The sequence below is a fragment of the Jutongia sp. genome (genome assembly GCF_057878315.1).
In genome coordinates this window covers 1-57,671 of sequence record NZ_DBLXSO010000010.1, presented here as the reverse complement: position 1 = coordinate 57,671, position 57,671 = coordinate 1, and the positions used below count along the sequence as shown (strand labels likewise).

General features: G+C 46.0%; 56 protein-coding genes and 1 pseudogene (1 of these 57 running past the window's edge). 54 read left to right on the top strand and 3 right to left on the bottom strand.

Translation table 11 applies throughout. From position 1 onward, the window contains the following. From ACZLMD_RS03905 to ACZLMD_RS03725, 37 genes are all read left to right on the top strand, one after another. A protein-coding gene (locus ACZLMD_RS03905) for a FliH/SctL family protein (protein WP_486818715.1) crosses the window boundary here: on the top strand, positions 1 to 726 show its 3' portion. The gene continues 93 nt to the left of window position 1, outside the view; 726 of the gene's 819 nt are visible here — the last part of the coding sequence; its start codon lies beyond the left edge, outside the window; its stop codon occupies positions 724 to 726. A gap of 24 nt (positions 727 to 750) precedes the next feature. Further along, a complete protein-coding gene (gene fliI, locus ACZLMD_RS03900) occupies positions 751 to 2,067 on the top strand; it encodes a flagellar protein export ATPase FliI (RefSeq protein WP_118559678.1) in 1,317 nt (438 codons plus the stop codon). A gap of 6 nt (positions 2,068 to 2,073) precedes the next feature. Next, positions 2,074 to 2,529, top strand: a complete 456-nt coding sequence (fliJ, locus tag ACZLMD_RS03895) for a flagellar export protein FliJ (RefSeq protein ID WP_118559677.1) — start codon at positions 2,074 to 2,076, stop codon at positions 2,527 to 2,529. A gap of 5 nt (positions 2,530 to 2,534) precedes the next feature. Beyond that, complete coding sequence (locus ACZLMD_RS03890; protein ID WP_118559676.1) at positions 2,535 to 3,281, top strand: MotE family protein; 747 nt, start codon at positions 2,535 to 2,537, stop codon at positions 3,279 to 3,281. Positions 3,282 to 3,339: 58 nt separating this feature from the next. After that, positions 3,340 to 4,860 (top strand): flagellar hook-length control protein FliK, encoded by a 1,521-nt coding sequence (locus ACZLMD_RS03885; RefSeq protein ID WP_489495145.1) that lies wholly within the window; start codon positions 3,340 to 3,342, stop codon positions 4,858 to 4,860. A 25-nt stretch (positions 4,861 to 4,885) separates the two neighbouring features. Beyond that, positions 4,886 to 5,707 carry a flagellar hook capping FlgD N-terminal domain-containing protein gene (locus ACZLMD_RS03880; protein ID WP_484107204.1) on the top strand — a complete coding sequence of 274 codons (822 nt, stop codon included), beginning with the start codon at positions 4,886 to 4,888 and terminating at the stop codon, positions 5,705 to 5,707. A gap of 18 nt (positions 5,708 to 5,725) precedes the next feature. Next, positions 5,726 to 6,124, top strand: coding sequence for a TIGR02530 family flagellar biosynthesis protein (locus ACZLMD_RS03875; protein WP_118559673.1), 399 nt, complete (start codon positions 5,726 to 5,728; stop codon positions 6,122 to 6,124). A 173-nt stretch (positions 6,125 to 6,297) separates the two neighbouring features. Next, positions 6,298 to 7,914 (top strand): flagellar hook protein FlgE, encoded by a 1,617-nt coding sequence (locus ACZLMD_RS03870; protein WP_489495144.1) that lies wholly within the window; start codon positions 6,298 to 6,300, stop codon positions 7,912 to 7,914. Positions 7,915 to 8,142: 228 nt separating this feature from the next. Continuing rightward, a complete protein-coding gene (locus ACZLMD_RS03865) occupies positions 8,143 to 8,337 on the top strand; it encodes a flagellar FlbD family protein (RefSeq protein ID WP_022306101.1) in 195 nt (64 codons plus the stop codon). Between the two features lie 23 nt (positions 8,338 to 8,360). Continuing rightward, complete coding sequence (locus tag ACZLMD_RS03860; RefSeq protein ID WP_118559671.1) at positions 8,361 to 9,170, top strand: motility protein A; 810 nt, start codon at positions 8,361 to 8,363, stop codon at positions 9,168 to 9,170. Beyond that, on the top strand, positions 9,170 to 9,961 hold the full coding sequence (locus ACZLMD_RS03855) for an OmpA/MotB family protein (RefSeq protein WP_118559670.1): 792 nt from the start codon (positions 9,170 to 9,172) through the stop codon (positions 9,959 to 9,961). The genes ACZLMD_RS03860 and ACZLMD_RS03855 overlap by 1 nt, the downstream gene beginning before the upstream one ends. Before the next feature lie 54 nt (positions 9,962 to 10,015). Beyond that, positions 10,016 to 10,531, top strand: coding sequence for a flagellar basal body-associated FliL family protein (locus ACZLMD_RS03850; protein WP_022306098.1), 516 nt, complete (start codon positions 10,016 to 10,018; stop codon positions 10,529 to 10,531). A 114-nt stretch (positions 10,532 to 10,645) separates the two neighbouring features. Then, the gene (gene fliM / locus ACZLMD_RS03845; RefSeq protein ID WP_022306097.1) at positions 10,646 to 11,626 is read left to right on the top strand and encodes a flagellar motor switch protein FliM; all 981 of its coding nucleotides are present in this window, start codon (positions 10,646 to 10,648) and stop codon (positions 11,624 to 11,626) included. A 4-nt stretch (positions 11,627 to 11,630) separates the two neighbouring features. Further along, the gene (gene fliY / locus ACZLMD_RS03840; protein WP_118559669.1) at positions 11,631 to 12,770 is read left to right on the top strand and encodes a flagellar motor switch phosphatase FliY; all 1,140 of its coding nucleotides are present in this window, start codon (positions 11,631 to 11,633) and stop codon (positions 12,768 to 12,770) included. Between the two features lie 25 nt (positions 12,771 to 12,795). Continuing rightward, a complete protein-coding gene (locus ACZLMD_RS03835) occupies positions 12,796 to 13,185 on the top strand; it encodes a flagellar biosynthetic protein FliO (protein ID WP_022306095.1) in 390 nt (129 codons plus the stop codon). 14 nt (positions 13,186 to 13,199) lie between these two features. Further along, positions 13,200 to 14,045 carry a flagellar type III secretion system pore protein FliP gene (gene fliP, locus ACZLMD_RS03830; RefSeq protein WP_118559668.1) on the top strand — a complete coding sequence of 282 codons (846 nt, stop codon included), beginning with the start codon at positions 13,200 to 13,202 and terminating at the stop codon, positions 14,043 to 14,045. 31 nt (positions 14,046 to 14,076) lie between these two features. After that, entirely contained in the window at positions 14,077 to 14,346 is a 270-nt protein-coding gene (gene fliQ, locus ACZLMD_RS03825; RefSeq protein ID WP_022306093.1) for a flagellar biosynthesis protein FliQ, read from the top strand. A 29-nt stretch (positions 14,347 to 14,375) separates the two neighbouring features. After that, a complete protein-coding gene (gene fliR, locus ACZLMD_RS03820) occupies positions 14,376 to 15,143 on the top strand; it encodes a flagellar biosynthetic protein FliR (protein WP_022306092.1) in 768 nt (255 codons plus the stop codon). A gap of 124 nt (positions 15,144 to 15,267) precedes the next feature. Beyond that, on the top strand, positions 15,268 to 16,401 hold the full coding sequence (flhB, locus tag ACZLMD_RS03815; RefSeq protein ID WP_118559667.1) for a flagellar biosynthesis protein FlhB: 1,134 nt from the start codon (positions 15,268 to 15,270) through the stop codon (positions 16,399 to 16,401). 63 nt (positions 16,402 to 16,464) lie between these two features. Continuing rightward, a complete protein-coding gene (gene flhA, locus ACZLMD_RS03810) occupies positions 16,465 to 18,498 on the top strand; it encodes a flagellar biosynthesis protein FlhA (RefSeq protein WP_022306090.1) in 2,034 nt (677 codons plus the stop codon). After that, positions 18,498 to 19,766 carry a flagellar biosynthesis GTPase FlhF gene (gene flhF, locus ACZLMD_RS03805; protein WP_022306089.1) on the top strand — a complete coding sequence of 423 codons (1,269 nt, stop codon included), beginning with the start codon at positions 18,498 to 18,500 and terminating at the stop codon, positions 19,764 to 19,766. Before flhA ends, flhF begins: the two co-directional genes overlap by 1 nt. Continuing rightward, complete coding sequence (locus ACZLMD_RS03800) at positions 19,766 to 20,656, top strand: MinD/ParA family protein (protein WP_118559665.1); 891 nt, start codon at positions 19,766 to 19,768, stop codon at positions 20,654 to 20,656. The genes flhF and ACZLMD_RS03800 overlap by 1 nt, the downstream gene beginning before the upstream one ends. Positions 20,657 to 20,725: 69 nt before the next feature. Next, positions 20,726 to 21,781, top strand: a complete 1,056-nt coding sequence (gene cheB, locus ACZLMD_RS03795; protein WP_118559664.1) for a chemotaxis-specific protein-glutamate methyltransferase CheB — start codon at positions 20,726 to 20,728, stop codon at positions 21,779 to 21,781. A 1-nt stretch (position 21,782) separates the two neighbouring features. Beyond that, the gene (locus ACZLMD_RS03790) at positions 21,783 to 23,876 is read left to right on the top strand and encodes a chemotaxis protein CheW (protein WP_489495143.1); all 2,094 of its coding nucleotides are present in this window, start codon (positions 21,783 to 21,785) and stop codon (positions 23,874 to 23,876) included. A 28-nt stretch (positions 23,877 to 23,904) separates the two neighbouring features. Beyond that, positions 23,905 to 24,387, top strand: coding sequence for a chemotaxis protein CheW (locus ACZLMD_RS03785; protein WP_243100558.1), 483 nt, complete (start codon positions 23,905 to 23,907; stop codon positions 24,385 to 24,387). A gap of 18 nt (positions 24,388 to 24,405) precedes the next feature. Next, positions 24,406 to 25,023 (top strand): chemotaxis protein CheC, encoded by a 618-nt coding sequence (locus ACZLMD_RS03780; protein ID WP_118559662.1) that lies wholly within the window; start codon positions 24,406 to 24,408, stop codon positions 25,021 to 25,023. Between the two features lie 8 nt (positions 25,024 to 25,031). Beyond that, a complete protein-coding gene (locus ACZLMD_RS03775) occupies positions 25,032 to 25,520 on the top strand; it encodes a chemotaxis protein CheD (protein ID WP_022306082.1) in 489 nt (162 codons plus the stop codon). Positions 25,521 to 25,550: 30 nt separating this feature from the next. Continuing rightward, entirely contained in the window at positions 25,551 to 25,838 is a 288-nt protein-coding gene (locus ACZLMD_RS03770) for a hypothetical protein (RefSeq protein WP_118559661.1), read from the top strand. Positions 25,839 to 25,871: 33 nt separating this feature from the next. Continuing rightward, positions 25,872 to 26,648 (top strand): FliA/WhiG family RNA polymerase sigma factor, encoded by a 777-nt coding sequence (locus tag ACZLMD_RS03765; RefSeq protein WP_489495142.1) that lies wholly within the window; start codon positions 25,872 to 25,874, stop codon positions 26,646 to 26,648. 59 nt (positions 26,649 to 26,707) lie between these two features. Continuing rightward, positions 26,708 to 28,312: a flagellar assembly protein A gene (locus ACZLMD_RS03760; RefSeq protein WP_489495141.1), complete on the top strand. Its 1,605-nt coding sequence runs from the start codon at positions 26,708 to 26,710 to the stop codon at positions 28,310 to 28,312. A 71-nt stretch (positions 28,313 to 28,383) separates the two neighbouring features. Next, entirely contained in the window at positions 28,384 to 28,701 is a 318-nt protein-coding gene (locus tag ACZLMD_RS03755) for a hypothetical protein (RefSeq protein ID WP_022306078.1), read from the top strand. Positions 28,702 to 28,732: 31 nt separating this feature from the next. Beyond that, on the top strand, positions 28,733 to 29,482 hold the full coding sequence (locus ACZLMD_RS03750; RefSeq protein ID WP_489495140.1) for a DUF6115 domain-containing protein: 750 nt from the start codon (positions 28,733 to 28,735) through the stop codon (positions 29,480 to 29,482). 15 nt (positions 29,483 to 29,497) lie between these two features. Beyond that, positions 29,498 to 30,115, top strand: coding sequence for a hypothetical protein (locus ACZLMD_RS03745; protein ID WP_489495139.1), 618 nt, complete (start codon positions 29,498 to 29,500; stop codon positions 30,113 to 30,115). After that, complete coding sequence (hisA, locus tag ACZLMD_RS03740; protein WP_489495138.1) at positions 30,112 to 30,882, top strand: phosphoribosylformimino-5-aminoimidazole carboxamide ribotide isomerase; 771 nt, start codon at positions 30,112 to 30,114, stop codon at positions 30,880 to 30,882. Before ACZLMD_RS03745 ends, hisA begins: the two co-directional genes overlap by 4 nt. A gap of 343 nt (positions 30,883 to 31,225) precedes the next feature. Then, positions 31,226 to 31,765: a cell wall hydrolase gene (locus ACZLMD_RS03735; RefSeq protein WP_022306074.1), complete on the top strand. Its 540-nt coding sequence runs from the start codon at positions 31,226 to 31,228 to the stop codon at positions 31,763 to 31,765. Positions 31,766 to 31,942: 177 nt separating this feature from the next. After that, positions 31,943 to 33,616 (top strand): glutamine--tRNA ligase/YqeY domain fusion protein, encoded by a 1,674-nt coding sequence (locus ACZLMD_RS03730; protein ID WP_118559692.1) that lies wholly within the window; start codon positions 31,943 to 31,945, stop codon positions 33,614 to 33,616. 29 nt (positions 33,617 to 33,645) lie between these two features. After that, positions 33,646 to 34,497 (top strand): DUF2225 domain-containing protein, encoded by an 852-nt coding sequence (locus ACZLMD_RS03725; protein WP_118559653.1) that lies wholly within the window; start codon positions 33,646 to 33,648, stop codon positions 34,495 to 34,497. A gap of 151 nt (positions 34,498 to 34,648) precedes the next feature. Here the strand turns inward: ACZLMD_RS03725 and ACZLMD_RS03720 are convergent, their stop codons facing one another. After that, a complete protein-coding gene (locus ACZLMD_RS03720) occupies positions 34,649 to 35,371 on the bottom strand; it encodes a DUF6062 family protein (protein ID WP_022306070.1) in 723 nt (240 codons plus the stop codon). Positions 35,372 to 35,674: 303 nt separating this feature from the next. Between ACZLMD_RS03720 and ACZLMD_RS03715 the strand changes: the two genes are divergently transcribed. The 6 genes from ACZLMD_RS03715 (at position 35,675) to ACZLMD_RS03690 (ending at position 44,762) form a co-directional block, all read left to right on the top strand. Further along, positions 35,675 to 35,962, top strand: coding sequence for a co-chaperone GroES (locus tag ACZLMD_RS03715; RefSeq protein WP_022306069.1), 288 nt, complete (start codon positions 35,675 to 35,677; stop codon positions 35,960 to 35,962). 56 nt (positions 35,963 to 36,018) lie between these two features. Continuing rightward, positions 36,019 to 37,644: a chaperonin GroEL gene (gene groL / locus ACZLMD_RS03710; RefSeq protein ID WP_022306068.1), complete on the top strand. Its 1,626-nt coding sequence runs from the start codon at positions 36,019 to 36,021 to the stop codon at positions 37,642 to 37,644. 181 nt (positions 37,645 to 37,825) lie between these two features. Next, positions 37,826 to 38,341 (top strand): DUF6106 family protein, encoded by a 516-nt coding sequence (locus ACZLMD_RS03705; protein WP_118559651.1) that lies wholly within the window; start codon positions 37,826 to 37,828, stop codon positions 38,339 to 38,341. 182 nt (positions 38,342 to 38,523) lie between these two features. Further along, complete coding sequence (gene guaB, locus ACZLMD_RS03700; RefSeq protein WP_022306066.1) at positions 38,524 to 39,978, top strand: IMP dehydrogenase; 1,455 nt, start codon at positions 38,524 to 38,526, stop codon at positions 39,976 to 39,978. Positions 39,979 to 40,047: 69 nt separating this feature from the next. Further along, entirely contained in the window at positions 40,048 to 40,746 is a 699-nt protein-coding gene (locus tag ACZLMD_RS03695) for a peptidoglycan recognition protein family protein (RefSeq protein WP_022306065.1), read from the top strand. 293 nt (positions 40,747 to 41,039) lie between these two features. Beyond that, entirely contained in the window at positions 41,040 to 44,762 is a 3,723-nt protein-coding gene (locus ACZLMD_RS03690) for an InlB B-repeat-containing protein (RefSeq protein ID WP_489495137.1), read from the top strand. Positions 44,763 to 44,926: 164 nt separating this feature from the next. On the opposite strand, the gene rpsT is transcribed toward ACZLMD_RS03690, so the two are convergent. Beyond that, a complete protein-coding gene (gene rpsT, locus ACZLMD_RS03685; RefSeq protein WP_022306816.1) occupies positions 44,927 to 45,190 on the bottom strand; it encodes a 30S ribosomal protein S20 in 264 nt (87 codons plus the stop codon). A gap of 184 nt (positions 45,191 to 45,374) precedes the next feature. Here rpsT and gpr point away from each other — a divergent pair, with 184 nt between their 5' ends. The 4 genes from gpr to hemW all read left to right on the top strand — a co-directional run bounded on the left by gpr (position 45,375) and on the right by hemW (position 50,857). Beyond that, the gene (gpr, locus tag ACZLMD_RS03680) at positions 45,375 to 46,277 is read left to right on the top strand and encodes a GPR endopeptidase (RefSeq protein WP_489495136.1); all 903 of its coding nucleotides are present in this window, start codon (positions 45,375 to 45,377) and stop codon (positions 46,275 to 46,277) included. Between the two features lie 53 nt (positions 46,278 to 46,330). Beyond that, a complete protein-coding gene (spoIIP, locus tag ACZLMD_RS03675) occupies positions 46,331 to 47,695 on the top strand; it encodes a stage II sporulation protein P (RefSeq protein ID WP_489495135.1) in 1,365 nt (454 codons plus the stop codon). 152 nt (positions 47,696 to 47,847) lie between these two features. Continuing rightward, complete coding sequence (gene lepA / locus ACZLMD_RS03670; RefSeq protein ID WP_118559647.1) at positions 47,848 to 49,662, top strand: translation elongation factor 4; 1,815 nt, start codon at positions 47,848 to 47,850, stop codon at positions 49,660 to 49,662. After that, entirely contained in the window at positions 49,652 to 50,857 is a 1,206-nt protein-coding gene (hemW, locus tag ACZLMD_RS03665; RefSeq protein ID WP_489495134.1) for a radical SAM family heme chaperone HemW, read from the top strand. The genes lepA and hemW overlap by 11 nt, the downstream gene beginning before the upstream one ends. Before the next feature lie 199 nt (positions 50,858 to 51,056). On the opposite strand, the gene ACZLMD_RS03660 is transcribed toward hemW, so the two are convergent. Next, entirely contained in the window at positions 51,057 to 52,283 is a 1,227-nt protein-coding gene (locus ACZLMD_RS03660) for a UTP--glucose-1-phosphate uridylyltransferase (protein ID WP_482523527.1), read from the bottom strand. A gap of 196 nt (positions 52,284 to 52,479) precedes the next feature. On the opposite strand from ACZLMD_RS03660, the gene ACZLMD_RS03655 reads away from it, so the two are divergent. The 7 genes and pseudogenes from ACZLMD_RS03655 to ACZLMD_RS03625 form a co-directional block, all read left to right on the top strand. Then, positions 52,480 to 53,145: a hypothetical protein gene (locus tag ACZLMD_RS03655; protein WP_022306822.1), complete on the top strand. Its 666-nt coding sequence runs from the start codon at positions 52,480 to 52,482 to the stop codon at positions 53,143 to 53,145. Beyond that, entirely contained in the window at positions 53,135 to 53,548 is a 414-nt protein-coding gene (gene acpS / locus ACZLMD_RS03650) for a holo-ACP synthase (protein WP_455056932.1), read from the top strand. The genes ACZLMD_RS03655 and acpS overlap by 11 nt, the downstream gene beginning before the upstream one ends. A 50-nt stretch (positions 53,549 to 53,598) precedes the next feature. Beyond that, on the top strand, positions 53,599 to 55,146 hold the full coding sequence (locus ACZLMD_RS03645) for an NAD(P)H-hydrate dehydratase (protein WP_482523526.1): 1,548 nt from the start codon (positions 53,599 to 53,601) through the stop codon (positions 55,144 to 55,146). Between the two features lie 66 nt (positions 55,147 to 55,212). Then, on the top strand, positions 55,213 to 56,385 hold the full coding sequence (gene alr / locus ACZLMD_RS03640) for an alanine racemase (protein ID WP_022306826.1): 1,173 nt from the start codon (positions 55,213 to 55,215) through the stop codon (positions 56,383 to 56,385). A 179-nt stretch (positions 56,386 to 56,564) separates the two neighbouring features. Next, positions 56,565 to 56,912, top strand: coding sequence for a type II toxin-antitoxin system PemK/MazF family toxin (locus ACZLMD_RS03635; RefSeq protein ID WP_022306827.1), 348 nt, complete (start codon positions 56,565 to 56,567; stop codon positions 56,910 to 56,912). 78 nt (positions 56,913 to 56,990) lie between these two features. Next, a complete protein-coding gene (gene rlmH, locus ACZLMD_RS03630; protein WP_022306828.1) occupies positions 56,991 to 57,470 on the top strand; it encodes a 23S rRNA (pseudouridine(1915)-N(3))-methyltransferase RlmH in 480 nt (159 codons plus the stop codon). Between the two features lie 87 nt (positions 57,471 to 57,557). After that, positions 57,558 to 57,671 (top strand): annotated as a pseudogene (locus ACZLMD_RS03625) (response regulator); the annotation flags it as partial.

Sequence of the window (57,671 nt, the reverse complement as noted above, 5' to 3'; positions counted from 1 at the left end):
GAGCTGTTGCAGCAGGTTGAGGCTTCTTCGGTGAATGATCCGGAAGAAACGGAACCGGTCGGAGAATTTCAGCAGGGAATGAATGTCCTTAATATGGAGGATGTCCGTGAAGAGGAGCGTGCACGTGTTCAGGAGGAGACCTCTCTGGAGATGGAAAGCATGCTGGCGGACGCAAGAGCGCAGGCGGAGGAGATCCTTCAGACTGCGAGAGAGCAGGCAGATGAGATCCGTCAGCAGGCACAGGAGGAAGGTCGTAATGCCGGCTTTGAGCAGGGGCAGGCAGAGGCGCTTAAGCACTTACAGGAGGAAACACTCAGACAGCAGGAGCAGTTTGAACAACAGCAGCAGAAATTAAAAGAACAGGAAGAGGCGCTGGAACCGAAATATGCAGAACTGATGGGGGCTTTGATCGAGAAGATTACCGGTGTACTCTGTGAAGATAAAAAGGACGTGATCGTTTATCTGATCCATCAGGCACTCAATCAGCTTGAGAAAACAAAATCCGTGACACTGCGTGTTTCCAAGCCGGACATGCTGACGGTATCCGCACAGAAGGAGCAGCTTAGATCCTGTGTTTCGGGAGAGGTGGATTTTGATATTACAGAGGATGACAGTCTGCAGGAGAACCAGTGCATTATTGAGACGGATCAGAGGATCATCGACTGCAGTCTGGATGTGCAGCTCCAGAATCTGAAGGATCAGATCCGTATGCTGACGATCATGTAGAGGAAAGCGACTGGAGGAATAAGGATGGTTGATATTGATTTATCCAAATATAATATTTTATTGAACCAGTCCTACGAAAAGAAACTTGGAAAAGTGGCAAAGGTTGTGGGGCTGACCGTAGAGTCTATCGGACCATCGGCAAAGCTTAACGATCTTTGCCATATTATTACAAAGGATCATAATCAGGTGATCAATGCAGAGGTAGTTGGCTTTCGTGACGACAGGGTGCTTCTGATGCCCTATGACCAGACGACAGGTGTTGGTCTGGGAAGCCGTGTGGAGAATACCGGAGCGCCGCTAAAGGTTATGGTAGGAGATGAACTTTTAGGGAAGGTTCTTGACGGTCTGGGGAATCCGATCGACGGATCCGGACTTAACTGTACCTGTGGTTATTCCGTACAGGCAGAGCCGCCGGATCCCCTGACCAGAGAGTTGATCGATACAGTGCTTCCGCTTGGTGTGAAGGCGGTCGATGGTCTGATTACGGTTGGAAAGGGACAGCGTATCGGTATCTTTGCGGGAAGTGGTGTCGGTAAGAGTACCCTGATGGGTATGTTTGCACGTAACACCAAGGCAGACATCAACGTGATCGCCCTGATCGGCGAGCGAGGCCGTGAGGTGCGGGAGTTCATTGAAAGAGATCTTGGACCGGAGGGCATGAAACGGTCAGTGGTGATCGTGGCAACCTCCGACAAACCGGCATTGATCCGTAAGAAGGCTGCCATGACGGCAACAGCCGTGGCAGAATATTTCCGGGATCAGGGCAGAGATGTGCTTTTGATGATGGATTCGCTGACACGATTTTCGATGGCACAAAGAGAGATTGGACTGGCATCCGGCGAACCGCCGGTGTCAAGAGGGTATCCACCGAGTGTTTACGGTGAGATGCCGCAGCTTTTAGAGAGAGCCGGGCGTTCGGATAAGGGGTCGATCACAGGACTTTACACTGTGCTTGTTGACGGGGACGATTTCAACGAACCGATCGCCGATACAGCGAGAAGTATTCTGGACGGTCATATTGTTCTTGACCGCAAGATCGCACAGAAGAACCATTATCCGGCGATCGATGTGCTGCAGAGTATTTCCCGTGTTATGAGCAGTATCGTGGATAGCAAGCACAAAAAGGCATCCGGCCAGCTCAAAAATGTCCTGGCGACCTACTCTGAGGCGGAGGATCTTGTCAACATCGGAGCCTATAAGGCAGGCTCAAATCCGTCGATCGACTATGCATTATCTAAGATTGATGCGGTAAATGAATTTTTGCAGCAGGATGTATATGAGAAGATCAGCTTTGAGGAGAGCATCAGACGGCTGGAAGAACTGTTTCCGGAGGAAGGATGATAATACATGGCGCGTTTTGTATTTTCTATGGAAAGCATTCTGCAGATCAAGTGTAAGTTGGAGGATCAGGCGAGGGCGGAATATGCTGTGCAGATGGCAAGACTGCATCAGGAACAGCAGAAGCTGGATGATCTGATCCGGTATAAGGAACAGAAGCAGACACAGCTTAAGGAACAGGTGAGCGCAGTGCTTGAACTGCTGCGGATCCGTCAACTGGAGGATGCAGTAGAGAATATCAAATATAATATTAATCTTCAGAAAATTGCCGTGATCAATCAGCAGAGGCAGGTGGATCAGGCAAGAGAAAAACTGAATGAAGCGATGAAGGAACGCAAAACCTACGAGAAACTTAAAGAAAACGCATTTGAAGAGTTCAAAAAGGAACAGAATGCGGAAGAACAGAAAGAAATCAACGAACTGGTCAGCTTCCGGTTTGGCAGGAAAGCGGACAGAGAGGGGTAAGTATAATGGCAAAAAATGACGATAATATGTTAGAAAGAGAAAAAGGCGGGAGCAGAGTTGTTACTGTTCTGATCGCTCTTGCGATCGTTGCCATATGGCTGATCATTTTTGCATGCCTGATTAAGTTTGATGTCGGCGGCATCGGAAGCAAGGTGTTATATCCGGCATTGAAGGATGTGCCGGTTGTAAACCGCATTTTGCCGACACCATCCGAGGAGGAGCAGGCACGGCAAGGCAACTATGAGTATAATACATTAAAGTCTGCCAATGCTCGGATCAAGGAGCTGGAAAGCCAGCTTGCTTCTGAAAACGGAACAACAAATGCCAATGCAGATTACATAGCAGATCTGGAAGCACAGGTTAAGAAGCTCCAGAAATATAAGGATTCCGAAGACTCCTTTAATAAGCGGGTACAGGAATTTGACGAAAAGGTTGTTTTTAACGACAAGGCACCGGATATCTCTGAATATCAGCAGTATTATGAGCAGATCCAGCCTGATAATGCCGAGAAGATATATCGTCAGGTGATCAAGAAGCAGCAGTATACCAAGAAAGCAGAAACGCTTGGAACCTATTATGCCAATATGGATGCGGCAGCGGCAGCTGTCCGTTTGTCAGAAATGTCAGAGGATCTGGATCTTGTGTGTGATATTCTGCAGAACATGCAGGAGAAGAAAGCTGCAGCAATTTTAGAGCAGATGGACAGTGCGTATGCCGCACAGATCACCAAAAAGATTTCGGCAGTGAATTAGTTGTCCTCGGAGTAATCCGTTGACATAGATAAAGACACGACAGAAAGGAGGTGAAAGAATGCAGAGCGTAAATGCAATCATGCCGGATAACGGGATGACAGCAGCAAAAGTCCGGACAGCAGAGCCTTCTAAGAAGATTACGGAAAGTTTTGGATCATTTATGGCCGGGACGCAGGGGGACGACAGTTTTAAAAGTACAGCTTCTGTGATGGATAATATCGGCAGAACCTCAGGTGTCAGACAGAACCGGAAAGCAGTCCGCAGTGACGATGCGTTTACCACTTCTGATACAACAAGCCAGAATGTTCAAAATGCCGGACAAAGCACAGTTGCAGATCAGAATAAGACATTTTCCGCACAGGATTTTGCCAAGGTTCAAAAGGAGATTGAAAGTGTCGTAAAAGATGTGATGAATATGGATGAGGATACATTCACACAGACGATGGCAGCGATGGGAATTACAGCCATACAGCTTTTACAGCCGGAGGTGCTGCAGCAGTTTGTTGTACTTGCCGGAGGAGGTACGGATATGACAGAGCTGCTTACCAGGGAAACGCTTATGGATCAGTTTACACAGCTCACAGATGCACTATCAGATATTGACTGGAACGCTCTGATCGGTCTTGATACTGCGGATGCAGCATCGGATCTGTCTGTGGACGAATTGTTACAGCAGATCATGGATCAGCTTACGGCACAGTCGGATGCGGTGGAAGAATCTGAAATTTCGGATTCTTTGCTGGCGCAGGGGCAGACGTCGGAAGAGGTCGTGCTGACAAATGCTTTACAGGGCGGATTGGCAGAAGATGTACAGGATACACGAACTTTCCCGAAGCAGTTCAATGAGACTGTGTCTCAGGCGGACGAAACGGATTCTGTGATTTCAGATGCTGCGAAGACGGCACAGGAGTTTTCTGCCGGAACGATGGATGCAATGTCAGAGTCCGGTTCACAGGGAGCTTCGGCAGGCGAAAGTATGTGGAATCAACAGACAGCAGCGCAGACGTCATATCGTGAGGATAGTGCACCGGCAATTTCACAACAGGAAGGCACTATGCTGAACTTTGTGAAGAATATGGTACAGGCAGCCAATCAGGCAGAGCAGATTTCAGAACCGGTGAATATGCAGCAGATGATCGATATCGTCAATCAGGTGGTAGAGAAACTTCAATCCTCTATGCAGGATGGTCAGACGACATTGGAGATGCAGCTGAATCCGGAACGTCTTGGCAAAATGCTTGTCAGTGTTACCAGTCGTGAGGGTGTGATGACGGCGAACTTTACCGTACAGAACGAAGAGGCAAGAGCCGCACTGGAGAGTCAGATCATTTCCCTTAGAGAGAATCTGGAGCAGAGGAATCTTAAAGTGGATGCCGTAGAGGTATCCGTATCGGATTTCACATTTTCACAAAGTGGTCAGGCAGACACCGGTGATCAGAAGGAGTTCAATCAGGGCAATGGCAAGAGAGCCCGCTTTGATTTTGAGGCGGAAGACGAAGAAACGGCAGATACCGTGGAAGAGCCGCTTTCCGGAAGAACTTCGGTAGGGAGTGGTTCCACTGTAGATTTTACAGCATAATGCAGTTTGCAGGAAAGGAGGAAATATGAGTTTAGTTGCACCGGTCAATAACGGACAGGTAAACATTTCGGAAACCTCACAGGAAACCGAGAAGAAAACCGGCTCCGCACTGGATAAGGATGATTTTCTGATGCTTCTTGTAACACAGATGAAGTACCAGGATCCACTGGAGCCTGAGTCAAACACAGAATATGTGGCACAGCTTGCACAGTTCTCATCTCTGGAACAGATGCAGAACTTAAACAGCACAGCAACCAACACGTCAGCGTACACATTGGTTGGCAAGCAGGTACGTATCATTGAGACATCCAATACAGGCGCAGAAAATGAAGTGCAGGGAATGGTTGAGTATGTCAAGATGGAGAACGGAAAGCCGTATGTATCCGTAAACGGTGAGATGTATTCCTATGATGACATTGTTGAAGTCATTGACGAGTCATATCTGATATCACAGTATGTTCCGTCAGTAAAGCAGCAGGAGATCACATATCTGCATCATGATCCACAGAATGTTCAGATTACAGGCATTAATATGGGATCAAACGGATATGAGGCAACCGGCGTTGCGGTGGCTTTGATGGCAGAAGATGGCACAACCACCAAGATCAACTCGGATAAGATGAGTTACAAGAATGGCGTGCTGACGATCCATAAGAGTGCATTCGCAAATCTTCCGGCTGGCAAGTATGTCGTTGGAATCGGTTTTGATGATCAGAATAAGACAGTAGATTATCAGAGTGTCACACTGACGATCAAGGGAAGTGTGGAAAGCGAAGAGACTGTAAAGGATGAGGGAGCTGCCAAAGGTGAGAAAACCGGTAACAGCGAAGAAAACAAGCAGGCTTAAGGCAAAGGAGTGGATGTGATGCAAAAGCTGAATAAAAATTATTCCTCCATTGATGCGATGGCGGGACAGTTGCTGCAGAGAAAAACAGCCACAGGCAGAGAGAATTCCTCGGGCAGTGAGGTATCCTTTCAGAAGATTTTAGATACGGCAGAACAGAGTCGGGATGCCGGCAGACTGAAGTTTTCCAAGCATGCCAATGAACGGCTTGCAAACCGCAACATCAATTTGTCGGAGACGCAGATGGAGCGATTGGAAAGTGGTACAACAAAGGCACGGGAAAAGGGAATTCGAGAGTCTTTGGTAATGGTTGACAATATGGCGTTTATCGTCAATGTCAAGAATAACACAGTGGTTACAGCACTCGGTGACAGTTCAGATTCTGTATTTACGAACATCGATGGAGCTGTGATCGGATAATGAAAGTGAATGTCAGATGCCGGACCTTTTGGAGGCATGAGATCCTGACTGACAGACGGATCTTTGTGACATTCCTGCAGCGAAAGATACGGGTTTTACCGTGGGAAGCCTGAGAACGCACACCTCGCTCGGGCTTTGGCAGGACAATGTGTGCAGAAAAGAGGGTTTTAATTATGATGAGATCACTTTACTCTGGTGTTGCAGGTTTGAAAATACACCAGACCAAAATGGATGTAATTGGTAACAACATTGCCAATGTCAATACCGTTGGATTTAAGTCCAGCACTGTTAATTTTTCGGATACATTTTATCAGACACTTTCACCGGCAACCGGTCCGAATGCGACGACCAACACAGCCGGAACTAACGCAAAGCAGATCGGTCTTGGTGGTCTGGTAGCATCTATCACAACAAATGTGACAGAGAACGGTGGTACAACAACGACGAACCGTGCACTTGATGTAGCGATCAACGGTGAGTCCTTCCTGGTTGTCAATGTAAACGGTGAGCAGTATTTCACAAAGTCCGGTGCATTGAACGTAGATCCATCCGGTAATCTCTACTGTACGACCAACAACGGTATCGTTCAGGGCTGGATGGCAGATGATGATGGAAATATCATTAAGGATATCGCAACCGATCTGAAGATCATGACAGCAAAGCAGACCTCTGCAGCACCAACAGCAACAACGGCAGAGACGATCCTTGGAAATATTGATCCGAACGACAAGAACCTCACACCGGTTTATGGTGATGACGGAACAACGATTGTGAGCGGTGGTGTTCCAATGACCTTCAGCTTTTATGATAAGCTGGGTGAGCTTTACACGGTTAAGATGATGGTTACCAAGGACGAGGTGGCTGATGATGCGGCAGAAAATTCACTTGTACCGTATACGGTCCGTGTGGCAGATGTATATAACTCTGAGGGCAAATCTATTTTCCTGAAGGAAGAGCCACAGACAGATGGATCCATCAAGTATGTCAACAGTGGCGCAAAAATCACTTTCGGTACCGGTGCAAGCTTTGGTGTTGATGACTCCGTGAATGGAGACGGCATTGAAAACGGTGTGAATACCGAGACAAAGGAGTTTCGTCTGAAATCAACACAAGTGCCTTTGCTTTTCAACAGTAAGGCAGGTACCTTTGCGGCTGTAGACGCTAAGTACACAGTTGGAGCAAATGGTACAGAGGTGACACCAAACCGTACCAACAAGGATTATGCAAAAACATGCATTAACTTCAGTGTCGTTCAGGGCGATGATCCTCAGCATGTCGGCAATGACAGCACATTTCCACAGTACGATGCCGCAAACGATAACGGTGGTATCGAACTTGACTTCTCCTCTCTGACACAGTATTCTAAGGGCGGTACCTGTGAGACAACCTACAAGAGAGGTGGTCAGGATGGCAAAAATGCCGGAAATTATGCCGGAACCATGAGTGGTATTTCTGTTGACGATACCGGTAAGGTGTATGGTAAATACACAAACGGCGAGACAAAATGTCTGGCACAGATCTGTGTGGCAAGCTTTTCCAATCCGTCCGGTCTCGAGGCTGAAGGCGACAGTCTGTTTAAGGCATCCTTAAACTCCGGTCTTTTCGATGGCATCGGGGAGGAAGTGTCAAAGACAGGAAGCTTCACGGTAGGTGCACTTGAGATGTCCAACGTAGATCTTGCTTCTGAGTTTACAAGCATGATCACGACACAGCGTGGTTTCCAGGCAAACTCACGTATTATCACAACCTCAGATACAATGCTTGAGGAACTTGTAAATCTTAAGAGATAGTAAGCAGTAATTTAGCATTGCGGCAGCATTCCGTCAGGCGATGAAACGGCGGCGGATGTGATTCTTTAGAAAGTATTTCCGGTACACAACAGGTGATGCTGTTGATTTTACTGTGGCAATGTGGAATATAGCGGATGATGGGCGGTATGATTTTGTGCGATACCGCTCATTTTCTGTTGTTTTACAGAGTTGCTTTACAGAAGTGAAGACAGAAAGGAGGCTGCAGATATGATTGATGTAACCAAAATGAACGGCGGAAGTATCACGGTAAATGCAGATCTGATCGAGACGGTCGAAGAGACTCCGGACACGATCATTACTCTGACCACCGGAAAAAAAATAATTGTAAAAGAAAGTAGACAAGAAGTAAAAAATCTAGTAAAATCATATAGGAGTGAGTGCAATTCATTACGAATTGACTAATCATACATAAGGTGGTGGAAAAAATGGATATAGCTACAATAGTGGGACTCGTCATCGGTATCGCATGTTGTATTATTGGTATTATTTCATCCGGTGGTGTTACCGCATTTGGTAACTTTGTGGATCCTGCTTCGTTTATCGTTACCTTTGGTGGTGCGTTTGGCTGTATGCTCACACAGGCGAAAAGTATCCCGGAGATGGGAAAGTGTATAAAGACAATCTCTCTGGCATTTAAGGTGCCGAAGGCAGACGAGGTAAATGTCATTGAAAACATTATACGTTTATCCAATATTGCACGTAAGGAAGGTCTTCTGGCACTGGAGGAGGCTGCCAATGATGTAGATGATGAATTCTTAAAAAAGGGCATCATGCTGATCGTTGACGGAACAGATCCGGAGCTTGTTCGAAGTATTATGGAGACAGAGCTTTCTGCAATTGAGGGCAGACATAATGAGAAGATTTCATTCTGGGCAAATCTGGGAAGTATGGGTCCTGCCTGGGGTATGATCGGTACCCTGATGGGACTGGTAAATATGTTGTATAACATGGACGACATGAGTAAGCTTGGTCCGAACATGGGTGTCGCTATCATTACGACATTCTACGGTTCTATTCTGGCAAACTGGCTCTGTGTGCCGGTTTCCTTTAAATTAAAGCAGAATAACGCACTGGAGATCACGATGAAGGAGATTATGGTCGAGGGACTGTTATCTATTCAGGCAGGTGAGAACCCTCGTGTCATTGAAGAGAAGCTGAAATCATTCCTGGCACCTCAGATCCGCAATAATATGGGAGATGGCGACGGAGGAGCCGCTGAAGGTGGTGAGGCATAATGGCAAAGAAAAAACAAGAGGAAGAAATCAAAACAGACCTGTGGAAGGACACGTTCTCGGATCTGATGAATCTGCTTCTGTGCTTTTTCGTGCTTTTGTATTCCATGTCTTCGGTGGATGAGGTTAAGTATTCCGAACTGGTGGCATCCATGTCCAATAGCTTCAGTATATTCAGCGGCGGAGCGCAGTCGATCGGCGAGGGTCAGTTGATCTCAAGCGGAGCGACACAGCTGAATAATCTCGACGAGTATTATTCGGATATGGGAAAGGCTTCGGAGGATACGGATTCAGAAGATCCGATGGCAGAACAGAAGAAAAAGCAGGAAAAGGATACCAGAAAGCTTTACAGCGATGTGGTCGAGAAGACAGAGAATAACCGGATCGAGGATGCGGTCAGCGTAACGATGGATGAGAATTATCAGTATGTTATGATCTCTCTGAGCGGAGGAGTCCTGTTTGATTCGGGAAGTGCGGAGATCCGAAAGGGTGCCAAAACGATTCTCAGCCGTGTGTCATACATATTAAAGAATTATAAGGACCGTCAGATCAAGATCGAGGGTCATACGGATAATGTTCCGATCCACACAAGAGAATTTCCTAGCAACCGCTGGCTTTCCACAGCGAGAGCTACAAAGGTGTTGGAGTATTTTGTGGATGAGAAGGGACTCAGCGAAAAGCATATGGAGGCTTCCGGACGAGGCTATGTTGATCCGGTGGCAGACAACTCCACAGCAGCAGGCAGGGCGAAGAACCGGCGCGTTGAGATCAAGATCTACAGTGATATTGACTAGGAAGCAGTGTCGCTGGATCATTAATAAAAGAGAAAGGTTTGGGAATATCATATTATGAAGAAAAATATATTAAGTGTTATCATCGCAGCATTGACGGTTATCAATGTGATCCTGACAGCGATCATGTTTTTTGTGATGCTTCCGACATTTCAGAAGACCAATAATCTGATCACGCAGGTCGCATCTGTATTAAATCTGGAATTGGATCAGGGTGATTCCGAGGGTTCGCAGGATTATACACTCAAGGATCTGGAGCAGTATTCGGTTGCATTTGAATCCCAGCAGACATTAAATCTTGTTGCCGGTGATGATGGTAAGATGCATTATGCGATGATTGACGGCTACACCTTATATCTCAACAAGAAGGCAAAGGATTATAAGGATGTCAGTGAGACGATCAAAGCCAATGAGAGCAAGTTTACCGATGTGATCCGCAGTGTGATCCAGTCGCATTCTGTTGATAATATTTCGGAGGAGGTTGTCAAGAAGGAGGCACTGGACAAGATTCAGGAACTTTTGGATTCCAAGGCTGTCGTAGAAGTTTCCCTGACGAATCTTGTGTATAATTAGAAGGTTGCTTTTTATACGGAATATGGTATGATTATGAATGAGTTTATACGAAGCAGCTAATTTTGACTGAGCTTTGTACGGAATCGGACAGGGTTCAGGTGTGAGGTGAAGATAATGGGAGATGTCTTATCGCAGGATGAGATTGACAGTTTGCTCAGTGCATTAAATAGTGGTGAGATTAATCCTGATGAGATTGATGATACTCCGAAGGTTACGGTGAAGGATTATGATTTTGCCAGACCTTCCAAGTTTTCGAAGGATCATCTTCGTACACTGGAGATTATATTTGAAAATTACGGCAGACTTCTGTCAACAAATTTGCCGGCATATCTGCGCAAGTCTGTGCAGATCGAGGTCATGAATGCAGAAGCCAATACATATTCTGAGTTTTCGAATGCTTTATCAAATCCGGTACTTCTTGGTGTCGTGGATTTTGCACCGTTGAGTGGAAGTATATTGATTGAACTTGCATCCAATCTTGGTTTTGCAATTGTAGATCGTATGCTTGGAGGCGGTGGCAATCCTCTGGAGAAATCAAGAGAATTTACCGAGATCGAGCTCATCATACTGGAGCGCATCATGGAGGTGTGCACAGGACTTCTTGTTGATCCGTGGCAGAGTGTTACCGAGCTTCAGCCACGACTTGAGCGGATTGAGACCAATTCGCAGTTTGCACAGTTTATTTCGCCAAGTGAGATGACGGCGATCGTGACCATGAACATGAAGATTGGCACGGTAGAAGGATTGATGAATATCTGTATTCCATATTCTTGCGTGGAATCAGTTATTGATAAATTAAATACCAAGTATTGGTATTCTACGATGCGTGAGAAGGATGGGGACAATTATCAGGAAGCGATTGAGGGGATCATCAGTCGTGCCAGGATACCGATTCGTGCTCTGTTGGGAAAGAGTACGATCTCAGTGAATGATTTTATGAATATCCAGATTGGTGATATTGTAAAGCTTGATTCCAGGGTGGATGATGAACTGGATGTGTATGTTGGCAATATCATGAAATTCAGAGCACTGCCGGGTGCCATTTCGGATTCGTATGCGGTTCGGGTGACGTCAGTGGTAAAGGAGGAGCAGTAAATATATGGATGGTATGTTATCACAGGAAGAAATTGATGCGTTGACAGGAGCCGCAAGTACAATGACAGCAGCTCCATCGTCGACAATGACGTTGACAGACGCAGAGCGTGACGCAATTGGTGAGATCGCCAATATTAACATGGGAACCGCAGCAACAACCCTGTCGACCCTGTTAAATAATAAGGTGACAATCACAACGCCAAAGGTTTCTTATGTCACGATCAATGAGATTTCAGCGCAGTATGATAAACCATGTGTTTTTATTCATATTTCGTATATTGACGGGATTTCAGGCAATAATGTTCTGATCCTGAAGGAACATGATGTAAAGGTTATCACAGATCTGATGATGGGAGGCGATGGCTCTAACACAGACGGAGAACTGACAGAGCTTCATCTCAGTGCAATCAGTGAGGCAATGAACCAGATGATGGGTTCTGCCGCAACATCACTTTCCTCCATGTTAGACAAGAAGGTAGATATCAGCCCGCCAACAGCAAGTGTGGTTGATCTCAATGACAGCATTGATGATGTGACAGTATCCAACTTTTTATCAGACGAGCTGGTGCAGGTTTCCTTTGATATGAGGATTGGAGATCTTGTGGACAGTCAGATCATGCAGTTATATCCGTTTGATTTTGCGAGAGATTTGTATCAGAAGTTTGTCGGGGAGGTTGGAATCGGTCAGGAACCGGTACAACCGGAGCCTGTAGTGGCACCGGAGCCTCAGCAGATGCCGGAGCAGACAGCATCAATGCCGGGCATGGGAATGGATATGAATATGGCAGCTCAGCAGCCACAGATGCAGCAGGCAATGCCGCAGCAGCCGTATATGATGCCGACACCGAATGTCAACGTACAGCCGGCGCAGTTCCAGCCGTTCAATGCAGGTGTAAGTCCGCTCATGCAGCAGGAAAATATAGACCTGATCATGGATGTTCCGTTGGAAGTTACCGTCGAGCTTGGACGTTCCAATAAGTCCATTAAGGAGATTCTTGATTTCTCACCGGGAACGATCATTGAGCTGAATAAGCTTGCCGGAGAACCGGTCGATGTTCTTGTCAATGGCAAGTTTGTAGCAAAGGGTGAGGTTGTCGTGATCGAGGAGAACTTCGGTATTCGAATTACCGAGATTTCCAAATAAGATAATATAAACTGGAGGTGTAGATATGATTGTAGTGTTAGTTGGTCAATCTGCACTTGCCAGTTTTTTTAAATTGTGCATGCTTTTGATCGCATTCATTTTGATTCTGGTGGCGTCCTATTATGTGACGAGGTGGTATGCCCAATCGGGCTTTGTCCGCAGACAGAACCACAATATGGAGATTGTCGATACATTGTCGATGGGACCGAACCGCCAGATATGCATTGTACGGATTGGTCAGAAATATATCGCAGTGTCCGTCTGTAAGGATCATATCCGTTTTCTGACAGAAGTTTCCGGGGATGAGATTGAATTTGAACCGAAGACCGAGACGGAGACAAGATCATTTCAGGAGATTTTTAAGGAAATGGCAGGACGCAGATTTACATCAGACGATCACAAGAAAGAGAAATAGAAAAGGGATTAAGAATGAGTCGATTTAAACAATTATTTTTTCGTAAGTCCATATGGAAAGGTTTATTTACGATTGCTGTTTTTATGCTGGTGTTTTTTGTTTCAGCACCGGCATATTCGGTAGCGGCCAAACGTGTTGATCAGACAACGCAGGATGAGATCGCTGGAAGTGCAGATGCGGATGATGATACCTTTGATCTGAATATTTCGTCCAATCTGGGAAGCACCCGTCTGGAATCAACCCTGCAGATATTGATCATGCTGACGATCCTGGCACTGGCGCCTTCAATACTGATCATGGTGACTTCGTTTACCAGAATTATCGTTGTATTTCATTTCCTGCGTACGGCGATCGGTACCCAGACCACACCGCCGAATCAGGTTCTTGTTGGTCTGGCTCTTTTCATGACGATCGCAATCATGACACCGGTATTTACACAGGTATATGATGATGGCGTAAAGCCGTATACACAGGGACAGATGGAAGAGAAGGAGGCCGTGGAGGCAGGACTTAAGCCGCTTCGCAAATTTATGCTGGGACAGACCAGAGATAAGGATTTGAAGCTGTTCATGAAGATCAACGATACTTCGTCGGATGAGATCAAGGATTACGATGATCTCTCGATCACAACGATCATACCGGCATTTATCATCAGCGAGCTTCGGACGGCATTTATTATAGGCTTTGTCATTTATCTGCCGTTTATCGTGATCGATATGGTTGTGGCATCTACTCTGATGTCGATGGGTATGATGATGCTTCCGCCAACGACGATATCTCTGCCGTTCAAGATACTTTTATTTGTGCTGGCAGATGGCTGGAATCTTATTGTGGATCAGCTTGTTCGTTCATTTCAGTAGCCGGTGATGCCGGAATAAGGAGGAGTAACTAATGACTGCAGATGTTGTGATCGATATTGCCAGAGAAGTAGTGTGGGTGATCGTAAAGACCTCCGCACCGATGCTGATCGTTTCCCTGGTGGTTGGCTTGATCATTAGTATATTTCAGACAATTACGTCTATTCAGGAGCAGACGCTGACGTTTGTGCCGAAGTTTATTGCGATCATGGCAGTGATGGTATTAGCGGGCGGCTGGATCTTAAACAGCATGTCTGATCTTTTTGTTCAATTGGTACAGAGCATACCGCAGTATATTAAATAGTTGACGGATGAGAAAGGAGGAGGTGCTGCGTGCAGTTTACGATAGAGTATTTGGAATATATACTTCTGGTCTTTATCCGGATTGCATCTATGATGGTGACGGCGCCTTTTTTTAATTCCGGCAACTTTCCGCGGATGACAAAGATGGGACTTAGCTTTTTCTTCTCACTGGTGGCAGTTAATCTGCTTGATTTTAACGGGCTCACTTATCAGGGGATCGCCGGTTATGCGGCACTGATCCTTCAGGAGGGGATTACCGGAGCGATCATCGGTCTGGCATCGGGATTTTGTCTGTATATTCTGAGCTTTTCCGGTAACATGTTTGATATGGAGATCGGATTTTCGATGGCGATGGAGTTTGATCCGGCAACGAATGTGCAGTCGACGATCACATCCAATTTATTCAGCCAGCTTTTCCTCGCATTATTTGTTGTTTCTGATATGCATTATTTCGTGATCGATGCAATTTATGATTCCTATAAGCTGATCCCGATCGGAGGAGCGAATCTGAAGGGGGATTTTTTGTCTGTTATGACAACGTACATTACGGACTATTTTGTCATAGGCTTTCGGATTATCCTGCCTATTTTTTCCTGCATTCTGATCGTGAACGTGGTGCTTGGAATACTGGCAAAGGTAGCTCCACAGATGAATATGTTTGTGATCGGTATACAGCTAAAGGTTTTTATCGGACTGTTTCTGTTATTCCTTTTGATGGGATATCTGCCGAATATCGTTGATTTCCTGTTCGTAGAGATGCAGAAGATGACAAAACTGTTTGTAGAGCAGCTTGCCTGAGTCGTAGAACGACAGGAATATGTCACAGAAAGGCAGGGATGCTCGTTGCTATTTCGAGAAAAATGAGTTATAGTATAAAATAGTTATGGCTTAAGATAGAAGACATCTTTTGAGAGGATTATTTATGCAGCAGGAAGCATGTGAAAAGCATTATTATCTGTCCTATGATCTGCAGTTGTTTGCGAAGGAAGGACAGGATGGCGAGAAAACAGAAGAACCGACAGCCAAAAAGCTGGAGGATGCCCGCAAGAAGGGACAGGTTATGCGAAGTACCGAGGTGGTTACCGCAGCAACGCTTCTCGCATTTTTCTTTATGCTTAAGATCTTTGTCGGATTTATCGGCAACCGGTTTATGACAAGTTTCCGACAGACAATCGGTTTTATCAGTGATTATACGAGTGAACCGTTTACTCTTAACACCGCCAGAACAATTATCCGTGGATCTTTCTGGAATATTATTGTGGCGGCATTTCCGATCATGATCGTTGGACTTGTTGTGACGATCGTTGCAATTGTCTTTCAGGTTAAATGGAAGGTGACGGCAGAACCGCTGAAGCCGAAGTTTGATAAGTTTAATCCGGTAACAGGCATGAAAAGACTCTTTTCCAAGGATAAGATCATGGATCTTTTCAAATCCATTGCGAAGGTGGTTATCCTTGCTTATGTGGTGTACTCTTATCTGAAGAACCAGTGGCCTTTGATCTACAAGATGTATTCGTATACGCTTCCGCAGGCAATCGCAGTGATCGGAGATACCGTGATCAATGTCGGGATCCGGATCAGTGCACTGTTTGCAGTGATCGCCATGTTTGATCTGTTTTACCAGAAATGGAAGTATCATCAGGATATGATGATGAGCAAGCAGGAGGTTAAAGACGAATATAAAAACTCCGAGGGAGATCCGAAGGTGAAGAGCCAGCAGAAGCAGAGAATGCAGCAGGCATCCCAGCGAAGGATGATGCAGGATCTGCCGAATGCAGATGTGGTCATTACAAACCCGACCCATCTTGCGGTTGCCATCAAGTACGATAAGGATACGAATGAGGCACCGGTCGTTGTGGCAAAAGGGGCTGATTATCTGGCACAGAAGATCAAGGACAGGGCACGGGAAAATGCCATAGAGATTGTAGAAAACAAGCCACTTGCCAGGATGCTGTACCACAATGTGGAGATCGGAGCTGAGATACCGCCGGAGCTGTATCAGATGGTGGCTGAGGTTCTTGCTTATGTATACAGTCTGACAGGACGTGTTAATTAGTGGATTATGATCTGCTCCCCGCAGGGCAGAGCTTTATATAGACAGAAAAGGAGAACGACTACTATGCAGAGATCGGATTTATTGCTGGGATTATACATACTGGTTCCGGTTATCTTTTTGATCATCCCGATTCCGACGCTTTTGCTGGATTTTTTGATCCTGTTAAATATCAGTCTGGCGCTGATCATTCTTTTTACGGCACTGTTTTCCAAGGAGGCATTGCAGATGTCAGCGTTTCCGACGATTCTGCTGATGACAACGCTGTTTCGTCTGTCCCTGAACGTTGGATCTACCCGTAATATTCTGTTAAACGGATATGCCGGTAATGTTGTTGCCACGTTCGGTGACTTTGTCGGCGGAGGTAATCTGATCGTCGGCGTAATCATTTTCGTCGTGTTGATATTGATCCAGATGATCGTGATCAACAAAGGTTCCGAGCGAGTATCCGAGGTGACGGCACGTTTTACGCTCGATGCCATGCCCGGTAAGCAGATGGCGATCGATGCCGATCTGAATACAGGAGCCATTACGGATGAGCAGGCGAAGGAACGCAGACAGAAGATTCAGGATGAGGCTGCATTCTTCGGTTCCATGGATGGTGCGACCAAGTACGTTAAGGGAGATGCCACGGCAGGTCTGATCATTACGGCGATCAATTTTGTTGGAGGTCTTGTGCTTGGCATCATGATGCAGGGACTCAGTATGGATGAGGCACTGCAGAAATATACGATCTTAACGATCGGTGATGGTCTGGTGTCACAGATCCCGTCACTGATCATCTCATTGTCAACCGGTATCCTTGTCACAAAGGTTTCCAAGGAGTCGGATCTTGGCGGTGTACTGATGCGGCAATTGTTTTCAATTCCCAAGGTACTTTATATCGTGGGTGGCACGATGGTATTTCTTGGCATTGCGACGCCGTTACAGACATGGATCTGTCTTGTTTATGCCGTGATGTTTATTGCAGTTGGACGAGTTATGGAATCTTCGATGGAGGAGCAGGAGATCGAGGAGGAGGTTACTGCTGAGGAGGAGACGGCGGAGGAGATCAGGCGTCCGGAGAATGTCGTTTCCCTGCTGCAGGTTGACCCGATCGAGCTTGAATTTGGTTATGGAATTATTCCTCTGGCGGATGTCAATCAGGGCGGTGATCTTTTGGATCGTGTTGTTATGATTCGTCGTCAGATAGCACTGGAGCTTGGTTGTGTTGTTCCGATGATACGTCTTCGTGATAATATTCAGCTTAATCCCAATCAGTATGTGATCAAGATCAAGGGCGTTCCTGTCAGTGAGGGTGAGATCCTGTTTGACCATTATATGGCAATGAACCCCGGATATGTGGAGGAGGAGATTACCGGTATCCCGACCTTTGAACCGTCCTTCCATCTTCCGGCACTCTGGATCACAGAGGGGCAGAGAGAGCGTGCCGAATCACTTGGTTATACCGTGGTTGATCCGCCTTCGATCATAGCAACGCACTTGACGGAGGTGATCCGAAATCATCTGGATGAGCTTCTGACGCGTCAGGATGTACAGAACCTGATCAATAATATTCAGGAACAGAATACGACATTGATCTCCGAGCTTGTGCCAAAGATGCTAAGCGTCGGAGAAATCCAGAAGGTGTTACAGAATCTTTTGCGGGAAGGAATCTCTATCAGGGATCTTGTAACAATTTTTGAGACACTTGCAGATAATGCGACAACGACAAGAGATACTGATGTACTGACGGAGTATGTCAGACAGAGTCTCAAGCGGGCGATTTCCAATAAGTATTTCCCTGCAAATGAGATGACCAGTGTTGTGACACTTGATCCGAAGATTGAGCAGGAGATCATGAGTTCTGTCAAACAGACGGAGCAGGGTGCATATATCAATCTGGATCCGGACAGAACAAAGGGAATCCTTGAATCTGTCGGGGATGAGGTGGAGAAGATGGAAGAACTCGGCAAGAATCCGATCATCATCACTTCGCCGATCGTTCGAATGTATTTCAAGAAGATTACAGAAGAGCAATTCAGGGATTTGATCGTTGTTTCTTATAATGAGATTGAGAATGACGTTGAATTACAATCAATTGGGATGGTGACAGTATAGTGATTATTAAAAAGTATATCGGAAAAACAGAAGAGGCGGCAACGGAGCTTGCCAGACAGGAACTGGGGAGAGATGCGGTGATCATGAATATAAAAAAGAACATACCAAAAGGGCTTGCAAAATTCTTCCGCAAGGAAAGTGTTGAGGTGACAGCTGCTGTTGATGAACTTGTTTTGGAGGAATCAGCGAAGGACATGCCTGATTTTGCAAAACTGCAGGAGGCGATGCGTGGAGATGTGGCACCGGCTCCGGATTCCAAGGCGGCGAAGGCAGAGGCTGCAAAGCGCGTGCTTGCGGAAAAGAATCAGGTGATCTTAGAAGAAAAAGAATCCGTGAAGGAGGAGACGGAGGCACAGACCAACGCTATCGAGCAAAAGCTGAGTGATTTGCAGAAACTGTTAGAGAAGCAGGTGCAGGCGGCAGAAACTGCAGAGAAGGAAAAGAAATCAGGCAAAAAGAAAAAGATTTCGGACAAGAATAAGGCGTATCTGCGTTTGATCCGTTCCCAGATGAAAAACAACGAAGTGGATGAGATTTACATCGAACAGATCCTTGAGGAAATTGAGGACAGTATTAAGAATGATGCTTCTCTGGATAATGTGTTATCCGGTGTTTATCAGAAGATCGTTCTTAAGATCGGGCGGCCGCATCTCATTGATCTGCATGCCAAGAAAAAGAAATATATCTTTTTCATTGGTCCGACCGGTGTAGGAAAGACTACAACAATCGCCAAATTAGCATCCATGCTGAAATTGTCAAGCAAAGCCAAGGTGGCGTTGGTGACATCCGACACCTATCGGATTGCTGCGGTAGAGCAGCTTAAGACATATGCGAATATCCTTGGAGTACCGCTTAGGGTTGTATATTCCGCCGGAGAAATGACAGAGGCGTTTGAGGATCTCAAGAAATATGATCTTGTACTGATCGACACGGCAGGACGCTCTCACAACAATAAAGAACAGAAGGAAGACATACATGGTCTTTTGGAGACTGTACCGGAAGAGGAACGGGAGGTATTTCTCGTGATGAGTGCAACCACCAAATACCGGGATCTGGTAAGGATCTCACAATCCTATTCGGAGATTACCAAATACAGTTTGATATTTACCAAATTAGATGAAACAGATGCAGTCGGAAACATATTAAATATCCGTATGTTAACAGGGGCATCATTGTCTTATGTGAGCTGGGGACAGAATGTGCCGGATGATATCGGAAAAGTAGATGCACAGAAAATGGCAAAACAGCTTCTGGGAGGGAACAGCTGATGGATCAGGCAGAGCAGCTTAGAAATATTATCAAACAACAGAATATGAAACCGCATTCGGCGCGTGTGATCACGGTCACAAGCGGAAAGGGCGGCGTAGGAAAGTCAAATGTATCGGTAAATCTTGCAATCCAGATGAGCCGCATGGGCAAGAAAACAGTGATCTTGGATGCAGATTTCGGACTGGCTAATATAGAGATCATGCTTGGAATACGTCCGAGATATAACCTTGCAGATATGATGTTCCGGGGACGTGAGGTAAAGGATATTATCTGCACGGGACCGGAGGGGATTGGATTTATCTCCGGTGGTTCAGGGCTTCGGGAGATGACCAATTTAAACAGGGATCAGATCTTAAGCCTTGTCCGTATGATGTATGAGCTGGATCATTATGCGGATGTCGTGATCATCGATACGGGTGCGGGAATATCAGATGCCGTTATCGAGCTGGTTGCCTCAAGCTCTGAGGTGCTTCTGGTAGCCACTCCGGAACCGACGTCCATTACCGATGCTTACGCACTTCTCAAAACACTTCACCGGCACAACGGCTTTGATCCGACGGCGACATCCATCAAAATGATCGGGAACAGGATCCAGAGCTACGAAGAGGGAAGAGAGCTGTATCTGAAATTAAATACAGTTGTCAACAAGTTCCTTGGAATGGATATGGATTATCTGGGAGCCATTCCCTATGATGAACGTCTTCCGAAAGCAGTGATGCAGCAGCAGCCTCTGTCGCTGGCATTTCCGGATGCGCCTGCAGCGAGAGCCATGTTGGAGCTGGCGCTGGTGCTTGAGGATGAGAAAAAGGAAATTTCCCCTATGGATACAACACGTGGAATCGCCGGTTTCTTTACAAAGGTATTTAAACATCAGTTTCGTTCCAGATAAACAGAAAGACCGAACACGAGCTGGGACCTGGTTATTTTTGACATAATTATGGGAAAATGGAGTAATGACATGAAAAATATTTTGATTGTAGATGATTCTGCACTCATGAGAAGAGTTCTATCTGATATAATTAATAAAGATGAGGAATTACATACAGAATTTAGTGCAAAGGACGGACTTGAAGCATTGAAAATTCTTGAGGAGCATAGCATCGATGCAGTTGTGCTTGACATTATCATGCCACGCATGAACGGAATTGAAATGCTCAAGGAGATGAAGCGGCGCGGCTATGATCAGAAGGTTGTAATCGTCAGTACCATTGCCAAAAAAGGAGCCGGAGAGACGATCGAGGCACTGGAGCTTGGAGCCTTTGATTTTGTGACAAAGCCGGGGAGTCTTTTCAGCGTCCGCTCCGAGGAGTTCGCAGGAAAGCTTGTGGAAAGAATCCACATGGCGTTTGGCATGAGCAAGGAGGTACATGAGAACGTTTCAAAGCCACAGGAAAACAGAGTGCCGCACTCTAAAGCAGGAGGAGTGGCAGGTGCCGGCAAGCTGGTTGCAATGGCATGCTCTACGGGAGGTCCAAAGGCTTTGCAGGATGTGATTCCGAAACTTCCGGCAAATCTGGATGCGGCGGTTTTACTTGTGCAGCATATGCCGGTTGGATTTACCTATTCACTGGGCGCACGTCTTGACGAACTCAGCCAGATCCATGTCAAGGAGGCAGAGGACGGAGAGGTGCTTTGCAAGGGAACGGTTTATATTGCAAAGGGTGGTTCTCAGATGCGAGTCATTGAGAAGAACAGGCGTGAATATGTATTATCAGTCCGGGAGGAAGAAGCCAGAAATGGATTAAAGCCATGTGCGGATATCATGTATGAATCATTGAGGGAGAGCTCATTTGATGATATCACCTGTGTCGTGATGACCGGAATGGGTGCAGATGGCACCAAAGGAATATTGCAACTCGAGAAAACCAACAAAATCTATGTGATAGCGCAGAATGAAGAAAGTTGTACCGTATACGGCATGCCGAAGGTAGTTACCGAGAGTGGTGTGGTCGATGAGGTACAGGATCTGAATCTGATCGCTGACGCAATTACAAAGCATGTGGGGGTGCGATAATATGGATGTTAGTCAGTATCTTGAAATTTTTATTGATGAAACAAAAGAACATTTGCAGACATTAAGTGATCAGCTGATGATCCTGGAGCAGGAGCCGGAGAACATGGAGACGATCAACGAGATCTTCCGTGCGGCACACTCTCTGAAGGGAATGGCGGGAACGATGGGCTACAAGCGCATGCAGCGCCTGACTCATGACATGGAGAACGTATTTCAGGAGATCCGCAGCGGCAACATGAAGGTGCAGCCGGAGCTTGTTGATGTATTGTTCCGTGGACTGGATGCATTGGAGGGGTACCTTGCCAATATCCTTGACTCTGCCGATGAGGGAACAGAGGAGAATCAGGATATAATCAATGCATTAAATGATATCGTGGAGAAGGGAACCGGAAAGTCAAGCCAGCCGAAGCCGGCAGTTGCTGCCGCACAGGTGCCTGCCGCTGACAATGCAGCGGGTGGTGCATTGTATGAGTCGATTTCAATATCCGATTATGAGATCAATACCTTTGAGACAGCAAAGGAGCAGAATCTTAATATTCTCGGCATCACGGTTTATCTGCAGGAGACCTGTATCTTAAAGGCTGCCAGAGCATTTCTGGTGTTTAAGGCGCTGGAGGAGCTTGGCGAGGTTATGAAGGCGGTGCCGGATGTACAGGATATTGAGGACGAGAAGTTCGACATGAACTTCAGCCTGATCTATTTTACACAGGAATCTGCGGAGAAGGTGAAGGCAGCAATCGAGAACGTTTCTGAGATTAAAGAGGCGGTTGTCGGTGAGTTTAAGCTTCCGGAGCAGGAGGCTGCCAAGGCGCAGGAGCCTGCAGCAAAGGAGAGTAAGATTGTGCCGGAACCAAAGCAGGCAGGTGCTGCTGCCGTCCAGAAGGACACCAAAAAAGAAACCGAAAAGAAACCGGAAAAGAAATCTGCTAAGCCTGCAGTGGGCAGAACCGTCCGCGTAGATATTGAGAAGCTTGATGTATTGATGAATCTTGTCAGTGAGCTGATCATTGCCAAAAACGGTCTTGTTTCTATCAGTTCCAACACGCAGAATACCAGAAACGATAACAGCTTTAATGAGCAGATTGAATATCTGGAGAGTGTTACCACCAATCTTCATGAGTCAGTGATGAAGGTACGAATGGTTCCGATTGAGAGCGTTGTCAATCGTTTTCCGCGTATGATCCGTGACCTGAGCAAGAAACTTGACAAGAAAATGGAGCTTCATATGACCGGTGAGGATACAGAGCTTGACCGTACGGTGATTGACGAGATCGGTGATCCGTTACAGCATCTGCTGCGTAACTCAGCCGATCATGGTCTTGAGAGTAATGAGGATCGTATCGCACTTGGTAAGTCCGAGGTTGGAAATATCTGGTTGAACGCTTATCAGGATGGTAATAACGTTAATATTGAGGTGCGTGATGACGGTGCCGGCATCAATATTGAGAAGGTTCGTAACAAAGCACTTGAAAAGGGGATGATCACGCCGGAGCAGGCAGAGGTTATGACTGATAAGGAGATTATCGATCTGTTATTCCAGCCAAGCTTTTCTACTGCAGACCAGATTACCGATGTCTCCGGACGAGGCGTTGGTCTTGACGTTGTAAAGACCAAGATCGAAGGTCTTGGCGGCAATATTGAGTGTCGTTCCGTTATTGGAGAGGGGAGCAGCTTTATCATTCACCTTCCATTGACACTGGCGATCATTCAGGCATTGATGGTAGAACTTGGCAATGAGAAATATGCCATCCCGCTTGGAAGTATTCAGACGATAGAGGATGTGCCTCTTTCTGATATTAAGTATGTTCAGACCAAGGAAGTGATCAATCTTCGAGGAACCGTCATTCCTCTGATCCGACTGGATCAGATCCTGGATGTCGAGAGCGCAGCACAGGATCTGGAAAGCCTGACGGTCGTTATTGTAAAGAAGGGTGACAAGCAGGCAGGTCTTGTCGTTGATAATCTGATCGGACAGCAGGAGGTTGTTATCAAGTCGATCGGAAGCTATATCAACTGCAGTAAGATTATCAGTGGTGCAACGATCCTGGGAGATGGTGAGATCGCTCTCATACTTGAGGTTAACACACTGGTATAAGTCCGCTGGCTGAGAATGGAGGGGTAATATGAACAACGGTAATGTACAGAATATGGACACGGTAGCAAATGAAAAGCAGTATATTGTTGTACGGCTCGGCTCAGAGCAGTATGGCATTGACATACAGTATGTGGATAATATCGTCCGCAACCAGAGAATCACAAGAGTACCAAAGGCACAGCATTACTTCAAGGGTGTGATCAATCTGCGTGGTGAGGTTATCCCTGTCATGAGTCTTCGTCTGAAGTTTGATCTGGAACCGGATGAATATACAAACGCAACCAGGATCATTATCATTAAGCTTGAGCAGCATTCCGCCATCGGAATTATTGTGGATGAGGTCAAGGAGGTTGTGACCCTGTCGGAGGATGCCATAGACAAGCCGACAAGTGCAGACAGTGCAGGTGATTCAAGAATACAGTATCTTAGTGGCATTGGAAAGCAGGCGGACGGACTGATCTCATTGCTTAACATTGCAAATGTGGTAAATGACAAAGAAGCAGTATCATAATGATATGAGGTGACATCCATGCAGATCAAGGAAGATAAGATTGAAGAGATGGAGTTTGATATTCTGACAGAGATCGGCAATATCGGAGCAGGAAATGCCACAACGGCTCTTGCGAAGCTGATCAATGGAAGGGTAGATATGTATGTTCCAAAGGTTGAGCTGCTCGCATTTAAGGATCTGGCAGAGATTCTTGGTGGAGCGGAGGAGCTGGTGGCAGGAATCCTGCTGAGCCTTGAGGGAGATATTGAGGGATCTATGCTGTTTGTTCTGGAAAACAATGCAGCACACCATCTGGTACACCGCCTGATGGGAAGCGATGGAAGCGATGTAACCGATGAGTTTACCGAGATGGAATTATCGGCACTTTTGGAGATCGGCAATATCATTGCCGGAGCTTACCTCACCGCGATATCCCAGCTTACAAACTTAAGCATTATCCCGACCGTTCCAAGCCTTGCGGTGGACATGGCAGGAGCCATTTTAAGTGTTCCTGCGATTGAATTTGGAAAGCTTGGAGACAAAGCACTCCTGATCGAGTCCCAGTTTCGGGATGAAGAAATGGATGTTTGCGGGTATTTCATTTTAATACCTACAATGGAATCTTATGCACATATATTGAATTCATTAGGAATGTAGGTGGCAAAATGAGTGAAGGAATGATCAAAGTCGGAATGGCGGACGTAAATGTCTGTCATGCCCCGGGGGCGATTACAACACTGGGACTCGGATCCTGTGTCGGTGTCGTTTTGTACGACCGAACGACTAGAACTGCGGGTTTGGCACATGTGATGCTTCCGGACAGCACAAAGGTTCGTCAGAATCAGAACAAAGCAAAATTTGCAGATACCGGAATCGATCTTCTGATCGAAATGCTTCGGAACGAAGGTGCAAACTGTTCAATGCTCACGGCAAAGATTGCCGGGGGAGCGCAGATGTTTGCGTTCAGCACCAACAATGACATGCTGCGGGTAGGAGAGCGCAACGTTGAGGCTGTAAAGGCGAAGCTAAAGGAACTCGGGATCCGTATTCTGGCGGAAGATACCGGAGCCAATTACGGGCGAACCGTTGAATTTTATCCGGAAACCGGGGATTTTCTGATAAAATCCGTTGGCAAGCCGGAAAAGATTATATAGATCAGGGGAATCCCCCGGAGGAGAAAAATTTTGAAGACAGAGTATATTCCGAAAGTGATCACACTGCTTGCCGGGGCTGTGGTATGTATTGTATCGATCGTACGCCATATGGATACGACATACAGTCTTGAGATCCTGCTGGCAGCGCTTATCATTTTCTATATCATAGGATGTCTGGCAAGACATATTATCGAGAGGGTTATGGTCAGCAACCGTTTCGTCAAGGAAGTGACGGATGAGATGGTAAAGGAAGCGCAGGAAGCTGCACAGGAGGAATCATCAGAGTCGGAAGAAGCAGAGGAGACATCGGATCACTAAGCAGCAGGCTTCATACAGGGATGAGGGGAATTTATGAATGAGAAGGAAAGAACCGCCGTATGGGAAGAATACATCAAAACGCGCAGCCCAAAGCTAAGAGAAAAGCTGATCATTGAGTATGTGCCATTGGTCAAGGTTGTTGCCGGAAGAATGGGAATGTATCTCGGGTATACGGTTGAATATGATGATCTGACCGGTTATGGGATATTTGGTCTGATCGATGCGATTGATAAGTTTGAGCTGACAAAGGGCGTTAAGTTTGAGACGTATGCCAGCCTGCGGATCCGCGGTTCGATTCTGGATCAGATCCGTAAGCTTGACTGGATACCGAGAACACTGCGTCAGAAGCAGAAGAAGCTGGATACGGCGGCAAGTCATCTGGAGAGTGTGCTTGGAAGAACGCCGACCAGCGAGGAACTTGCCGAAGAGCTTCAGGTATCGTTAGAGGAACTGGATGCCATGCTCAATCAGACAAAGGTGGCGAATCTTGTCTCTCTGGATGAGTATCTGGAACAGGGCAGCGAAGTTAAGGCAGAGGAGGGCAATAAGGCGGCATTCTTACAGCCGGAGCAGGTAGTGGAACGTCAGGATCTTAAGCGGCTTCTTGCAGAGGCAATCAACGAACTGACCGAGAAGGAGCAGAAGGTGATCGCACTTTATTATTATGAAGAAATGACCTTAAAAGAGATCAGCAGTATTCTGGAGGTGTCGGAGTCCAGAGTATCACAGCTTCATACTAAATCACTTCGTAAAATGAAAGAAAAACTAGGCACTGAGAATATGGGAGTCCTTGGTATCTGGAACATATAGGCTGCCGCGGTGCTGTGGCAGCCTTCGCATTTTAGAGATGATACAGGGAGGAGATTCGTATGAAAAGAAATGCATTTTTTCAGCTTGTACAAAAGCAGGACGGCGTCTATCTGAAGTCTTATCCGGCATTGGAGGGAGGCGCGCCACTTTCAGTTGACGATATTTTATATTATCTGGAGCAGAAAAAGATCATGGACGTTTCGGTGGATGACATCACCTCTTTTGTGCAGAAAGCGTCAGAAACGGTAAATGCTGAGAAACGGATCATGATCGGAAAGATCTTGCCGGAAAATGAGTTTCCGGTGGTCACGATCGATCCGGAGAGGAAGTTTGCAAAGATCCGCCTTTATCCCCCATCAAGCGGAGGAAAGCGACTTTCGCTCAAGGAGCTTGTGGAACGGATCGGGCAAAACGGCGTTCAGTATGGTATCCTGAAAGAAAACGCAGCGCTTTTGTTAAAAGCACATCTTTACTGTACGGATGTACTGATCGCCAAGGCAAAGCCTCCGGTACAGGGAAGAGATGCGAAGATCACCTATCACTTTGACGTTGATAAAACCTGCCATCCGGCAATGGACGAGTCGGGCAACGTAGACTTTCACCATCTGGACATGATCGAGCATGTGCGTGAGGGACAGCATCTTGCCACACTTGCGCCGGCAGATACGGGGATCAGCGGCATAGATGTGATGGGGGAAGAATTTAAGCCCAAAAAGGTAGTGCAGCGTATTTTAAAGCATGGCAGAAATATTCATCTGTCTGAGGATGGTTTAGAGATGTATTCGGATGTTTCCGGTAATGTCACGCTGGTCGATGAGACGGTGTTTGTATCGAATCAGTATGAAGTGCCTGCTGATGTAGGTGCTTCAACCGGCGATATCGACTATGACGGAAGTGTTGTTGTCAAGGGAAATGTGCTGACCGGTTATGCAATCAAGGCAACCGGAGACATCATTGTCAATGGCGTTGTGGAGGGAGCAAAACTTGCAACCGCCGGAAAGATCGTTCTGAAGCGTGGAATCCAGGGAAAAGGACAGGCATCGCTTGAGGCAGGGGGAGATGTGATCAGCAATTTTATCGAAAGCGCATCCGTTGAGTGCGGAGGAAGAGTGATTACCGATGCCATCATGCACAGTCATGTGACAGCGGAGGATGATATTATTGCCAGAGGAAAACGTGGCATGATCACCGGCGGTGCATTGAAAACAAAGACGAGGATCGAAGCAAAAACGATCGGCTCTACAATGGGAACTACAACGGTGTTAGAAGTTGGGATTGACCCGAAGCTCGTTGAGCGGTATCATTTACTGGAAAAGGATGCAGAGCAGCTGGCATTGGAACGGGAATCACTGGTGCAGAATGTGCTTCTTCTTAAGAAGCGGCTGGACACACAGGGAAAGCTCGATGAAGAAAAGCTCGCATCCATGAAACGTGCAGGGCTTCGGATCAAGGAGATCGATGCGGCATTGAAGGATAATGAGGCAGAGCGTGCCGGACTTTCCGAGGAGATCAGGAAAAAGGACAGCGGACGCATTGTTGCGGAGAATATCGTGTATCCGGGCGTCAAGATGACCATTTCATCCGTAAGCACCAACATCAACTCAGAGGTACAGCACAGTGCATTTGTGCGGGACGGGGCTGACATCCGCATCAGAGCAATCTGATAAGCTTTGTATACAGCGTAAAAGCTTTTGCGGCATTTGGTCTGCAAAAGACCGGAAAGGTGTGATTATTTATGTCTTTGACAATTGATTATATAACAATGCCTCCAAAGTCTCAGGAGGTATCCCAGATACAGCATGGTGATCAGGTGCGTTACGAGCAGTCACAGCAGGAGGTTGCATCGCAGGTGCAGCAGCAGGTACAGAAGAATTCTCATCAGACAATCCGTCGTACAAAGGCAGAGAATAAAGAATACAACATGCGCGATGATGAGAGACGGAGACGTCAGGACGGTTCAGGGGGACGCGGTAAGAGACAGTCAGGGGAAACATCGAAGGAAGAAAACAAGGATCCGGAAATCGGTGGAAGCTTTTTTGATATGAAGATTTAGCCATAATGAACAACAAAAGAGGAGTAAAAACATGTTAGCAGTAGAATTGATAATGATAGCGATTGGACTTGGAGCAGTGATATTCAGCTTTCGGGTATCCGGGGAGCCGTCTGAAACGAACGCAGACAGTACACCGGTCCGGTCAGAGGATTCCAAACAGGTCAGGGAGGAGATGGAACAGTATAAGGAAGAGTTGATCAACTCCGCATCGGAGGAGCTGAGCCGGATTTCCAATGACAAGCTGCTTGGAATGAATGAATATTCCGAGGAAGTGCTCGCGCGTATGACAAAAAATCATGAAGAGGTAGTATTCCTGTATGATATGCTCAAAGAAAAGGAGGAGGACGTCAAAGACCTTGTTCATCATGTCGATTCGGTCAAAGCGCAGATCCATAATGAGACAGCGCAGGAATATCAGAAGATGATGGATGCATTGAAAAAACTTCAGGGCAGCCGTATTGCTGTGGAGGCAGAAGCCTCGCGGCCGGAAGATACGAACAGGCAGCCGGACGAAGCTCAAAAGAAAAAGAAGAATAAGAATCTGAAGAGTACGCAGGCGCAGAAGCTTACGAAGGATCTGGAGAAAAAGAGCAGGGCAGCCCGTGAAACCGTTGAAGAGGACGATTCGGAGGATGTTGCATCAGAAAATCCAAACAATCACAATGCAGAAATTATAAAGCTTTATAAAGAAGGAAACTCTGTCTTTGATATTTCGAAGCTGCTTTCGATCGGTCAGGGAGAAGTAAAGCTTGTGATCGATCTATACAAAGCGAGTCGATAAGAAAGGTAGGGTATTATGGATAAGAAATCCTTTATGCGTGGATTTGGAACAGGTGTTTTGTTTGCAGCGGTGATCCTTGGAATCTCCTGTCTGATGAGAACCTCAGACACGGCAGTGATAAGGAAAGCCAGACAGCTTGGCATGACATATGCGGATTCCGATGAAAAATTATTTGAGACAGCAACACCGAAAGCAAAGACAAGTGCTGCACCGAAGGAGGAGACTGCCGGTGCAGCGCCGGAGGCGGGGGCTGCAAGCACGGAGCCGAAAGCTGTACAGGCAACCGCGAAGCCGGAGACAACAGCTGAAACAGAACAAAAGACAGCCAAGGCAACATCCAAACCGGATAAAAGCGTTTCTAAAACAGAGTCAACCGATGAAGAGTTTAAAAAAGAAAAAGATAAGATCAAGAAAGATTTCGATAAATCAACGAAGGAATTTACGATCCATGCCGGAGAGTGGTCTTATCGTGTGAGCCAGAAACTGGAGAATCTTGGTCTGGTATCGGATGCGAAAAAGTTTGATCAGTATCTGGAGGATAATGGCTACAGCAGTAAGATTAAAATAGGTCATTATACCATATCTAAGGATGCGGATTTTAAAGAGATTGCAAAGGAGATAACATCAAAATGAGATTTCGACCATGTATAGACATTCACAACGGCTCCGTAAAGCAGATTGTCGGCGGAAGTCTCAGGGATGCCGGGGGTCAGGCACACAATAATTATGTCTCAGAATATGATGGAGCCTATTATGCCGACATGTACCGCAGGGATGGCTTTTATGGCGGTCATATTATCCTGCTCAATCCGGTGGGAAGCGAGTGGTATGAGGCTGATTTACGTCAGGCACAGGGAGCCTTAAATGCATTTCAGGGTGGAATGCAGATCGGAGGCGGAATCTGTCTGGAGAATGCAGAGCATTTTCTGGATATGGGAGCAAGCCATGTGATCGTAACATCGTATGTTTTCCGAAATAGCGCAGTTGACTTTGAACGATTAAAGGCATTATCTGCTCTGACCGGTAAGGACAGGCTTGTGCTTGATCTAAGCTGCAGACGATATGAGGATGGCTACTATATTATGACGGATCGCTGGCAGAATAAGACAAATGTACGGTTGACGACAGAAACCATGCTTATGCTTCAGGATTACTGTGATGAATTTCTCGTACATGCAGTGGATGTTGAGGGCAGACAAAACGGTGTGGAGCGTGAGCTTGTTTCCTTCCTGGGACATGAAAATATCTGTCCGGTCACCTACGCAGGTGGTATCCATTCCATGGAGGATCTCGCCTATCTGGAGTCGGAGGGGCAGAAGAGATTAGATTTTACAATTGGCAGTGCCCTTGATCTTTTTGGTGGTAATTTAGTCTATCAGGATATGCTCAAATACCGATAAATAAAGGCTTTGCAGGCTGTAAGGCCGATTTATTGAAAGATTGTTACAAATATTACACATGAAATTGTTACAAATATTACATCAACTAATATAGAAAATTACAAATCGACAGGAAATATGTCACAATGCATTAAAAGTGACGCAATTTCCTGTCGATTTTTGTGAATTATTTATATAAAAATGTGCCTTGTGACGATCCGTGAAATTTAGATATTGCAAATTGGGTTGATTTTTTAAAATAATGTGATATAATTGTTACATAAATGTTAAGCAACAGGCAGTTGCCCGACAAGAACATTACGGCAAAATACACTGCGTTGTTACTTTCATTCAGGAGGTTATCATGAAGTTTAAAAAATATGCAACACTCATACTATTAACAATCTTGGTTATTGGTTTCTCAAAGAACACAGTATTTGCTGCTGCAAAGGCTGCCGGCACATCGACAAAGGCTGCAGTCAATACACAGAACAAAACATCATCTAAGAAGTCTTATAAAAAGTCAGATCTTCGTCTTATGGCATCCATCATTAACTGTGAGGCTGGTGGAGAAAGCTACCAGGGCAAGTTAGCAGTTGGTATCGTCGTAATGAACCGTGTCTCATCAAAGGCATTTCCGAATACGATCCGCAAGGTTATTTACCAGAGAGGGCAGTTTTCACCGGTTCGCAACGGTGCATTAAACAAGCGTCTGGCGCAGTATGATGCAGGTCGTACCGGTAGCAGCCAGTGGAAGGACTGCATCAAGGCGGCGAAGAAAGTTTTATCCGGACAGGATTATATCATGTACCGTGGTTCTAAGAAGAACTTTGACAGCTTTCACTTTTTCAGTGTATATCTTTCCGGCGCAAGATTCCGTCTGGGAGGACACCGTTTTAAGTAAGAATGATTCAGAATGATACAGGAAAGGGTTTCCGGGAGGAAGCTCTTTTTTCATGCTACAGGTGCAGTTACAGGTACTGTCAAAAAAATGTCTTTGCGAAAACCATTTATTGTGGTATGATATTAAAAGTATTTTGTCACCAAAGGAGGAGACACAGTGAGTAAAGAATTAGAGAATATGACAGAGGAGACAGAGGTGGTTTCCCGTAATTTTATCGAGAATATCATCGACAAGGACATCGAAGAGGGTCATTGCAAAAAGGTAGTGACCAGATTTCCACCGGAGCCGAATGGATATCTGCATATCGGACATGCCAAGTCGATTTTGTTAAATTCAGGACTGGCAGAAGAGTACAATGGTACTTTTCATCTTCGCTTCGATGATACGAATCCGATGAAAGAAAAGACCGAGTTCGTTGATTCGATCATGGAGGATGTCAAGTGGATCTGCGGTGATCTTGATCCGGCACAGGTATATTATGCATCTGATTACTTTGATCAGATGTATGAGTGTGCAGTGAAGCTGATCAAAAAGGGCAAGGCTTATGTTTGTGATCTGACAGCGGATGAGATTAGAGAATACCGTGGTACCTTGACAGAGCCGGGCAAGGACAGTCCGTATAGAGAGCGTTCGATCGAGGAGAACTTAGATCTGTTTGAACGCATGAAGAATGATGAGTTTCAGGATGGAGAGAAGGTGCTTCGTGCCAAGATCGATATGGCATCACCGAATATCAACATGCGTGATCCGATCATTTACCGTGTGGCACATATGAATCATCATAATACAGGAGATAAGTGGTGCATTTACCCGATGTACGATTTCGCACATCCGATCGAGGATGCAATCGAGGGAATCAGCCACTCTATCTGTACACTCGAGTTTGAGGATCATCGTCCTCTTTATGACTGGGTGGTACGTGAGCTGGAGTTTGAGAATCCGCCAAAGCAGATTGAGTTTTCCAAGCTGTATCTGACCAATGTGGTGACCGGAAAGCGTTATATCAAGAAACTGGTTGAGGAGCATATCGTAGACGGCTGGGATGACCCGCGTCTTGTATCGATCGCTGCACTTCGCCGCCGTGGTTTCACACCGGAGTCCATCCGCAAGTTTATGGAGCTTTGCGGTGTGTCCAAGTCACAGAGTTCAGTGGATTATGCAATGCTCGAGTATTGTATCCGTGAGGATCTGAAGCTGAAGCGTCCGCGTATGATGGCTGTTTTAGATCCGATCAAGCTTGTGATCACAAACTATCCGGAGAATGAGATTGAGTATCTGGATGTTTCCAATAACCAGGAGAATGAGGAAATGGGTACCCGTAAGGTGCCGTTTGGCAGAGAACTTTACATCGACCGTGAGGATTTCATGATCGAGCCGCCGAGAAAGTATTTCCGTCTGTATCCGGGCAATGAGGTTCGTCTCATGAACGCATATTTTGTGACATGCACTGATTATGTGACTGATGAGGATGGCAATGTGACAGAAGTTCACTGTACTTATGATCCGGAGACGAAGAGTGGATCCGGTTTCAATGCACGTAAGGTTAAAGGAACGATCCACTGGGTATGTGCGGATACCGCACAGAAGGCAGAGGTTCGTCTCTACGAGAATATCGTTGACGAGGAGAAGGGTGTATACAATGAGGATGGCAGCATCAATCTGAATCCAAATTCTCTGACCGTTATGGATAACTGTTTCGTTGAGCCTGCACTTGCAGAGGCAGAGCCGACAGAGAGTTTCCAGTTTGTCCGTCACGGGTATTTCTGTGTGGATTCTAAGGATTCCTCCAAGGATCACCTGGTATTTAACCGGATCGTATCCCTGAAGAGTTCTTACCGTCCGAATAAATGATAAGCAATTCATAGAATGGAGGGGTTTACATGAAAGGCATTTTTTCCGGTCTTGAAAAATTAGGTCTGGGAAAATTGGAGAAGGTAGAAGTATTCGAGGATGCATCTAAGAAGGAAAATGATACACAGGAAGCAAAGAAAAAGGCACCGGCAGCCACAGAAGCAGATTTTCTTTTTGAGAAGACATATGTCTGTCCGGTATGCGATCAGGAGTTTCACTCTAAGAAGATTCGCACCGGCAAGGTAAAACTTCTGGCGGCAGATACGGATCTGCGCCCAAAGTATCAGTATGTTGACTGTCTGAAATATGATGCAGTGGCATGTCCGTACTGCGGATATGCAGCACTCGATCGTTTCTTTAAGTTTATGATGCCGGCACAGGCAAGGCTGATACGGGAACATATCTCTGCAAATTTCAAGGGGCTTCCGGCCACGGACAGCATTTATACCTATGATGATGCACTGGAACGTCACCAGCTCGCGCTGCTCAATACCGTCATCAAGAAGGCGAAGGAGAGCGAGCGGGCATATACTTGTCTGAAGATGGCGTGGATCTGCCGCGGAAAGGCAGAGTCGCTTTCGGAGGAGCTTCCAAACTATAAGATACAGTTAAAGGAATTAAAGCAGCAGGAGAAGGAGCTGCTGGAGAATGCATATACCGGTTTTGAAACGGCATTTTCCAAGGAGTCCTTCCCGATGTGCGGAATGGATGAGATAACCGTCAGTTATCTTCTGGCTGAGCTTGCGAGAAGAATCGGCAAGTTTGAGGAGTCCAGCCGCTGGATCTCCAGAGTGCTGATCTCCAGAGATGCCAATGATCGCATTAAGAACAGAGCACGGGAGATCAAGGAGCTGTTAAATAAGGATATGCATAAGGCGTAATGAAATAAAATATACAAAACAATACCGGCAGGTCATATTGCTATGATCTGCCGGTATTGTTATTGAAAGTAATATTTAAATTAAAATGATTATGTAACAGGATACATGTGTAATCTGCCTGCAGTTCGACAAATATTTCATCCGGATCCGGTTACTGTGGAAGAACACTGTTCGTTTTATTCATACTGCGGGGCAGTGCGTCCTTGGAGTTCTTCCATGGTTTGTCCTCGTTGCGGTAGTCAAACTTGTCGGTAAACCACTCAAGATCATCCGTAACACGTTTCATGTTGGTCAGATAAACCTCATTCAGAGTCTTGATAAACTCCGGTAGGCGCTTGCCGGAAAGACTTGACGGTGCACCCTCGTAAAGCATACCGAAATGCTTCGTGCAAAAGCCCTTTGAAGCAGCAAACTTCCGGCGGAACTCCTCGTCATGCTCATAGCAGTGATAGATGGTTGCCAGATATCTGGCAAAGATCCGGTCGATCCGGTTGCAGATATAACAGGAATGATTCAGATTCTCGATATATTCCGTGACCGGGGAAGCATTTTCTGTCTTCTTGGCAAACAGCCCTTTCTTGACCGGCTTGTCAGAAGAAAGCAGATCCTCCAGATCGCGGTTGGTGCGCTGCATGTGTGTGTGAAGGATCAGAGCAAGACCGAGACGGTTCTGATGCTTGTAAAGCTGTTTCACATGGTGGGTACAAAAGCCGATCTTGTTGGTCTCCATACGGATGTCATCTTCCATATAGCTTGGTCCCATGGTAAATTCAATCGCATCCTTCTCCAGGGAATCGTACATGGAGCAGACCGGACATTCACAGTCTACGGCGAACGCATCATTTACCGGGATGGTATAAAGCTGTTCTTTCATTATGTCCTCCTTTTCCTATATAAATAATGATAGTGGAATCAAAATGTATGACAGGATTAAAATCATCATATTGTATAATGATTATATAGCAATTGACCTGCACAGTCAAAGAAAATGTAATAAAGAGATAAAAAGAGAAAAAAGGAGATATTGGAAGAAATAATAAAATATATTTCATAATACATAAAATCACTAACTTGGAAAACTTGCAGAATAAAACGAAATGCAATATATTATGTTTATGGTTAGCACTCGGATAGAGTGAGTGCTAATAGTAAAATAGTCAATAAGGAGGTCATTTTCATGAAATTAGTACCATTGGGTGACAGAGTTGTTTTAAAACAGTTAGAAGCAGAAGAGACCACAAAATCCGGCATTGTTCTTCCGGGAAATGCACAGGAGAAGCCACAGCAGGCAGAAGTAATTGCTGTAGGACCGGGCGGAGTTGTTGATGGAAACGAAGTTAAGATGGAAGTCGCAATCGGCGATAAGGTTATTTATTCAAAATATGCCGGAACAAACGTAAAGCTTGAGGATGAGGAGTACATTATCGTACGCCAGAATGATATCGTAGCTAAGGTTGAAGGCTAATGCATCAGGCATACAGTGACGAGACTGTTATAATTTAGATAGGAGGATTTGTAAACATGGCTAAGGAAATTAAATTTGGCGCAGATGCCAGAGCTGCTTTGGAAGCAGGTGTAGATAAGCTTGCAGATACCGTTAAGGTTACATTGGGACCAAAAGGAAGAAACGTTGTACTTGATAAGTCATTCGGTGCACCACTGATCACAAACGATGGTGTTACGATCGCAAAGGACATTGAGCTTGAGGATGGCTTCGAGAACATGGGCGCACAGCTTGTAAAGGAAGTTGCCACAAAGACAAACGATGTAGCAGGTGATGGTACAACAACCGCTACCGTACTTGCACAGGCAATGGTAAATGAGGGTATGAAGAACCTCGCAGCAGGCGCAAACCCGATCATTCTCCGTAAGGGAATGAAGAAGGCATGTGATTGTGCCGTTGAGTCAATCGCATCTATGAGCTCAAAGGTAACCGGTAAGGATCAGATCGCACGTGTTGCTGCTATTTCTGCTGGTGATGACAGTGTCGGTGAGATGGTTGCCGATGCAATGGAAAAGGTATCTAATGATGGTGTTATTACGATCGAGGAGTCCAAGACAATGCATACAGAGCTTGATCTTGTAGAAGGTATGCAGTTTGATCGTGGTTATGTATCTGCTTATATGTGTACAGATATGGATAAGATGGAAGCAAACCTTGACAATCCATACATTCTTATCACAGATAAGAAGATTTCTAATATTCAGGAAATCCTTCCTCTTCTTGAGGAGATCGTTCAGAGCGGTGCTAAGCTCCTGATCATTGCTGAGGATGTTGAAGGCGAGGCTCTTACAACACTCGTTATCAACCGTCTGAGAGGAACCTTCAACGTAGTTGCTGTTAAGGCTCCAGGCTATGGTGACAGAAGAAAAGCAATGCTTGAGGATATCGCAATCCTGACAGGTGGTACTGTAATCTCTGATGAGGTTGGTCTTGACCTGAAAGAGACAACACTGGATCAGCTTGGTCGTGCTAAATCTGTTAAGGTACAGAAGGAGAACACTGTTATCGTTGATGGTGCCGGTGATCAGGATGCAATCTCAGCACGTATCGCTCAGATCAAAGCTCAGATTGAGGAAACAACATCTGACTTCGACAGAGAGAAGCTTCAGGAGAGACTGGCTAAACTTGCCGGCGGCGTAGCAGTTGTACGTGTAGGTGCTGCAACTGAGACAGAGATGCAGGAAGCTAAGCTTCGTATGGAGGACGCTCTGGCTGCAACAAGAGCTGCTGTAGAAGAGGGTATCATCTCCGGTGGTGGATCTGCTTACATTCATGCTTCTAAAGAGGTTGCAAAGCTTGCTGCAGGTCTTGAGGGCGATGAGAAGACTGGTGCCAACATTATCCTGAAAGCACTTGAAGCCCCATTGTTTACGATCGCATACAATGCAGGTCTTGAGGGTGCTGTTATCATCAACAAGGTTCGTGAGTCTGAGCCGGGTGTTGGCTTCAACGCACTGACCGAGGAGTATGTTGACATGGTTCAGGCAGGTATCGTTGATCCTGCAAAGGTAACAAGAAGTGCTCTTCAGAACGCAACGAGTGTTGCATCTACACTTTTGACCACAGAGTCTGTCGTATCCAATATCAAGGAGGATGCTCCTGCAATGCCTGCAGGTGGAGCTCCTGGAATGGGTATGATGTAAATAGCAAAATCAAAGATTTTGCATTAGAAGTTTCTGCGAAACTTCCGCTGTTAGGAACTACTTGTGATTGGTAGTTTCCACATAGCGTATCATAAAGAATTTTGCATTAGAAGTTTCTGCGAAACTTCCAACAATATAAGAGGTTTTAACACCCATAACCGGTGTTTACGAAAGGAAAGCTATGTATAACGAAGGATTGTATTCAGACACATATGTACACTCCCGGTTGACACAGCAAGAATCAATGCGCAGGCGGCTTATGTTGGCCGCCTGTGTCATTTTACCGATTCTTGCACTGGTGGCAGCTCCCGGGATGTTTAAGATCATTGGATTACTGGTGGCAGTGATCGCAGACATTGTAATGATCTATTTTCTTCCAAATCCACATATTGATTACGAGTACGTTTTTGTGGACGGGCAGATCGATTTTGACCGAATTATTGCGCAGAATACAAGAAAAACCATGTGCCGGACTGATCTGGAAAAGGTAGAGGTCGTGGCACCGGAGGGATCTCATGCACTGGATGGTTTTCAGAATCTGCCACAGCAGGATTATTCTTCCCGTAACGAAGAGGATCACCATTATATTGTCGTGGCAAAGGGAGAGAAGGGAAATATCCGGATCCGTTTTACGCCGGATGAACGTCTGTTAGATCAGATGAAAATGAAATCACGCAGTAAAATAAAAGACGAATAATTTATTTTTGCACGTGAAAACGGCTGTTTTTGGTCATATTGATTAAAAATCAGCCGTTTTGTTGTTGACAATTACCATAAAAAAGGTGTATAATTTTTCAAATATTTATAGTAATGTTTTAGACACGCAGGAATACCCCCTGCGTGTTTGCTAATACACAAAATGATAAGGAGGATAATAAAATGGGTAAGATTATTGCTGAGGGAATTACCTTTGATGACGTGCTCTTAGTACCACAGTATTCTGAAGTTATTCCTAATCAGGTGTCTCTGGAGACACATCTGACAAAATCTATCAAGTTAAACATTCCTATGATGAGTGCAGGAATGGACACGGTTACAGAGAACCGTATGGCGATCGCCATGGCGAGACAGGGTGGAATCGGTATTATTCATAAGAATATGTCGATCGAAGCACAGGCAGATGAGGTTGATAAGGTTAAGCGTTCAGAGAATGGAGTAATCACAGATCCGTTTTATTTGTCACCACAGCATACATTAGAGGATGCCAATGCGCTGATGGCGAAGTTCCGTATTTCCGGTGTACCGATCACTGAGGGAACAAAGCTGGTTGGTATCATCACAAACCGTGACCTTAAGTTTGAGACAGACTTTTCCAAGAAGATTGAGGAGTCTATGACTTCCCGCGGACTGATCACTGCAAAGCAGGGAATCACTCTTGAGGAAGCGAAAAAGATCCTGTCTGCTTCCCGCAAGGAGAAGCTCCCACTCGTTGATGATGAGGGTAACTTAACAGGACTGATCACCATTAAGGATATAGAGAAGCAGATCAAGTATCCACTGGCTGCAAAGGATGCACAGGGACGCCTTCTCTGTGGTGCTGCTGTTGGTATTACCGCGAATGTACTTGACCGTGTGGCTGCTCTTGCTGAGAAGCATGTTGACTGTATCGTACTGGATTCCGCACATGGACAGAGCAAGAATGTACTCAACTGTGTCAAGATGATTCGTAAGGAGTTCCCGGATATGCAGATCATTGCAGGTAACGTAGCAACCGGAGAGGGAACAAGAGATCTGATCGAAGCCGGTGCTGACTGTGTTAAGATCGGTATCGGACCTGGATCAATCTGTACCACACGTGTCGTGGCAGGTATTGGTGTGCCACAGATTACAGCGATCATGGATGCTTATGAGGTTGCAAACAAGTATGGTGTGCCTATCATCGCCGATGGTGGTATCAAATATTCCGGAGATATGACAAAGGCTTTAGCTGCAGGTGCAAGTGTCTGCATGATGGGAAGTATCTTTGCAGGCTGCGACGAGAGTCCGGGAACCTTCGAGCTGTTCAAGGGTCGTAAGTATAAGGTATACCGTGGCATGGGTTCTATTTCTGCCATGGAGAACGGAAGTAAGGACCGCTACTTCCAGAGCAATGCCAAGAAGCTTGTTCCGGAAGGCGTAGAGGGTCGTGTCGCATATAAGGGAACTGTTGAGGATACTGTATTCCAGCTGATCGGTGGTATCCGTTCCGGTATGGGATACTGTGGTGCTGAGAATATTCCGGCACTGCAGGAGAAGGCAAAGTTCGTTAAGATTTCAGCCGCTTCCTTAAGAGAAAGTCATCCTCATGACATTCATATCACCAAGGAGGCTCCAAACTACAGCGTAGAAGAGTAATTTGGATATCTTATTTACCAAGATCAAAAGGGGTGCTTATACGGCATCCCTTTTCTATAGGAAGAGAACATGAAGAAACTGACCAGAAAGAAAAAACAGCAGCTCAGAAGAAATATCATTCTGGTAGCAGCGGCTGGGATTGTTGCGGCAGCGTTACTTGGAATGGTGTTATCGGTGACCGGATTTATCTATAACCGCTACTTTGCGAAGCATCCGGTAGTGGCATACGATAAGATCCGGGTTGAGCAGCCGGAGATCACTGAGGATTTCCTGACAACAAATCCTAATTCCAGACCGGGGACAAAGCTTAAGCACGTCAAGGGGATTGTGATCCATTATACGGCAAATCCCGGAACCGGAGCCAAGGCAAACAGGGATTACTTTGAGAGCCGTAAGGATCAGGAAGAGATAAGCTCCAATAAAGTCAGCAGTCATTTCGTGATCGGTCTGAAGGGTGAGATTGTTCAATGTATTCCGTTGGATGAGATCGCATATGCATCGAATGACAGGAACAGTGATACAATCTCTATTGAATGTTGTCATCCCCGCAAGAACGGCAAATTTAACCGGAAAACATATCACGCTCTGATCCGTCTGTGTGCTTGGCTCTGTGACCGGTATGAGATCGAATCGCCGGATGATATCATCCGCCATTACGATGTGACAGGAAAGCTGTGTCCATTATATTATGTAAAGCATTCCGACAAATGGAAGAAGCTTAGGGAGGATATCTGGAATAAAGTGTTAGACAGTCAGTATAAAAGTTGATGCTTTTTTTTCGGTATTATTTTGTGAATAACAGATAAATATATAATTTATCGAAAGAATATATACGATTTTGTATATATTCTTTTTGCTATATTGACGTTTTTTTAAAAGAAAATTTGTGCGATTTTTCCACTTGTCGAACGAAAAGCGGATTGCTATAATGGCTTTCACAAACAGAGAGTTTATTCCGTGATGCGAAAAGTGCAGTACAGATATCAGAACCGGGAGATGAGATATCTGTACTGCAGAGAAACCTGCAATTTGTCTGAAGGACAGAGAGGAAAGAGGTTATCATGGATAAACAGTTATTTTTAATGAAACGCATGATATTACTTTGTGTTGTGTGTGTGCTTGGTTTCTTAAGTCTGATATGTTATCCGGCGAAGAAAGCCAAAGCAGAAGAAAAGCTTCCGACTGTTATGGCGGCAGATATCGGAAAACGTTACGGAAAGGGACTCAGTAACCCCTGCGTGTCAGGAGTGCGTATTAGCCGGAATAATTATATGAAGGCATATGCATACGATGTGTATTCGTATACGGATGCAACCGGCTGGAAGTTTCATTTCGCCAATCTATTCGGATCGAGACGCAATGACAAGGAAGCAATCAAAATCAGAGATGGATTTTGTCTTGGCATTGGAGATGATATGGAATGTCGTGGACGTTTTATTATCTACGGCAAGTGGGCAAAAGATCTTATCAAGGATTATCCCTGTTATTCGATCAAGACAACACGTTATCAGAAGGGGGAGATGCTCAGTCTGGAGTACGAATACAGCACGGATTCCAGAGCAAATTGGACGGATTCCCAATATTCGCTGATGCTTGCCATCGCTCAGGAAAGGACCTATTACGTTGGTATACATTCTCCGGATAGGGTTTCTTACTGGTACGATCTGAATCCTGGTATTTTTCTGGGGGATGAGGAGGATGATGTCACATTAAATGCCATGGGTGGCGAGATGTCTGAGAAGGGAGAGGCATATACGGAGCTCTCAAACCAATATGTGATCCATAAGCTGCCGGTGCCGGTCAGAAGGCGCGACCGCAACGTGTATCTGTTTGATGGATGGTATACCAGTGCAGACGGTGGTGTAAAGCTTAACGAAGGAGATTTTATCGAAAAGGGAGTCACTTTGTATGCGCACTGGAAGGCAGTCCCTAAGAAATGTGATGTCACCTGCATTGATGTTTTACAGACGGCAGGCGGCGAGGAGGTTCTTGGAACAACAACATTTCAGGCGGAGTACGGGGAGCTTGCAAGCGGTTCGGCAATCGGCTGCAGTACAGGCTCCGGTATTTACTATCCGGGAAGGGATTATGTCGGCTGCTCTGACAGTATCGTTCAGGCAGAAGGAACTGTTGTATATCGATATTTTAAAAATGCGTCCAGAAATGTATTCTGTATTGACGTCGTTCAGGTAGGACCGGATGCCGGACAGCAGCTTGGAAGCCATCTGTGGCAGGCGGAATATGGAACGACTGTAAGTGGAGAAACGATTGGCAGCGATACATCGGTCAGTGCGTATTATACAGGATATCGATATATATACAGCTCGATGAAGCAGGTCGGGGATGATGGCTGTACTGTCTATCGGTACTTTACACCGATCATGTATAATATTGAGTTTGTTTCCGGATGTGCTTCCGGCGGATCGATGTCTGTGATGCGCAATCTTTACTATGGTCATGATTATTCGTTGACCATGAACTCCTTTATCAACAAGAAAAGGATCACACTTGACACAAATGCACCGGAGGCATCCAGTGATACAAAATTTCTCACGGTATACTCGGATTTTGTAGGATGGGCCGAAACTGCGACAGGAAGTGCAGTCTATTACGATGGAGGCAGTGTCAACGGTCTTACCAGTCAGGAAGAAACCGTCCGTCTTTATGCTGTTTGGAGCGGCAGAGAGGCAACCGTTGATGTGCAGCCTAAGAGGCTTGGCTATGAGTTTGCGGGATGGTCATTGGATAAGGAAACCTCTGCAGGCGCAAAGCAGTTTTATATTGAGAAGGATACCACGTTGTATGCGGTCTGGACCCCGGCACCGGTTGATTATCATATCGAGTATTATAAGCAGAGGCTTGATAAGACATATGAACGTGTCAGTACATATACAATGAAAGCACTTACAGGGGAAAAGGTACAGGTTGGAGCCGATAAGGATATGTTCCCGGGCTTTTATCTGGATGAGGGATCTTCCAAGCTGACAGGGATTGTCAAGGCGGATGGAAGTTTGATCTTAAATGTTTATTTCCAGCGATGTGAATACAATGTAAGCTTTGATCCGGATGGAGGAAGTGTGCTGACAGATATCAAGGCACTCGATCCAATCTTTGGTCTGTTTGAACAGTCTGTTGTACTGCCGGAAGCGCAGTTACAAAAGACAGGCTATATCTTTGATGGGTGGACGATCGAGAAGGGAAGCCGTCTGGCTGCCGGCAGACCGGGAGAGACTTATGCATTACCAAATCATGATCTCGTTTTATATGCATGCTGGCTTCCTAGAGAAGATACAAGATACCAGATCATTCCATATTATGAGAATCTGAATGGCGTGGGTTATGTAAAGGGCGAGACAGTCGATCTGCGTGGAACGACGGATCTTAGCATTGAGGAGGATCTGTTGCAGATGTATCAGACAAAGGATGTGGCAGAAAGCATTCACAAGATGTTTGGAAGCGGATATTGTCTTGCTGATAAGACAGCTCTGGAACAGACAACGATTGCTCCGGATGGTACTACCTGCGTGGAAATATATCTGCAGAGAGATAAGTATGAATTCAATTTTTATATTGTGAAGGATGGCGAAAAGCAGAACATAGAAGTACAACAGGTGGCATACGGACAGAAATATATTATGCCGGAGAAGATCGAGGATATCGAATATATCATTGGATATCTTGATGAGCAGGGCGAGAAAATTCTTCCGGGACATGTAATGATGGTAAAAGGAAGCCGCAGCTTTGAAATCTGTCAGGAGATACCGACCCCGGTTCCAACCGAAAAGGCAACGAATCCTCCTTCTGAGACGGAGGCTCCGGCACCGGGCGAGACAACAAAACCGGGCACCGGCGGAACAGATATTCCGGCACCGGGCGAGACAACAAAACCGGGCACCGGCGGAACAGATATTCCGGCACCGGGCGAGACAACAAAACCGGGCACCGGCGGAACAGATACTCCGGCACCGGGCGAGACAACAAAACCGGGCACCGGCGGAACAGATATTCCGGCACCGGGCGAGACAACAAAACCGGGCACTGGCGGAACAGATACTCCGGCACCGGGTGAGACAACAAAACCGGGCACTGGCGGAACAGATACTCCGGCACCGGGCGAGACAAATACACCGTCGCCTGTCGTTACCAGAATACCGGTCCCGGTTAGAACGAATACTCCGGTCCCAGTGAAAACCAATACGCCGTTACCGGTTAGAAGCACACAGCCGCCTGCATCAACGAAACCGTCTGCATCTCCGGATCCGTCCGGTCTTGATAAAGATGGCATGAGTGTAATCTCCACCTGGACAGGAGCAGACAGCAAGGACATTGCTTCCAAGCTGGCGGATAGTGCTGTCGATGCCTTTGTGAAAAAAGGCACCGTTGTGACGAAAAAGGGAATCCGTTATAAGGTGACGAAAAGCGGACCGAAAACACGCAGTGTCAGTGTAATCGGTATCAATAAGGATCGAGGAACAGTACGGATACCGGCTCAGATTTCGATGAGAGGATATTCATATCCGGTTACAAAGATCGAGAAGAAGGCATTGGCACAGAAGAAAAAGCTGACTCGCGTGATTGTTGGCAGGAATGTCAAGCAGATTGGCAGGAAGGCATTTTATAACAGCAGGAAGCTGAGCCGAATCTCCTTTGAATCGGAGAAGCTTACTAAGATTGAGAAAGGTGCCTGGAAGGGCTGCAGCAAGAGACTGCGTTTTACTTTCAGTAAGAGCTGTGGAATGAAGACAAAGCAGTATATATTAAAAAGGAATATACTGATGAAATAGAATAAGAAATAGAAGGAGTCAGGTTTCCAACAAAGCATTCTTAATTTTGTAGGAATCTAAAGTTATTGAGAATGAATAATCATAGATTTTCTACAAAGTAAGAAACATACAAAAAAGAACTGCCCACACCTAAGCAGTTCTTTTTTGTATAAAAATTGATTTCATTATGCAATCTTATTGACAGCAAGTGTCAGACGGGAAATCTTTCTGGAAGCAGTCTTCTTGTGGAATACACCCTTGCTGGCTGCCTTATCGATTTCTGAAATTGCTGCAACCAGAGCAGTATCAGCTGCGGTCTTATCCTTAGCAGCTACAGCAGCGTCAACTTTCTTAATAGCAGTCTTAACGCTTGACTTGATTGCTTTATTTCTCTCTGCATTTCTGCGATCAACTAAAATTCTCTTCTTTGCTGATTTAATGTTAGCCATTCTCTTTACACCTCCCAATCGTGAAATCTACTGTTCCATCAATCTGTGGACACGGTCACTATGATGTAAACATACTCATATATAATAGGGGATTCTCTTTGTGTTGTCAATACATATTTTTCATTTTTTTACAAAAAATAGGATAAAAGGACCAATTTTGAAAAAAGAAGGGAGAACAGGGGCAATGGAGAGAAGAACCGATCTTGCACTGGAGGTCAGAGAAAGCTTTCCGGGGGATGATGTAGAGGTGTCCGGAGTGGTACTGGAGGAGGAGAATTATCTTGATGGCAGGATACGTCTTACGATTTTATCGATCAAAAAAGAGAAGGGGCAGGAGCAGATGCGTAAACCCATCGGTAATTACATTACGCTTGAACTGACAGAGAAGGGAAAATATGATGATGACGATGAACGGGAAAAGACAGCGCAGACCATTGAAATGATCATTGCGCAGACGATACAAAAGCTTGCCCCGAAGGAGGGAAATGTCTATCTGGCAGCAGGTCTTGGAAACCGCTTTGCAACGCCGGATGCACTGGGACCGTTTGTTTTGGATGATGTGCAGGTAAACAGACATATTAAAGAGTATTTTCATGATCTGATGACAGGCAGCAGGACATTATGTGCTGTCGCACCGGGAGTAATGGGGCAGACCGGAATGGAAAGCAGAGAAATTCTTGGAGGAATTATCCACGAAGTAAAGCCCTGCTGCCTTCTCGTTGTGGATTCACTGGCAGCAGCAAGCGTGCACCGTCTCTGCACAACGATCCAGATTACCGACGCAGGTATCTGCCCGGGAGCAGGAATCGGTAACAACCGCAATGCGATCAACGAAAAGGAGTTAGGGATACCGGTTATTGCAATTGGGGTACCAACGGTTGTCGATGCATCTACAATCGTATCTGAATGTATGGAGAACACTCTGCTCAAGGAGGGCTACACCCTGGAACAGATCGATCTGTTCCAGAAAAGCTTCGCCGGTGAGATGATCGGACAGCTGTTTGTAACACCTAAGGATATTGATGAACAGATCCGGGAAATTGGGAAACTTGTTGCAAGAGGAATCAACGCCTTTATTGATGCATAAACTGTAATAGTGCAAATGTAAAACGGCAGCAATAGGAAAGGTATGGGGCGAGTATGGGAATCAATATGACACAAAAAGTAAAAGCACGTTTTATAGTGTTCTTTCTTCTTGGGACAGGTTGTATGCTCGCATTGCTCTGGAAACAGAATTCTATGCTGCGAAGTCTGAACGAACAGAGTGCGGCATGGCTGGTAGAAACCGGGGCGGCAGGAAGCGATACCATATCTTATTTTAAACAGGGAGAGCAGAACAAAAAAGGCAGGTGGCTTCTTAATGCCGTGCCGGTTCTTGCCTATCTGGCAGGCAATGAGGAAAAGCTTGCCGTCCGGGAGGATAAAAGCATGAGTGAATTTGCAATGCTTTATCCCGGCAGAAGTTTAGCAAAAGGAACCTGGAGCGGTGCGGCAGCCCACTGGGCGCGGGGAAGCCGGGCACTGGAAGCCTGTGATGAGATCGTTCTGGCAAAGAAGGAAGCCGAACAGGAGGAAGAGGATGCGGTAGAAACTTCTCTGGAGTTGGATGCGGATGCAGCCGTTGCCGATGCGGCAATGCAGGAAAATCAGACGTATCGTGAGAAAAATAATAAAAACAGTCAGAAGATCAACAAAGAAGAAATGGTTCTTTCCTCCGGTATGGATAATCAGAAAAAAATCCAGAATCTGCAGCGAACAGGAAGTCTCAACTATCTTCTTCGTAATTTTTATATTGTAGATTCTTCAACCTCCATCAACAAAAAAATCTTTGATGTCGAAGCATTGTTAAACACAAACCTGTCCATGAAAAAGACAAGTGAACCGCAGATCTACATATTTCACACGCACGGTGCTTCCGAGCATTTTATTGACAGCAAGCCGGGGGATAAGTCGGAATCGGTTGTCGGAGTCGGGACATACCTCGCGGACATTCTGGAAAAGAAATATGGTTATCAGGTGATCCATGACGAAACGGAATATGACCGGATCAACGGAAAGATTGACCGCAACAAAGCTTATAATAAAGCTGCAACGGGACTAAAGAAAGCCTTGAAAGAAAATCCGTCCATTCAGGTTGTGATCGATCTGCACAGAGACGGTGTCGGTAACAAGGTGCATCGCCTGACAACGATCAATGGAAAGAAAACAGCGCAGGTAATGTTCTTTAACGGACTTTCCAGAAACCGTAAGGGGGACATCCGTTATTTGAAAAACGATAATCTGCAGGCGAATCTGTCATTTAGCCTTCAGATGAAAATGAAATGCATGGAGCTGTATCCAAACCTTGCCAAGCCGGTGTACTTAAAAAGCTATCGGTACAATCTCCATATGAGGAAAAGATCGTTGCTGATCGAGCTTGGAAACGAAAATAACACGCTTGCGGAGGCGAAAAATGCCATGGGACCTCTGGCGAAGGTGCTGAATCAGGTGTTGTCGGAAAAATAGATTTATGATACAATGTGCGCGAAGGCAATCATTGAAGACATATGATATAATGAGTCCAAAGGACTCATATTAGGAGTTTCTTCGAAACTCCGTTATGCGCAGAAATTGTGCGCAGACATATGATTTAATAAAGAACAGAATGAGGTAACAAAATGGAACGAATTGATGAATCCCATATCCGGAATTTTTGTATTGTAGCACATATTGATCACGGAAAATCAACGCTGGCAGATCGTATCATTGAGAAGACCGGTCTTCTGACAAGCCGTGAGATGCAGGCGCAGGTTCTGGATAACATGGATCTGGAGAGAGAGCGTGGCATTACGATCAAGGCGCAGACCGTGCGTATTGTATATAAGGCGAAAAACGGAGAAGAATATGTATTTAACCTGATCGACACACCGGGACATGTCGATTTTAATTATGAGGTTTCCAGAAGTCTTGCGGCGTGCGAGGGAGCAATCCTGATCGTGGATGCAGCGCAGGGCATCGAGGCGCAGACACTGGCAAACTGTTATCTGGCATTGGATCATGATCTGGAAATCATGCCGGTTATCAACAAGATTGATCTGCCAAGCGCAGAGCCGGAACGTGTAAAGGAGGAGATCGAGGACATTATTGGTCTGGATGCCTCCGATGCACCGCTTATTTCTGCCAAGATGGGAACCAATATTGAGGAGGTACTGGAACAGATCATCACAAAGATACCGGCACCATCCGGAGATATAGACAAGCCATTGCAGGCTCTGATCTTTGATTCTCTCTATGATGCGTATAAGGGCGTGATCATTTTCTGCCGTATCTTCGATGGCTCGGTAAAGAAGGGACAGCAGATCACAATGATGGCGACCGGAGCCAAGGCAGAGGTTGTCGAGGTTGGTATTTTTGGTGCCGGTCAGTTTATTCCGTGTGAGGAATTGTCTGCCGGTATGGTTGGCTATATTACCGCAAGTCTTAAAAATGTCGGAGATACCCGTGTCGGAGATACGGTCACATTGACGGAACGCCCTTGTGCGGAGGCACTTCCGGGTTACAAAAAGGTGCAGCCGATGGTATACTGCGGTCTTTATCCTGCAGATGGTGCTAAGTACGGAGATCTTCGTGATGCGCTCGAGAAGCTGCAGTTAAATGATGCGTCTCTCCAGTTTGAGGCGGAGACCTCTGTTGCACTCGGCTTCGGATTCCGTTGTGGTTTCCTTGGTCTTTTGCATCTGGAGATCATTCAGGAGAGATTAGAGCGAGAGTACAATCTGGATCTGGTTACAACGGCTCCGGGTGTTATCTATAAGGTTTATAAGACCAACGGTGAGGTGATCGATGTTACGAATCCATCTAATCTGCCGGATCCGTCTGAGATCGAGCATATGGAGGAGCCTGTGGTCTCTGCAGAGATCATGGTTACGACGGAGTTTGTCGGTGCGATCATGAATCTATGTCAGGAGCGCCGAGGCGTCTATAATGGTATGGAGTATCTCGAGGAGACGCGTGCTGTCTTAAAGTACGATCTGCCATTGAATGAGATTATTTATGATTTCTTTGATGCATTAAAATCCCGTTCCCGCGGTTATGCATCGCTCGATTATGAGATGAAGGGATATGTACCGTCACAACTTGTGAAGCTTGACATTCTGATCAACCGTGAGGAGATCGATGCTCTGTCCTTTATTCTTCATGCAGATACGGCATATGAGCGTGGAAGAAAGATGTGTGAGAAGCTCAAAAAGGAGATTCCGAGACAGTTGTTCGAGATTCCGATCCAGGCAGCGATCGGCAGCAAGATAATTGCCCGTGAGACCGTTAAGGCGATGCGCAAGGACGTGCTTGCAAAATGCTATGGTGGTGATATTTCCCGTAAAAGAAAGCTTCTGGAGAAGCAGAAGGAAGGAAAGAAGCGGATGCGTCAGTTTGGTAATGTCGAGATTCCGCAGCAGGCATTTATGTCTGTCTTAAAGCTGGATGAAGAATAAAAGAAATCTGTCGCTATATATTCATGTCCCGTTTTGCGTACAGAAGTGCCGTTACTGTGATTTCTATTCGGCAGCAGCCGGGGAGGATGAGAAGCGGGCGTATACAGCACTTTTGTGCCGGGAAATAAAGAGCTGGGGAGAACGTCTCAGAAAGGATTATAAGCTGTACACGGTGTTTCTGGGAGGTGGGACTCCAAGCTGCCTTGCCCCGGAATGCCTTGTGCGCATCGGACAGACGATTAGAGAGTCCTTTGAATGCAGTGATCTGATCGAATATACCACAGAAGCCAATCCGGGAACCGTGACGAAGGAACATCTGACCGCATGGCAGCAGATGGGCATCAACCGGGTCAGTCTCGGTCTGCAGTCAGCCGTTAATGAAGAGTTAAGCATGCTCGGCAGGATCCATACCTATGAGCAGTTTCTGGAAACGTATCATCAGGTACGGGAGAGTGGAATAGACAATATTAATGTTGATGTGATGGCGGCAATTCCGGGTCAGACGATGGAAAGCTATCAGAAAACCCTAAGAAGAATTGTAAAGCTTCAGCCGGAGCATATATCCTCTTACAGTTTGATCGTAGAACCGGGGACCGTTTTTGGAGACTGGGAGGAAAATGGGACATTGAACTGTCCGAATGAAGAGACGGATCGCGCAATGTACCAGTGGACGAAACGGTTTCTGGATGAAAACGGATATCACCGGTATGAGGTTTCCAATTATGCACATAAAGATATGGAATGTGTACACAACTGTGTCTACTGGACCGGTGGTGAGTACCTTGGCGTCGGAGTTAATGCGTCCTCCTATCTGGGAGGCTATCGTTTTCAGGTACCGCTGCAGGCAAAGCAGTACGAAGCATATATTAAAAAGCTGGAGGAGAGTGTTTCTATAGACGCTGTCAACAAAGACGGGATTCTTGAATGTATGCAGGATGTCGAGAAGGTGGAGAGGACGGCACAGATGGAAGAGTTTATGTTTCTGGGTCTTCGAATGATACAGGGCATCTCAAAGCAGGAATTTTCAAGTAGGTTTGGGGTGGATATCATGTCTGTTTACGGACCGGTGATACAGCGTTATGAACAGGAGCACTTGCTGGAACAGACGAGGGATGGTTATCTTTGTTTGACGGAGCATGGCATTGATGTCAGCAATCAGATCCTGGCGGATTTTCTGATCGACACAGAGTCTTAGAAGACTACCGGAAGCAATAAAAGCTTTGGGACGTTTTGCACTCTAAAATTGCTTCGTAATTCTCGCTGGATTTATACTCCACTATAAGCACTTTACTGTACGAAAAACCGGACAGCAATCATTACGACTGCTGTCCGGTTTTTCGTACAGTATTTCAAAAATCTTTTGAGCATAACACCAAATATCAGAAAGAAAAAAACTATAAAGTATATCCGTTCTGCTGAAGCAGTGCGCGGGCACTCTCTACGGAATCAATACCGGTTTTATTCTTGACAGGAGCAAACTCCTTCTCGCGGACAACCTCATAAGGAAGACAGGTGTCCAGAAGATGGATCATATCGAGGATCAGTGACTCGAACTTACAGCCGTTTGGTTCCTCCGGTTTAATGAACTCACCAGCCTCATTCATATATGGAATTTTCTTCTCAACAACGTGAAGCGGAAGTGCGGTATCACAGATCTCCTCCAGAGACTTTTCATGGAACAGATAATTTAAGATCACACCAAAATTGTAAGCAGGCTCGCCATCTGCATTCCTGGTGTTGCGAAGCTGCTCTGTCTGTTCATAATACTCAACGATAGAAGGTCTGCCATCCTCGAGGCACATTACTCCAACCTTCTCGTCAGGGTCAGCCTTGCGGACAACCTTGGCCCCTACCTTACATTTCCGGGAGAGTGTTGCACCGATAAAGCAAGGATCGGCAATGCGCTGCAGCACATTATCTACCGCAAATACATTCAGCCATTCGATTCCGGCGTCATGTATCAGAGAGAGCAGACCTGCGCGCTTTAGAGAAGCAAACCAGCCGCCGTTGCCGTTTGGTGATGTGGCAATACGGCTTTTGGATTCCATATAGACCCTACCCTCATAGGTTGCTGCCGGAGCCATTTCCTGACGGAAAAAGTGGATGTACTCCGGATTGTAGCCGAAATATTTCTGCTGTTCAAAGAAAGAGGTTGTTGCCTCATGATTCTTGTCACTGGTCATGACAAACAGATGGATCCATGTGCCTGCCTGGTCAACCACATCGAAAAGATTACGGATGATGCGCTCGAAAATATAAACCGGTTTTGTAATACCGATATCATACATTCCCTTTGGATTGTCGGAGCCAAGACGTGTACCCATGCCGCCTGCCAGAAGAACAGCGGCAATCTTGCCGGCACGGATTGCTTCCAGTCCGGTTTCGGTAAAGTTTTCTGCATTCTCCGAAATCTCAGAGAGTGTCATTGCCTGGATCGGCGTAATCACACCGCGTGCCTGCTCACCCTTACCGGCGGTGATCTGCTCCGTCACCGAAAAATCTGTTTCCTCAATCTGCTCCAAAAGTGCGGCTTTCTCTGTATCAGAAAGTGTATCATAATACTGCAGCACATGCTCCTGATGGTACTTTGCTAATAATTCTTTTGCTGTTTCAAGTGTCATAATATTCCCTTTCCCCGCCCAAAACTCTATTATACGGCGGCATTGCTCAGATGTTGGCTTAGAGCCTGTTTCGTATAGTTAACCAATAGTATACAAAACTATCTTCAAATAATCAAATGTTGTTCAAAAAATGCCAATTGTGGTATAATTAGCTTTAAACAAAACCAAGCGTATGCTCGGAAGGGAGGAAACTTTCATGGGAAGAAAGAGGAAAAGACAGGAAGAGGAACAAAGGACCGTCTATTTTTTAGAATCACTTCAAAACAGGCAGATCCCGTTGCTTCCACTAGATGCAAGGTGGCATGAGCTTTTTCCGGACTTTCGCAAAACAAGCAGGATAAAGGCACTAGAAAAGCGTTTAAATAAATTGATCCAGAAGCAGGGACAGACGAATAATGATCTGAAGGAATACGAAAAAGCCAAAAAGGTATTGATGAAGAACATCGTTGATAATATGACGGATGGACATGAGGTGGACAGTCCGATCCGTTCCATGAAGCAGGACCGGAATCAAAAGCTTTTGGCAGACCTGAAGGATAAAAGGGAAAAGGCTGAGCAGCTTGTGTGTGAGCTTCCCACAGAGATCGAACAGGCGAACAGAGAGCTTTTAGTGGAATGCATGCGTGTCTGTTATCAGGAACTAATGGATAATACTCATGAGATCGAGGCAATCAACGAGTGGGTGAAGGCAACCAGAGAACGCTTAAAGGACGAAATCCTCAAGAAGCAGGATATGGAAATGCGAAATACACAAATGTACAAATATATGCATAATCTTCTCGGAGCAGAGGTCGTTGAGATCTTTGACAGAGAGCATCAGGTATGGAAGGGCAATCTGGAGGAAAACGAAATTGGAGAATAATACAGCTATTTACGGAGTTGGGACAGATCTGGTCGAGATTGCACGGGTGAAAAAGGCGATTGAGAAAAATGAGCATTTTCTTCATCGTTATTATTCAAAGAGGGAACGGGAGCTGATCCAACAGCGCGGACACAGGATGGCAGCCTGTGCAGCATCCAATTTTGCCGGAAAGGAAGCCGTCGCAAAGGCATTTGGAACCGGGATCAGCGGAAAGGTCCGGATGGAACAGATCGAGATCCTGCGCAGAAAAAACGGTGCCCCGTATGTAGAATTAACAGAGGACACCCTTGCTTACGCCAGAGAGCATTATATCGGTGCGATCCATATTTCCCTGACAGACACCGATTCCCTTGCCATGGCGTATGCGGTAGCGGAACACAGTGCGGAGCATACAGACGATTAAATTAAATCATGAAACAAAATAGAATTAATAATGGAAAGGAGCGATTGCGTATGCAGTATATTACAGATGCCAGAGAGGCAAAAGAAATTGACCGTATGTCTATTGAAGAGATCGGGATCCCATCGATGGTTTTGATGGAAAAGGCAGCACTTGCCGTAGCGGCATGCGTTAAGGCAAATGCAGAACCGGGCAGTCATGTGGCAGCCGTATGTGGTATGGGTAACAATGGCGGTGATGGTGTTGCGGCGGCACGGCTGCTGTGGGAGGACGGATTTTTGGTGACAATCTGTCTGATCGGCAATGAGGAGCATGCCAGTGAAGAAATGAAAAAGCAGCTTGCCATTGTCCGAAAATTGGGACTACACATATGCACAGGACTTCCCTCGGGTGAATATGATGTTATACTGGATGCGATTTTCGGAATTGGTCTTTCCAGAGAAATCGCCGGAGAATTTGCAGATGCCGTCAACTGGATCAACGAACAGGATGCATTGCGCTTTGCCGTGGATATTCCATCCGGAGTTAATGCGACTACCGGAGAGATCCTGGCGGTAGCTGCAGCGGCCGATTTTACGATAACCTTCGGCACCAATAAGCGTGGAATTGTATTATTTCCGGGTTGTAATTATGCAGGCACGGTGATCGTGTCAGATATTGGATTTCCGAAAAAGGCAGTGGAGGAGATCAGGCCAAGAGCGTATACCCTGACCCGTCAGGATGCCATGGAACTGATGCCGCCACGGATTCTTCGTTCCAATAAAGGAAGCTACGGAAAGGTTCTTGTGATCGCCGGATCGGCGGAGATCAGCGGCGCGTGCTATCTTTGCGCTGCGGCAGCCGGACGTATGGGAAGCGGGCTGGTAAAGGTGTTTACAGCTGCAGAAAACAGCACAGTGATCCGTACCAGACTGCCGGAAGCACTGGTGGCAACGTATGACAGCACACTTGACTATTCACAGCCGGAGAACCGGCTCGAATTGTCGGGACGTTTGCAGGAGGAAATCAAATGGGCTTCCTGCATCGTGATCGGTCCCGGAATTGGGACAAAGGAACCGGCAGGAATCCTTTTAACCGAAGTATTAAAGGAGAAAAATAAAGCGATCGTCATTGATGCGGACGGACTGAATGTTCTTTCCGGCAAGGATGAATATTTTGTAGAGCGTGAGGACGGTACAAGAAAGCTTGCACTGTCTGCCAATGTTGTTATGACGCCGCATCTGCAGGAAATGACAAGACTTACACGCTTTGAACTTCCTCTGATCCGCGCAAGGATCGTTGATCAGGCACTTTTGGCTCTCGAATGTGCGAATGGACAGACGCTGGTATTAAAAGATGCCAGAACAGTTGTCACCGACGGAGGAGAGGTGTATATTAATACTACCGGCAACAATGCACTTTCCACGGGAGGCACCGGGGATGTGCTGACTGGCATGATCGCCGGACTTCTGGCACAGGGAATGCGACCGAAGAGAGCGGCAGTTCTGGCTGTTTGTCTGCACGGCATTGCTGCCGATGAGTACGTCAGGGACAGAGGCGGACGGTACAGCATGATCGCCAGCGATCTGCTTGATATGCTGCCGCAGATCCTGCCGAAATAACAAGAAGAGCAGTGACGTTGTATAGACATAGACATACACTGTGACTCGAAAGAAATGGAGATAACAATGAGAGATTATTATAGAGTATATGCAAATATTGATCTGGATGCGATTTATGAAAATGTCGTAAATGCCAAAAAACTCACTAAACCGGGAACAAAGCTGATGGCGATCATCAAGGCGGATGCCTACGGTCATGGAGCGGTAGAGGTCGCCAGGACACTGGACGATGTTGCCGACGCCTACGGTGTTGCGATCCTGGAGGAGGGAATCGAGCTTCGTCAGGCTGGCATTGATAAGCCTGTCCTGATTTTGGGATACACCCCAAAGGCATTGTATCCGGCGATGATCAAGCATGATATTGCGACAGCAGTATTTACCTGGGAGATGGCGCAGGAGATTTCACAGACTGCAGAGGCACTTGGCAGAACGGCACGCATTCACATCAAGTTAGATACCGGTATGAGCCGTATCGGATTTAAGCAGGATGACGAAAGTCTTGAGACGATCTGCCGGATCGCAAAGCTTCCGAATATATCAATTGACGGCTGCTTTACGCATTTTGCGAGAATGGATGAGACTGATAAGACTTGGGCGTTAAAGCAGTTTGAGCGTTATCAGGACTTTGTAAAGCGACTGGAGGAGGCCGGCGTGACATTCCCAGTCAAGCATGTTTCCAACAGTGCCGGTATCATTGAAATGCCGCAGGTAAATCTTGATATGGTAAGAGACGGTATTGCTGTTTACGGTATGTATCCGTCCGAAGAGGTGGATAAGTCCAAGATCCTTCTGCGTCCGGCAATGGAGTTAAAGGCGTATGTATCCTATGTGAAAACACTGGAGCCGGGTGTTCAGATCAGTTATGGCGGCACATTTACGACAACAAGAGAGACAAGAGTAGCCACCGTTCCTGTCGGATACGCCGATGGTTATCCGAGAGCATTGTCCGGAAAAGGGCATGTCCTGATTCACGGACAGTATGCACCGATCCTCGGAAGAGTATGCATGGATCAGTTTATGGTGGACGTCACGGATATTCCGGATGTCACACAGGGGGATGATGTGACTCTCGTTGGAAGAGACGGCGATGGTTATATCTCTATTGAGGAGGTTGCCAATATGGCGTATTCCTTTAATTATGAGTTTGTCTGTGATGTCGGAAAACGTGTTCCGCGTGTGTATTACCGCCACGGTCAAAAGATAGAGACAAAGGATTATTATCCCGAATTTGACATTTAATCTGTACTATTTATGGGACAGATAGAAACAAACGTATAACGATTCCATTTTCTGGTAATAATGGAAATAACATTTCATATACGGATTCTTTCAAGAGGATTCCTGTCAGGTACATAGGAAACAAACGTCTGAGAAACGCATATGAGGTGAGAATTTATCAGAATGGAGCGTGAAATGGTTTGAATATTAAAAGAGGCGATATATATTTTGCAGATCTGCGGCCGGTTGTCGGTTCAGAGCAGGGAGGCGTCCGTCCGGTTCTCATCATACAGAACGACATGGGCAATTGCCATAGTCCCACAGTGATCTGTGCGGCGATTACATCAAGAATGAACAAGGCAAAGCTGCCGACGCACATTGCTCTGGATGCCGGTAAATATCATTTGATGAAGGACTCCGTCATTCTGCTGGAACAGATCCGTACGATCGATAAATCGCGCCTCAAGGAGAAAGTATGCCATTTAGATGATGCAATTTTGCACCGTGTCAATTATGCACTTTGCATCAGTCTGGCACTTGATGTGTAATAATGTCATGCAGACCTATGAAGAAGTCATTCATTAGAGAAAATATATTGCCGATTTACAAAAAAAGCGAGGAAAACGTTGAAAATTACGATATTAACCGTAGGAAAAGTAAAAGAAAAATATTTCACAGGGGCGATTCAGGAATACAGCAAGCGGCTGAGCCGCTACTGTAAACCGGAGATCATAGAGGTTGCCGACGAGAAAACGCCGGATCGGGCAAGTGAAAGGGAAGAGGAGCTGATCCGCCGGAAGGAAGGCGAACGCCTTGCCAGATACCTGAAGGATGACGCATATGTGATTGCCCTGGCAATCGAAGGGAAACAAATGTCCTCCGAGGCGTTTGCACGCAAGCTGGACAGGCTCGGCATCGAAGGTAAAAGCCATATTATCTTTATCATCGGCGGATCGATCGGACTTGATCCAGAGATACTAAAGCAGGCGGATGAGCTGCTCAGTTTCTCGCCGATGACCTTCCCACATCAGTTAATGCGTGTGATTCTGCTTGAACAGATTTACCGCGGGTATCGGATCATACATGGGGAACCATACCACAAATAGAGTGCAGGACGTTGGGAGATGAGTAATAAAAACAATATCTACTCTGATATTAAATATATATAGTTAATAAAGAGAGGTGCATATGCTATGCCTGGTATACTCGTGGTTGAAGATGATGAAAATTTAAATCGTGGAATTACATTTTCACTGAAAAAATCCGGATACGAGGTTTTTTCAGCAGAATCAGTGAAAAAGGCGAAA

What these genes read in the sequence shown, in the direction of transcription:
- fliI (WP_118559678.1), top strand. Translation starts at nt 751, where the DNA reads ATGGTTGATATTGATTTATCCAAATATAATATTTTATTGAACCAGTCC.
- fliJ (WP_118559677.1), top strand. Translation starts at nt 2,074, where the DNA reads ATGGCGCGTTTTGTATTTTCTATGGAAAGCATTCTGCAGATCAAGTGT.
- ACZLMD_RS03890 (WP_118559676.1), top strand. Translation starts at nt 2,535, where the DNA reads ATGGCAAAAAATGACGATAATATGTTAGAAAGAGAAAAAGGCGGGAGC.
- ACZLMD_RS03885 (WP_489495145.1), top strand. Translation starts at nt 3,340, where the DNA reads ATGCAGAGCGTAAATGCAATCATGCCGGATAACGGGATGACAGCAGCA.
- ACZLMD_RS03880 (WP_484107204.1), top strand. Translation starts at nt 4,886, where the DNA reads ATGAGTTTAGTTGCACCGGTCAATAACGGACAGGTAAACATTTCGGAA.
- ACZLMD_RS03875 (WP_118559673.1), top strand. Translation starts at nt 5,726, where the DNA reads ATGCAAAAGCTGAATAAAAATTATTCCTCCATTGATGCGATGGCGGGA.
- ACZLMD_RS03870 (WP_489495144.1), top strand. Translation starts at nt 6,298, where the DNA reads ATGATGAGATCACTTTACTCTGGTGTTGCAGGTTTGAAAATACACCAG.
- ACZLMD_RS03865 (WP_022306101.1), top strand. Translation starts at nt 8,143, where the DNA reads ATGATTGATGTAACCAAAATGAACGGCGGAAGTATCACGGTAAATGCA.
- ACZLMD_RS03860 (WP_118559671.1), top strand. Translation starts at nt 8,361, where the DNA reads ATGGATATAGCTACAATAGTGGGACTCGTCATCGGTATCGCATGTTGT.
- ACZLMD_RS03855 (WP_118559670.1), top strand. Translation starts at nt 9,170, where the DNA reads ATGGCAAAGAAAAAACAAGAGGAAGAAATCAAAACAGACCTGTGGAAG.
- ACZLMD_RS03850 (WP_022306098.1), top strand. Translation starts at nt 10,016, where the DNA reads ATGAAGAAAAATATATTAAGTGTTATCATCGCAGCATTGACGGTTATC.
- fliM (WP_022306097.1), top strand. Translation starts at nt 10,646, where the DNA reads ATGGGAGATGTCTTATCGCAGGATGAGATTGACAGTTTGCTCAGTGCA.
- fliY (WP_118559669.1), top strand. Translation starts at nt 11,631, where the DNA reads ATGGATGGTATGTTATCACAGGAAGAAATTGATGCGTTGACAGGAGCC.
- ACZLMD_RS03835 (WP_022306095.1), top strand. Translation starts at nt 12,796, where the DNA reads ATGATTGTAGTGTTAGTTGGTCAATCTGCACTTGCCAGTTTTTTTAAA.
- fliP (WP_118559668.1), top strand. Translation starts at nt 13,200, where the DNA reads ATGAGTCGATTTAAACAATTATTTTTTCGTAAGTCCATATGGAAAGGT.
- fliQ (WP_022306093.1), top strand. Translation starts at nt 14,077, where the DNA reads ATGACTGCAGATGTTGTGATCGATATTGCCAGAGAAGTAGTGTGGGTG.
- flhB (WP_118559667.1), top strand. Translation starts at nt 15,268, where the DNA reads ATGCAGCAGGAAGCATGTGAAAAGCATTATTATCTGTCCTATGATCTG.
- flhA (WP_022306090.1), top strand. Translation starts at nt 16,465, where the DNA reads ATGCAGAGATCGGATTTATTGCTGGGATTATACATACTGGTTCCGGTT.
- ACZLMD_RS03800 (WP_118559665.1), top strand. Translation starts at nt 19,766, where the DNA reads ATGGATCAGGCAGAGCAGCTTAGAAATATTATCAAACAACAGAATATG.
- cheB (WP_118559664.1), top strand. Translation starts at nt 20,726, where the DNA reads ATGAAAAATATTTTGATTGTAGATGATTCTGCACTCATGAGAAGAGTT.
- ACZLMD_RS03790 (WP_489495143.1), top strand. Translation starts at nt 21,783, where the DNA reads ATGGATGTTAGTCAGTATCTTGAAATTTTTATTGATGAAACAAAAGAA.
- ACZLMD_RS03785 (WP_243100558.1), top strand. Translation starts at nt 23,905, where the DNA reads ATGAACAACGGTAATGTACAGAATATGGACACGGTAGCAAATGAAAAG.
- ACZLMD_RS03780 (WP_118559662.1), top strand. Translation starts at nt 24,406, where the DNA reads ATGCAGATCAAGGAAGATAAGATTGAAGAGATGGAGTTTGATATTCTG.
- ACZLMD_RS03775 (WP_022306082.1), top strand. Translation starts at nt 25,032, where the DNA reads ATGAGTGAAGGAATGATCAAAGTCGGAATGGCGGACGTAAATGTCTGT.
- ACZLMD_RS03765 (WP_489495142.1), top strand. Translation starts at nt 25,872, where the DNA reads ATGAATGAGAAGGAAAGAACCGCCGTATGGGAAGAATACATCAAAACG.
- ACZLMD_RS03760 (WP_489495141.1), top strand. Translation starts at nt 26,708, where the DNA reads ATGAAAAGAAATGCATTTTTTCAGCTTGTACAAAAGCAGGACGGCGTC.
- ACZLMD_RS03755 (WP_022306078.1), top strand. Translation starts at nt 28,384, where the DNA reads ATGTCTTTGACAATTGATTATATAACAATGCCTCCAAAGTCTCAGGAG.
- ACZLMD_RS03750 (WP_489495140.1), top strand. Translation starts at nt 28,733, where the DNA reads ATGTTAGCAGTAGAATTGATAATGATAGCGATTGGACTTGGAGCAGTG.
- ACZLMD_RS03745 (WP_489495139.1), top strand. Translation starts at nt 29,498, where the DNA reads ATGGATAAGAAATCCTTTATGCGTGGATTTGGAACAGGTGTTTTGTTT.
- hisA (WP_489495138.1), top strand. Translation starts at nt 30,112, where the DNA reads ATGAGATTTCGACCATGTATAGACATTCACAACGGCTCCGTAAAGCAG.
- ACZLMD_RS03735 (WP_022306074.1), top strand. Translation starts at nt 31,226, where the DNA reads ATGAAGTTTAAAAAATATGCAACACTCATACTATTAACAATCTTGGTT.
- ACZLMD_RS03730 (WP_118559692.1), top strand. Translation starts at nt 31,943, where the DNA reads ATGACAGAGGAGACAGAGGTGGTTTCCCGTAATTTTATCGAGAATATC.
- ACZLMD_RS03725 (WP_118559653.1), top strand. Translation starts at nt 33,646, where the DNA reads ATGAAAGGCATTTTTTCCGGTCTTGAAAAATTAGGTCTGGGAAAATTG.
- ACZLMD_RS03720 (WP_022306070.1), bottom strand. Translation starts at nt 35,371, where the DNA reads ATGAAAGAACAGCTTTATACCATCCCGGTAAATGATGCGTTCGCCGTA.
- ACZLMD_RS03715 (WP_022306069.1), top strand. Translation starts at nt 35,675, where the DNA reads ATGAAATTAGTACCATTGGGTGACAGAGTTGTTTTAAAACAGTTAGAA.
- groL (WP_022306068.1), top strand. Translation starts at nt 36,019, where the DNA reads ATGGCTAAGGAAATTAAATTTGGCGCAGATGCCAGAGCTGCTTTGGAA.
- ACZLMD_RS03705 (WP_118559651.1), top strand. Translation starts at nt 37,826, where the DNA reads ATGTATAACGAAGGATTGTATTCAGACACATATGTACACTCCCGGTTG.
- guaB (WP_022306066.1), top strand. Translation starts at nt 38,524, where the DNA reads ATGGGTAAGATTATTGCTGAGGGAATTACCTTTGATGACGTGCTCTTA.
- ACZLMD_RS03695 (WP_022306065.1), top strand. Translation starts at nt 40,048, where the DNA reads ATGAAGAAACTGACCAGAAAGAAAAAACAGCAGCTCAGAAGAAATATC.
- ACZLMD_RS03690 (WP_489495137.1), top strand. Translation starts at nt 41,040, where the DNA reads ATGGATAAACAGTTATTTTTAATGAAACGCATGATATTACTTTGTGTT.
- rpsT (WP_022306816.1), bottom strand. Translation starts at nt 45,190, where the DNA reads ATGGCTAACATTAAATCAGCAAAGAAGAGAATTTTAGTTGATCGCAGA.
- gpr (WP_489495136.1), top strand. Translation starts at nt 45,375, where the DNA reads ATGGAGAGAAGAACCGATCTTGCACTGGAGGTCAGAGAAAGCTTTCCG.
- spoIIP (WP_489495135.1), top strand. Translation starts at nt 46,331, where the DNA reads ATGGGAATCAATATGACACAAAAAGTAAAAGCACGTTTTATAGTGTTC.
- lepA (WP_118559647.1), top strand. Translation starts at nt 47,848, where the DNA reads ATGGAACGAATTGATGAATCCCATATCCGGAATTTTTGTATTGTAGCA.
- hemW (WP_489495134.1), top strand. Translation starts at nt 49,652, where the DNA reads ATGAAGAATAAAAGAAATCTGTCGCTATATATTCATGTCCCGTTTTGC.
- ACZLMD_RS03660 (WP_482523527.1), bottom strand. Translation starts at nt 52,283, where the DNA reads ATGACACTTGAAACAGCAAAAGAATTATTAGCAAAGTACCATCAGGAG.
- ACZLMD_RS03655 (WP_022306822.1), top strand. Translation starts at nt 52,480, where the DNA reads ATGGGAAGAAAGAGGAAAAGACAGGAAGAGGAACAAAGGACCGTCTAT.
- ACZLMD_RS03645 (WP_482523526.1), top strand. Translation starts at nt 53,599, where the DNA reads ATGCAGTATATTACAGATGCCAGAGAGGCAAAAGAAATTGACCGTATG.
- alr (WP_022306826.1), top strand. Translation starts at nt 55,213, where the DNA reads ATGAGAGATTATTATAGAGTATATGCAAATATTGATCTGGATGCGATT.